This window comes from Phytohabitans sp. LJ34, assembly GCF_052068095.1.
In the GTDB taxonomy this organism is placed as follows: domain Bacteria; phylum Actinomycetota; class Actinomycetes; order Mycobacteriales; family Micromonosporaceae; genus Phytohabitans.
Window position 1 is genome coordinate 114,044 of sequence record NZ_JBQHDG010000006.1, and the last position, 56,442, is coordinate 170,485.

The 56,442-nt window shown below is 74.1% G+C and carries 51 protein-coding genes (2 of these 51 only partly in view); 19 read left to right on the plus strand and 32 right to left on the minus strand.

Annotated features, from left to right (window positions below; translation table 11 throughout):
* A protein-coding gene (gene cydB / locus ACTMTJ_RS12730) for a cytochrome d ubiquinol oxidase subunit II (protein WP_441216475.1) crosses the window boundary here: on the plus strand, positions 1–36 show its end. 945 nt of this gene lie to the left of the window's left edge; the window shows 36 of its 981 coding nt (coding positions 946–981); its start codon lies beyond the left edge, outside the window; it ends in the stop codon at positions 34–36.
* Here cydB and ACTMTJ_RS12735 read toward each other — a convergent pair.
* Positions 33–476, minus strand: coding sequence for a pyridoxamine 5'-phosphate oxidase family protein (locus tag ACTMTJ_RS12735; RefSeq protein WP_441216477.1), 444 nt, complete (start codon positions 474–476; stop codon positions 33–35). The genes cydB and ACTMTJ_RS12735 overlap by 4 nt on opposite strands.
* 50 nt (positions 477–526) lie before the next feature.
* Complete coding sequence (locus ACTMTJ_RS12740; RefSeq protein ID WP_441216479.1) at positions 527–1,231, minus strand: hypothetical protein; 705 nt, start codon at positions 1,229–1,231, stop codon at positions 527–529.
* A gap of 177 nt (positions 1,232–1,408) precedes the next feature.
* Between ACTMTJ_RS12740 and ACTMTJ_RS12745 the strand changes: the two genes are divergently transcribed.
* Complete coding sequence (locus ACTMTJ_RS12745) at positions 1,409–3,763, plus strand: ATP-binding cassette domain-containing protein (RefSeq protein ID WP_441216481.1); 2,355 nt, start codon at positions 1,409–1,411, stop codon at positions 3,761–3,763.
* Between the two features lie 204 nt (positions 3,764–3,967).
* Here the strand turns inward: ACTMTJ_RS12745 and ACTMTJ_RS12750 are convergent, their stop codons facing one another.
* The 4 genes from ACTMTJ_RS12750 to ACTMTJ_RS12765 form a co-directional block, all read right to left on the minus strand.
* Entirely contained in the window at positions 3,968–4,516 is a 549-nt protein-coding gene (locus tag ACTMTJ_RS12750; protein WP_441216483.1) for a DUF1062 domain-containing protein, read from the minus strand.
* A 287-nt stretch (positions 4,517–4,803) separates the two neighbouring features.
* Positions 4,804–5,673, minus strand: a complete 870-nt coding sequence (locus tag ACTMTJ_RS12755; protein WP_441216485.1) for a phytanoyl-CoA dioxygenase family protein — start codon at positions 5,671–5,673, stop codon at positions 4,804–4,806.
* A 249-nt stretch (positions 5,674–5,922) separates the two neighbouring features.
* Positions 5,923–6,456 (minus strand): ricin-type beta-trefoil lectin domain protein, encoded by a 534-nt coding sequence (locus ACTMTJ_RS12760; RefSeq protein WP_441216487.1) that lies wholly within the window; start codon positions 6,454–6,456, stop codon positions 5,923–5,925.
* A gap of 1 nt (position 6,457) precedes the next feature.
* A complete protein-coding gene (locus ACTMTJ_RS12765; RefSeq protein WP_441216488.1) occupies positions 6,458–9,193 on the minus strand; it encodes an Hsp70 family protein in 2,736 nt (911 codons plus the stop codon).
* Between the two features lie 141 nt (positions 9,194–9,334).
* Between ACTMTJ_RS12765 and ACTMTJ_RS12770 the strand changes: the two genes are divergently transcribed.
* From ACTMTJ_RS12770 to ACTMTJ_RS12780, 3 genes are read left to right on the plus strand one after another with little or no spacing between them, the layout of a single operon-like run.
* On the plus strand, positions 9,335–10,792 hold the full coding sequence (locus tag ACTMTJ_RS12770) for an IucA/IucC family protein (RefSeq protein WP_441216490.1): 1,458 nt from the start codon (positions 9,335–9,337) through the stop codon (positions 10,790–10,792).
* Positions 10,793–12,379: an IucA/IucC family protein gene (locus ACTMTJ_RS12775; RefSeq protein WP_441216492.1), complete on the plus strand. Its 1,587-nt coding sequence runs from the start codon at positions 10,793–10,795 to the stop codon at positions 12,377–12,379.
* On the plus strand, positions 12,369–13,493 hold the full coding sequence (locus tag ACTMTJ_RS12780) for an alanine racemase (RefSeq protein WP_441216494.1): 1,125 nt from the start codon (positions 12,369–12,371) through the stop codon (positions 13,491–13,493). Before ACTMTJ_RS12775 ends, ACTMTJ_RS12780 begins: the two co-directional genes overlap by 11 nt.
* Before the next feature lie 51 nt (positions 13,494–13,544).
* Here ACTMTJ_RS12780 and ACTMTJ_RS12785 read toward each other — a convergent pair whose 3' ends face one another.
* Both ACTMTJ_RS12785 and ACTMTJ_RS12790 read right to left on the minus strand, forming a co-directional pair.
* Positions 13,545–14,180 (minus strand): HAD family hydrolase, encoded by a 636-nt coding sequence (locus ACTMTJ_RS12785; RefSeq protein ID WP_441216845.1) that lies wholly within the window; start codon positions 14,178–14,180, stop codon positions 13,545–13,547.
* 73 nt (positions 14,181–14,253) lie between these two features.
* A complete protein-coding gene (locus ACTMTJ_RS12790) occupies positions 14,254–14,955 on the minus strand; it encodes a neutral zinc metallopeptidase (RefSeq protein ID WP_441216846.1) in 702 nt (233 codons plus the stop codon).
* Between the two features lie 68 nt (positions 14,956–15,023).
* Here ACTMTJ_RS12790 and ACTMTJ_RS12795 point away from each other — a divergent pair, with 68 nt between their 5' ends.
* Positions 15,024–15,536 carry a GNAT family N-acetyltransferase gene (locus tag ACTMTJ_RS12795; protein WP_441216496.1) on the plus strand — a complete coding sequence of 171 codons (513 nt, stop codon included), beginning with the start codon at positions 15,024–15,026 and terminating at the stop codon, positions 15,534–15,536.
* A gap of 13 nt (positions 15,537–15,549) precedes the next feature.
* On the opposite strand, the gene ACTMTJ_RS12800 is transcribed toward ACTMTJ_RS12795, so the two are convergent.
* The 3 genes from ACTMTJ_RS12800 to metH form a co-directional block, all read right to left on the minus strand.
* Positions 15,550–15,912, minus strand: coding sequence for a hypothetical protein (locus ACTMTJ_RS12800; RefSeq protein WP_441216498.1), 363 nt, complete (start codon positions 15,910–15,912; stop codon positions 15,550–15,552).
* Positions 15,913–15,923: 11 nt separating this feature from the next.
* On the minus strand, positions 15,924–16,130 hold the full coding sequence (locus ACTMTJ_RS12805; RefSeq protein WP_441216500.1) for a hypothetical protein: 207 nt from the start codon (positions 16,128–16,130) through the stop codon (positions 15,924–15,926).
* 775 nt (positions 16,131–16,905) lie between these two features.
* A complete protein-coding gene (metH, locus tag ACTMTJ_RS12810; RefSeq protein ID WP_441216847.1) occupies positions 16,906–20,409 on the minus strand; it encodes a methionine synthase in 3,504 nt (1,167 codons plus the stop codon).
* Positions 20,410–20,548: 139 nt separating this feature from the next.
* Between metH and ACTMTJ_RS12815 the strand changes: the two genes are divergently transcribed.
* Both ACTMTJ_RS12815 and ACTMTJ_RS12820 read left to right on the plus strand, forming a co-directional pair.
* Entirely contained in the window at positions 20,549–21,418 is an 870-nt protein-coding gene (locus tag ACTMTJ_RS12815; protein WP_441216502.1) for a PAC2 family protein, read from the plus strand.
* Between the two features lie 174 nt (positions 21,419–21,592).
* Complete coding sequence (locus ACTMTJ_RS12820; protein ID WP_441216504.1) at positions 21,593–22,384, plus strand: GntR family transcriptional regulator; 792 nt, start codon at positions 21,593–21,595, stop codon at positions 22,382–22,384.
* A gap of 218 nt (positions 22,385–22,602) precedes the next feature.
* Here the strand turns inward: ACTMTJ_RS12820 and mshC are convergent, their stop codons facing one another.
* Entirely contained in the window at positions 22,603–23,850 is a 1,248-nt protein-coding gene (mshC, locus tag ACTMTJ_RS12825) for a cysteine--1-D-myo-inosityl 2-amino-2-deoxy-alpha-D-glucopyranoside ligase (protein ID WP_441216506.1), read from the minus strand.
* A 31-nt stretch (positions 23,851–23,881) separates the two neighbouring features.
* Positions 23,882–24,520 carry a LysE family translocator gene (locus tag ACTMTJ_RS12830; protein WP_441216508.1) on the minus strand — a complete coding sequence of 213 codons (639 nt, stop codon included), beginning with the start codon at positions 24,518–24,520 and terminating at the stop codon, positions 23,882–23,884.
* Between the two features lie 67 nt (positions 24,521–24,587).
* Here ACTMTJ_RS12830 and ACTMTJ_RS12835 point away from each other — a divergent pair, with 67 nt between their 5' ends.
* The gene (locus ACTMTJ_RS12835; protein WP_441216509.1) at positions 24,588–25,505 is read left to right on the plus strand and encodes a hypothetical protein; all 918 of its coding nucleotides are present in this window, start codon (positions 24,588–24,590) and stop codon (positions 25,503–25,505) included.
* Positions 25,502–26,626 (plus strand): epoxide hydrolase family protein, encoded by a 1,125-nt coding sequence (locus ACTMTJ_RS12840; RefSeq protein ID WP_441216511.1) that lies wholly within the window; start codon positions 25,502–25,504, stop codon positions 26,624–26,626. Before ACTMTJ_RS12835 ends, ACTMTJ_RS12840 begins: the two co-directional genes overlap by 4 nt.
* On the opposite strand, the gene ACTMTJ_RS12845 is transcribed toward ACTMTJ_RS12840, so the two are convergent.
* The 6 genes from ACTMTJ_RS12845 to ACTMTJ_RS12870 all read right to left on the minus strand — a co-directional run bounded on the left by ACTMTJ_RS12845 (position 26,610) and on the right by ACTMTJ_RS12870 (position 35,958).
* The gene (locus ACTMTJ_RS12845) at positions 26,610–27,812 is read right to left on the minus strand and encodes a glycosyltransferase (protein ID WP_441216512.1); all 1,203 of its coding nucleotides are present in this window, start codon (positions 27,810–27,812) and stop codon (positions 26,610–26,612) included. The genes ACTMTJ_RS12840 and ACTMTJ_RS12845 overlap by 17 nt on opposite strands.
* Positions 27,809–29,395 (minus strand): AMP-dependent synthetase/ligase, encoded by a 1,587-nt coding sequence (locus tag ACTMTJ_RS12850; protein ID WP_441216513.1) that lies wholly within the window; start codon positions 29,393–29,395, stop codon positions 27,809–27,811. Before ACTMTJ_RS12850 ends, ACTMTJ_RS12845 begins: the two co-directional genes overlap by 4 nt.
* 121 nt (positions 29,396–29,516) lie before the next feature.
* A complete protein-coding gene (locus tag ACTMTJ_RS12855) occupies positions 29,517–30,584 on the minus strand; it encodes a nitroreductase family protein (RefSeq protein ID WP_441216515.1) in 1,068 nt (355 codons plus the stop codon).
* Positions 30,581–34,177: an amino acid adenylation domain-containing protein gene (locus tag ACTMTJ_RS12860; protein WP_441216517.1), complete on the minus strand. Its 3,597-nt coding sequence runs from the start codon at positions 34,175–34,177 to the stop codon at positions 30,581–30,583. The genes ACTMTJ_RS12855 and ACTMTJ_RS12860 overlap by 4 nt, the downstream gene beginning before the upstream one ends.
* Before the next feature lie 37 nt (positions 34,178–34,214).
* Positions 34,215–34,703: a hypothetical protein gene (locus ACTMTJ_RS12865; RefSeq protein ID WP_441216518.1), complete on the minus strand. Its 489-nt coding sequence runs from the start codon at positions 34,701–34,703 to the stop codon at positions 34,215–34,217.
* A 10-nt stretch (positions 34,704–34,713) separates the two neighbouring features.
* Complete coding sequence (locus tag ACTMTJ_RS12870; protein WP_441216520.1) at positions 34,714–35,958, minus strand: hypothetical protein; 1,245 nt, start codon at positions 35,956–35,958, stop codon at positions 34,714–34,716.
* Positions 35,959–36,018: 60 nt separating this feature from the next.
* On the opposite strand from ACTMTJ_RS12870, the gene ACTMTJ_RS12875 reads away from it, so the two are divergent.
* On the plus strand, positions 36,019–36,369 hold the full coding sequence (locus ACTMTJ_RS12875; RefSeq protein ID WP_441216522.1) for a hypothetical protein: 351 nt from the start codon (positions 36,019–36,021) through the stop codon (positions 36,367–36,369).
* Here ACTMTJ_RS12875 and ACTMTJ_RS12880 read toward each other — a convergent pair.
* The 3 genes from ACTMTJ_RS12880 to ACTMTJ_RS12890 all read right to left on the minus strand — a co-directional run bounded on the left by ACTMTJ_RS12880 (position 36,366) and on the right by ACTMTJ_RS12890 (position 40,619).
* A complete protein-coding gene (locus ACTMTJ_RS12880) occupies positions 36,366–36,557 on the minus strand; it encodes a hypothetical protein (RefSeq protein WP_441216523.1) in 192 nt (63 codons plus the stop codon). The genes ACTMTJ_RS12875 and ACTMTJ_RS12880 overlap by 4 nt on opposite strands.
* A gap of 81 nt (positions 36,558–36,638) precedes the next feature.
* Positions 36,639–39,551, minus strand: coding sequence for a glycosyl hydrolase (locus ACTMTJ_RS12885; protein ID WP_441216525.1), 2,913 nt, complete (start codon positions 39,549–39,551; stop codon positions 36,639–36,641).
* 108 nt (positions 39,552–39,659) lie between these two features.
* Entirely contained in the window at positions 39,660–40,619 is a 960-nt protein-coding gene (locus ACTMTJ_RS12890) for an NAD(P)/FAD-dependent oxidoreductase (RefSeq protein ID WP_441216527.1), read from the minus strand.
* A gap of 66 nt (positions 40,620–40,685) precedes the next feature.
* Here ACTMTJ_RS12890 and ACTMTJ_RS12895 point away from each other — a divergent pair, with 66 nt between their 5' ends.
* A complete protein-coding gene (locus ACTMTJ_RS12895) occupies positions 40,686–41,270 on the plus strand; it encodes a helix-turn-helix domain-containing protein (RefSeq protein WP_441216529.1) in 585 nt (194 codons plus the stop codon).
* Here the strand turns inward: ACTMTJ_RS12895 and ACTMTJ_RS12900 are convergent.
* Genes ACTMTJ_RS12900 through ACTMTJ_RS12910 form a run of 3 tightly spaced genes read right to left on the minus strand, consistent with a single transcriptional unit; the run spans position 41,254 to position 44,278 of the window.
* Positions 41,254–43,047 (minus strand): thiamine pyrophosphate-requiring protein, encoded by a 1,794-nt coding sequence (locus ACTMTJ_RS12900; protein WP_441216530.1) that lies wholly within the window; start codon positions 43,045–43,047, stop codon positions 41,254–41,256. The two genes, ACTMTJ_RS12895 and ACTMTJ_RS12900, sit on opposite strands and share 17 nt — an antisense overlap.
* A 20-nt stretch (positions 43,048–43,067) precedes the next feature.
* Entirely contained in the window at positions 43,068–43,871 is an 804-nt protein-coding gene (locus ACTMTJ_RS12905; protein WP_441216532.1) for a class I SAM-dependent methyltransferase, read from the minus strand.
* Positions 43,868–44,278: an META domain-containing protein gene (locus tag ACTMTJ_RS12910; RefSeq protein ID WP_441216534.1), complete on the minus strand. Its 411-nt coding sequence runs from the start codon at positions 44,276–44,278 to the stop codon at positions 43,868–43,870. The genes ACTMTJ_RS12905 and ACTMTJ_RS12910 overlap by 4 nt, the downstream gene beginning before the upstream one ends.
* Positions 44,279–44,332: 54 nt before the next feature.
* On the opposite strand from ACTMTJ_RS12910, the gene ACTMTJ_RS12915 reads away from it, so the two are divergent.
* Entirely contained in the window at positions 44,333–44,797 is a 465-nt protein-coding gene (locus tag ACTMTJ_RS12915) for a hypothetical protein (RefSeq protein ID WP_441216536.1), read from the plus strand.
* Here ACTMTJ_RS12915 and tsaA read toward each other — a convergent pair.
* Entirely contained in the window at positions 44,794–45,201 is a 408-nt protein-coding gene (gene tsaA, locus ACTMTJ_RS12920) for a tRNA (N6-threonylcarbamoyladenosine(37)-N6)-methyltransferase TrmO (RefSeq protein WP_441216538.1), read from the minus strand. The genes ACTMTJ_RS12915 and tsaA overlap by 4 nt on opposite strands.
* Positions 45,202–45,293: 92 nt before the next feature.
* On the opposite strand from tsaA, the gene ACTMTJ_RS12925 reads away from it, so the two are divergent.
* Positions 45,294–46,982 carry a sulfatase gene (locus ACTMTJ_RS12925; protein ID WP_441216540.1) on the plus strand — a complete coding sequence of 563 codons (1,689 nt, stop codon included), beginning with the start codon at positions 45,294–45,296 and terminating at the stop codon, positions 46,980–46,982.
* A gap of 228 nt (positions 46,983–47,210) precedes the next feature.
* Here ACTMTJ_RS12925 and ACTMTJ_RS12930 read toward each other — a convergent pair whose 3' ends face one another.
* A complete protein-coding gene (locus tag ACTMTJ_RS12930) occupies positions 47,211–48,113 on the minus strand; it encodes an alpha/beta hydrolase family esterase (protein WP_441216541.1) in 903 nt (300 codons plus the stop codon).
* A gap of 98 nt (positions 48,114–48,211) precedes the next feature.
* On the opposite strand from ACTMTJ_RS12930, the gene ACTMTJ_RS12935 reads away from it, so the two are divergent.
* Both ACTMTJ_RS12935 and ACTMTJ_RS12940 read left to right on the plus strand, forming a co-directional pair.
* Positions 48,212–49,111: an ArsR/SmtB family transcription factor gene (locus tag ACTMTJ_RS12935; RefSeq protein ID WP_441216542.1), complete on the plus strand. Its 900-nt coding sequence runs from the start codon at positions 48,212–48,214 to the stop codon at positions 49,109–49,111.
* A gap of 494 nt (positions 49,112–49,605) precedes the next feature.
* The gene (locus ACTMTJ_RS12940) at positions 49,606–50,646 is read left to right on the plus strand and encodes a hypothetical protein (protein ID WP_441216544.1); all 1,041 of its coding nucleotides are present in this window, start codon (positions 49,606–49,608) and stop codon (positions 50,644–50,646) included.
* 209 nt (positions 50,647–50,855) lie between these two features.
* Here the strand turns inward: ACTMTJ_RS12940 and ACTMTJ_RS12945 are convergent, their stop codons facing one another.
* From ACTMTJ_RS12945 to ACTMTJ_RS12955, 3 genes are all read right to left on the minus strand, one after another.
* Positions 50,856–51,950, minus strand: coding sequence for a hypothetical protein (locus tag ACTMTJ_RS12945; RefSeq protein ID WP_441216545.1), 1,095 nt, complete (start codon positions 51,948–51,950; stop codon positions 50,856–50,858).
* Between the two features lie 39 nt (positions 51,951–51,989).
* On the minus strand, positions 51,990–52,829 hold the full coding sequence (locus tag ACTMTJ_RS12950; protein ID WP_441216546.1) for a M55 family metallopeptidase: 840 nt from the start codon (positions 52,827–52,829) through the stop codon (positions 51,990–51,992).
* Positions 52,830–52,892: 63 nt separating this feature from the next.
* Positions 52,893–53,063, minus strand: a complete 171-nt coding sequence (locus ACTMTJ_RS12955) for a hypothetical protein (protein ID WP_441216547.1) — start codon at positions 53,061–53,063, stop codon at positions 52,893–52,895.
* Positions 53,064–53,095: 32 nt separating this feature from the next.
* On the opposite strand from ACTMTJ_RS12955, the gene ACTMTJ_RS12960 reads away from it, so the two are divergent.
* Positions 53,096–53,455 (plus strand): hypothetical protein, encoded by a 360-nt coding sequence (locus ACTMTJ_RS12960; RefSeq protein WP_441216549.1) that lies wholly within the window; start codon positions 53,096–53,098, stop codon positions 53,453–53,455.
* Here ACTMTJ_RS12960 and ACTMTJ_RS12965 read toward each other — a convergent pair.
* Positions 53,452–54,219 (minus strand): hypothetical protein, encoded by a 768-nt coding sequence (locus ACTMTJ_RS12965; protein ID WP_441216551.1) that lies wholly within the window; start codon positions 54,217–54,219, stop codon positions 53,452–53,454. The genes ACTMTJ_RS12960 and ACTMTJ_RS12965 overlap by 4 nt on opposite strands.
* A gap of 92 nt (positions 54,220–54,311) precedes the next feature.
* On the opposite strand from ACTMTJ_RS12965, the gene ACTMTJ_RS12970 reads away from it, so the two are divergent.
* Positions 54,312–54,812, plus strand: a complete 501-nt coding sequence (locus ACTMTJ_RS12970) for a DUF2231 domain-containing protein (RefSeq protein ID WP_441216553.1) — start codon at positions 54,312–54,314, stop codon at positions 54,810–54,812.
* A 226-nt stretch (positions 54,813–55,038) separates the two neighbouring features.
* On the opposite strand, the gene ACTMTJ_RS12975 is transcribed toward ACTMTJ_RS12970, so the two are convergent.
* Positions 55,039–55,983, minus strand: coding sequence for an AraC family transcriptional regulator (locus ACTMTJ_RS12975; protein ID WP_441216554.1), 945 nt, complete (start codon positions 55,981–55,983; stop codon positions 55,039–55,041).
* 80 nt (positions 55,984–56,063) lie between these two features.
* Between ACTMTJ_RS12975 and ACTMTJ_RS12980 the strand changes: the two genes are divergently transcribed.
* Positions 56,064–56,442, plus strand: the 5' portion of a protein-coding gene (locus ACTMTJ_RS12980; protein WP_441216556.1) for an NmrA family transcriptional regulator. 440 nt of this gene lie beyond the right edge of the window; 379 of the gene's 819 nt are visible here — the first part of the coding sequence; its start codon is at positions 56,064–56,066; its stop codon lies beyond the right edge, outside the window.

The following is a 56,442-nucleotide window of genomic DNA, read 5'->3' on the forward strand; positions in this document are numbered from 1 at the left end:
AAGCGCGTCACCACCGGCGACGCCTCGTATCACTAACGCCGGATGCGGCGCAGCCCCTGCCCGGCCCGCCACAGCTCGATCACCAGATGGTCGGCCGGCGAGCCCACCCGGGTCCACACCACCTCGTCGATGTCGAGCCGGAACCGGTGCGCGGAGCCGTCGCCGGGCACCTCCACCGCTCGGCCGGACAGCTTCGCCTCACCGGACCACGTCGACGGGTCACCCTCCGGCGGGTCCACGCTCGGGCTGTGCAGCGCGAACCGCGGGTCACGGCGCAGGTCGACCGCCTTGCGGGCCAGCCACATGCTGCCGATCCACAGGTCACCGTCGCGGAACTCGGACTCCGTGCCGCTGATCCGCGGACCGCCGTCGCGGCGCAGCGTCGCCAGGGTCTTGTGCTTGCCCGCCTCGAACAGCCGCCGCACCGCCGCCGCGAACTCCGGCGCGTCGCCCTCGACGTCAGCCCACCGCGCCATGCCGCCTCCCGTGCCCCAGCTCGTGCCGTGCCTCAGGTCCCTGCTGTGCCTCAGCCGACGTCGCGCAGCTCGGCCAGCCGGGCCTCGATCTCGGCCAGCTCGGCCCGCAGCTTTTCGGCCTGCTGCTCGGCCTCGCTGCGCTCCACCGACAGGATCTGCTCGACCGCCTCCTGCACACCGGGCACGTCGACCAGCGCCACCATCTTCAACGCCTCGGCCGGGCGGATCACGTACGGCTTGGCCAGGGACTTGGCGCCCTGCGTCGCCGACACCGTCCACTCACCCTCGGTGTACGACAGGGTGACGGTCAGGCCGGCCGGCGCCTTCGGCTTCGCCGCCTTGGCCGTCTTGCGGGCCGGCTTCTCCGCCGCCGGGGGTGCTTCGTCCACAGTGGTCACTTTCGCCTCCTCGCGCGGCGCCGGCACCGGCGACCTCGTGATCTTCAGCTCGGGCTGGGGTGGAGCCGGCTCCGGCGGCGGCGCGGCCTTCTTCGCCGGCGCCGCCTTCGCCCCCTTCGGCGGGATGATCAAGTCAGTGGGGGAGAAGGGCAGCTCGTCCTTGCCGAACCGCACCACCACCCACTCGTCGGACAGCTCCGGGTCGGTGAGCGCGACGACCTGCCCGATCTGCCCGGCGATCTGCCCGGCCGCCTCGGTGAACATCACCCGCGGCTTACGGCCCGCGGCGAGCGTGTCGCGGACGCTCTTCAGATCGTCGGTGGACAGTCCTCGAACGGCGGAGCGCGCGGCGGCCATCACAACCTCTTCCGTACACGTGTTTGATGACAGTTCCTACCAGCCCGGTCCGACAACGTCCACCGACACGCGGTCGGGCGGCCGGTCAGGATTCGAGAAGCGCCGCCCGGGACCCCGCGCGTAGCGTCTGATCAGGTAGACAGGGGACCGAACCGGTGCCGGACAGATGGAGAGACGATGACCCACCCCGCCGACAGCCACGACCTGATCCGCGTCCAAGGCGCCCGGGAAAACAACCTCAAGGACGTCAGCGTCGAGATCCCCAAGCGCCGGCTGACCGTGTTCACCGGCGTCTCCGGCTCCGGCAAGAGCTCCCTGGTGTTCAGCACCATCGCCGCCGAGTCCCAGCGGATGATCAACGAGACGTACAGCGCGTTCGTGCAGGGCTTCATGCCCACCCTGGCCCGGCCCGAGGTCGACCTCCTCGACGGCCTCACCACCGCCATCATCGTCGACCAGGAGCGGATGGGCTCCAACCCCCGCTCCACCGTCGGCACCGCCACCGACGCCAACGCCATGCTGCGCATCCTGTTCAGCCGCCTCGCCAAGCCGCACATCGGCTCACCCAACGCCTACTCGTTCAACGTCCCCTCGGTGAAGGCCAGCGGCGCCATCACCGTCGAACGCGGCGGCAAGACCAAAGCCGAGAAAGCCACCTTCACCCGCCTCGGCGGCATGTGCCCCCGCTGCGAGGGCATGGGCTCGGTCACCGACTTCGACCTGACCGCCCTCTACGACGACAGCAAGTCCCTCAACGAGGGCGCGCTCACCATCCCCGGATACAGCATGGACGGCTGGTACGGGCGGATCTTCCGCGGCGCCGGCTACTTCGACCCCGACAAGCCCATCCGCAAGTACACCAAGAAGGAACTGCACGACCTGCTCTACCGCGAACCCACCAAAATCAAGGTCGAAGGCATCAACATCACCTACACCGGCATCATCCCGGCCATCCAGAAGTCGTTCCTGGCCAAGGACGTCGAGGCGATGCAGCCGCACATCCGCGCCTTCGTCGAACGCGCCGTCACGTTCACCACCTGCCCCGAGTGCGACGGCACCCGGCTGAGCCCCGAAGCCCGCTCCTCGAAGATCAAAGGCAAGAGCATCGCCGACGTCTGCGCCATGCAGATCAGCGACCTCGCCGACTGGGTCCGCGGCCTCAAGGAGCCGACCGTCGCCCCGCTGCTGGCCGGCCTCCAGCACCTGCTCGACTCGTTCGCCGAGATCGGCCTGGGCTACCTGTCCCTCGACCGGCCCTCCGGCACCCTGTCCGGGGGAGAGGCGCAACGCACCAAGATGATCCGCCACCTCGGCTCGTCGCTCACCGACGTCACCTACGTCTTCGACGAGCCGACCATCGGCCTGCACCCGCACGACATCGCGCGGATGAACGACCTGCTGCTGCGCCTGCGCGACAAGGGCAACACCGTCCTGGTCGTCGAGCACAAACCCGAGGCCATCGCGATCGCCGACCACGTCATCGACCTCGGCCCCGGCGCCGGCACCGCCGGCGGTGAGGTCGTCTTCGAAGGCACCATCGACGGCCTGCGCGGCAGCGGCACCCTCACCGGCCGCCACCTCGACGACGGCGCCGCCCTCAAGACCGAGGTCCGCACACCCACCGGCAGCCTCGAGGTACGCGGCGCCAGCACCCACAACCTCCAAGACGTCGACGTCGACATCCCGCTCGGCGTCCTGGTCGTCGTCACCGGCGTCGCCGGCTCCGGCAAGAGCTCCCTCATCCACGGCTCGGTGTCCCCGCGCGACGGCGTCGTCACCGTCGACCAGACCGCCATCCGCGGCTCCCGGCGCAGCAACCCCGCCACCTACACCGGCCTGCTCGACCCCATCCGCAAGGCCTTCGCCAAGGCCAACGGCGTCAAACCCGCCCTCTTCAGCGCCAACTCCGAAGGCGCCTGCCCCACCTGCAACGGCGCCGGCGTCATCTACACCGACCTCGGCGTCATGGCCACCGTCGAATCCACCTGCGAGGAATGCGAAGGCAAGCGGTTCCAGGCCTCCGTGTTGGAGTACACGCTGGGCGGCCGAAACATCGCCGAGGTGCTCGCCATGCCGGTCACCGAGGCGGAGAAGTTCTTCGCCGCCGGCGAGGCCAAGACCCCCGCCGCGCACGCCATCCTCGACCGCCTCGCCGACGTCGGGCTCGGCTACCTCAGCCTCGGCCAGCCGCTGACCACCCTGTCCGGCGGCGAGCGGCAACGCCTCAAGCTCGCCACCCACATGGGCGAGAAGGGCGGCGTCTACGTCCTCGACGAACCCACCACCGGCCTACACCTGGCCGACGTCGAACAGCTGCTCGGCCTGCTCGACCGCCTCGTCGACGCCGGCAAGTCGGTCATCGTCATCGAACACCACCAGGCCGTCATGGCCCACGCCGACTGGATCATCGACCTGGGCCCCGGCGCCGGCCACGACGGCGGCCGCGTCGTCTTCGAGGGCACCCCGGCCGACCTGGTCGCCAAACGCGCCACCCTCACCGGCGAACACCTCGCCGACTACGTCGCCGCCTAAGACATTCGTTCCGGCCCGGGTCCGCGTCAGCGCCGGACCGCCGCTCCCGCCGGAGACCGCGAGGGTCGGCGGCTCGCAGACCGAGCCGAAATCCCCGACCCCCGCTGCCAGGCCCGCCCGCCAAGCCCAACCGGCGGGAGAGTTTGAGCTCGCGCCAGGCGGTGGTCGACGTTTGTCCACAATGCCTGGTCTCGGATCGGCGCGTCATAGCAGGACGAACGAGAAGTCCCGTGCCGTCTTCCGGTTCAGCGGGATATCGATCTTGACGCGGCGGGCGACCTCCTGCCGGCTCAGGCCCGACGCGTGGGCGATGAGCCACTCGGGACGGACCGGCACCGGATCGTCGAAGGTGACCGTGACCCGCAGCGGCCACGGGTCCTCGGGCAGGGGCGGCGCGAGCAGCTCCCAGCACCCGTCCCAGTCGAGCCCGAACCGGTTGCGCCGGGCCAGCCACGGGTCGAAGAGGGTCCGCGCGACAAGGGACGGCGAGTTGGCGCTGTAGCCGGCCAGGACATCGGCGGGCAGCGACCGGACCGGGACCCGGTCGTGGACGGTGAGCTTGCTGGTCCGGTCACAGTGCACGCAGTTGACCAGGAGCCAGACGTCGAGACGTTTGCCGTTGGCGTTGACGCGGAACTTGCCGTTGCCGACGGTGGCGCGGTCGGACGGGCAGTCCACGCAGCGGACGGTGAGCAGGGGCAGGCGGGTACGCCGCACCACCCAGGGCAGCACGATATGAGGACGCGAAGACATGAACTCTCTCAAGACCTGACGAAGAGCACGGAAAGCAGAGCCGACGCGGGGTCGGCGACCGATGCGCGGAAAAAGTCAGGTCTAGAGAGCAGGTGTCATGCGCGTGCGAAGTCCTCACTTCGAAAGGGCTGGTCCCGGCATCGTATGGGCCGCCGACCGGACCCGGCCACGCATATAACGGCGCCCGCTAGATGTTCGATAATGCACATTATGTCAACTAGAACGGGCGGCCCCGCTCACGCGAAAGGCCCGGCCATGGCGGCCGGGCCTTTCGAGGGGTGGAGCGGTTACGGCTTGAGCGGAGGGTGCTTCGGGTCGAGCAGGTCGTTCTCCTTCAGCAGGCCGTACAGCGGGACCTGCTCCGGGTAGTGACCCCACGCGTGGTCGCCGTCGCCGTCCTCGAGTCCGATCAGCTGCCGCTGCACCGGCGTCAGGCCCGGGAAGTCGTCGGTCGTCTCGCGGGTGTGCACCCAGCGGTACGTGTACCCGAAGAAGACGCCCTTGCGGGTGATCTCCGAGTAGTTGTTCGAACGGGCGTGCCAAATGCGGCGGTCGAAGAAGACCGCGTCGCCCGGGTTGGCGGTGACCTCGATCGCGCCCTCCGGGTTGGGCCACTCCATGTCGCGGCGCGGCGGGCCGTCGATCCAGTTGGTGAGGTGGCTGCCCGGCACGACCTGGAAGTTGCCGCGGCCGGGCTGCGAGACGTCCGACAGCCAGTACGCGATCTTCACCGACAGGCGCGCCCGCGGGTCGGTCTCGATCTCGCGGTTCTGCCGGCCGCCGTCCTGGTGCCACTCGAAGCGGAACGGCTTCTTCTCGGTCAGCGGCGGGTGCACGTCCAGGTGCGAGTGGTACACGTGCACGTTCCAGCCCAGCATCGACCACACCAGGCCGAACACCTTCGGGTGGTCCAGCAGCGGAGCCAGGTCGTGGCAGCTGCCGACCGCGTTGAGCTTGTGCAGCGACCGGTCGGCGGCGAGCTTGCCGGCGGCGGCGTGCTCCTCGTAGACCCGGTCAACAGCCGCCGCGTAGTGGGCGACCTCGTCCTCGGAGAGCACGCCGGGGACGACGATGAAACCGTCCCGCTCGAAGTCGGCGCGCTGCTCGTCGGTCATTGCGGTGCCCGGATGGGGACGGGCCGAGACAGGGGTGGTCACGAAGGGGTCCTTTCCTCCCGTGGACAGTCTTCTACGCTGCGTACGACGAGCCGCCCTCGCCGGGACGTTGCCTTCCAGGCCCATGAAGTTCCTGTGAAACAGCCACGTCTGACGGAGGGTGTCGGGCAGCTGACGTACGGTGCGTGCCGGTCATCGCCGGCGACGACCCGGAAGACTACTCGCATTACGCAACACTGATCAGCCCCGGGAGACGGGCCGTCGCATCAAAATCAGTACGGGCGCGCCGGGCTACTGGATGATCCAGTCCCACTGAGCGGCCGCGCCGCTGGTGGTGACCGTCGTCGCGGCACCAGACGTGGTGGCCGCCAGGTAGCGGGACGTCACCGAGCTGCGGATGAGGTCCCAGTCGCCAGAGACGATCGAATACCATTGGGCCGTCGCGCTGGAGCAGGCCGATGAGGTGACCGCCCCCGTGACCGCGTTGTGGCCAACGCATACCGAGCGCTGGTAGCTGCGGATGGCGTACGTAGCGCCGTCAAGCTCGGTGTACCAGAGCTGGAAGACGCCGCCGTTGCAGCTCTGCACCGAGATGACATTGCTGGTGTTGATGGCCAGGCACTTCCCGGTCAACCTGTTCTTGATCGTGAACAGGACCGGAGCGGCACTGGCCGGCGCGGCCGTCACCAGCACGCCGCCCGCGGCGGTCACCGCCGCCACCCCAAGACCGAGCCACACCCTGAACTGGCGCGCGAACCCCAGCACGATGCCTCCCCCGCGAAATCGATGAAGACATTCAAACACATCGACGCCGCGACTGTCCACTCTAGACCTTGGCGCGCAGCACCGTCACCTTTCTGTCCTTCGTCACCACAGCTAGCACGTCACCGCCGATCGCCAGCTGCTCCGGCGCCTCCGTACCCACGTCGACCGCCTTCGTCGCCTCGCCACCGACAGCCGCGACGTACACCTGCCACCGCAGCTCCGTGCCCGCAAGCCGGGTGTCGCGGATCACCATCCGCCCGCCGTGGAGAGCCTCCATCGACCCTCCGTCCGGAAGCGGCCGCAGCACCTTGCCGTCCGGGCCCAGCACACTCCCCTCGGTCACCGCCGAGAACGTCGCCTTCCCCAACACCAGACCCGCCGGCGTCACATACCAGCTGGCGTCGTCCCCGGACGCGACCAGCGCCTTCCACGCCTCCTTGCCGCTGCGCACGTCGATCGCCGACACCCGGCTCTGCGCGTCCGCGTCGATCGCCACGCACACCAGGAACTCGCCGCACGGCTTCACCCGCTCGACCGTCTGCCCGGCCGGCAGCGGCACCGTCCACGCCTTGCCGAAACCGGACAGCTTGTAGCCGGCCAGAACCTCCCGGCCCTTGCCGACATCGTCGTTCTGGACCCCGATCACCAGCCCGCCGTACACCGTCCAGTACTCGTTCTTCAACGGCAGCGTCCCCGACGACTTCGGCCGGCCGGTCGCGGCGTCCACCACCGCTCCCCTGCCCTCGTCCGCCTCCAGCTCCACCACCGCGCCGGTACCCGCGGTCAGCGCGTCGAACAGCACCCCGTCCACACCCGGCAACGCACCACCCTTGGCACCCACCCACTGCCGCACCGGCTCGACCCGGTGCTCGTCGATGGCCAGGGACTCCTCGCTGCCCGGCACCCGCTTCCACTTCTGCTTGCCGGTACGCAGGTCCACCCGCAGCAGCTGGTGCCCGTTGTGCGAGTCCTCGACGTCGACCACCACGTCGGTGCCCAGGTAGGCGACGTCGGTACGCGACTCCCACCCGCCCTTCCACCGCGGCGCGCCATCCGTGGCGGACAGCACCGCGCGCACGTCGTCGCCGCCGTCGGTGACCGAGTTGTCCCCGTCCACGACGATCAGGTCGCCGACCGCGGTCAGCTTCACACCCTCCGGCTCGAACGACACCCGCGTCGTCCACTTGGCCGTGCCGCCCTTGGCCGGCAACGCCGTCACCTCGGTGAAGCCGCTGCCCACCGCGGCCACGACCACGTTCTCCCCGGACACCGTCACCGCCGCCGCGCCCGGCTGCGACAGCGGGAACGTGCCACCCGAACCCAGGTCGCCCTTCCCGGCGCCGCTGTCGTCGTCCGGCTGCCCGAAGTTCAGGCCGCCGCCCAGGTCGCCGTCGAGCGTGCGGCTCAGCCACCTACTCCCCTGCACCACACCCGCCACCAGCGCACCCACCACCAGGAACACCACACCGGCGAACACCGCCCGGCGCACCGGCCGCTTCTTGCGTTTCACCGGCGGCACCGGGTTGACCATCGGCGGGCGCGGCGGCGGCATCCCCGGCCCCTGGTGCGGCGGTGGCGGTGGCGGAAGACTCGGCGCCGGCGAGGCCGGGATCGGCGCCGACACCACCCCCGCCGGAAACGGCGACGACACCGGATACGGCCCGGCCGGCGAACCGAACGGCCCCGACACCGGAAACGCCGCGCTCGCCGGCGCCGCCGGAGCGGCCGCCATCGCGTGCACCAGCGCCCCGTACGCCACCGGAAGCTCCGGCTGCTCCGGCACCGACGGCGCCACACCCAGGCGCGCGTGCAGCCGGCTCGCCACCATCGGGATCCGGCTCGAACCACCCACCAGCAGCAGCCCCACCAGCAGCCCCGGCTCCACACCAGCCCGCTGGAGCACCCGGCGCGTCTCGTCCACCGCCCGCGCCACCAGTGGACCCCCGACGCGTTCCAGCTCGTCGCGGGTCAGGTGCATCGGCTCCGGCCGGCCCGGCACGTGCACCGGCGCCGTCGAGGAACGGGACAGCATCTCCTTGGCCGCCCGCACCTCCGTCCAGAACGCCTGCCGCTCGCGCCGCTGCTCTCCGTCGCCCGGCTCGGCCAGCCGCCGCCACAGCTGCGGGTCGCGGACCGCGACGAGCTGTCCCAGGTGGGCGACGAGCGCGCTGTCCACGTCCAGGCCGCCCAGGTCGTCGAGGCCACCCGTCGCGAGCACCCGCAGCCCGGCCGGCTCCCGCCGCACCACCGCCACGTCGAACGTGCCGCCGCCGAAGTCGAACACCCCCAGGCAGCCACCCGGCGGCACCTGCTGGCCCAGCACCTGCATGCAGTACGTGGCCGCGGCGATCGGCTCGTCCAGCAGCGTCACCTGACCCAGCCCGGCCCGCCACGCGGCCGCGCGCAACACGTTGCGGCGCGGCTGCCCCCAGTCGGCCGGGCAGGTGAGCACCGTCGCGCCCTCCGGCGAGATCCCGGCGTTGCGCGCCTCGTCCGCCACCCGCCGCAGCGAAGCCGCGAGCAGCTGCTCGACCGGCACCTCGTGCTCGCCGAGCAGCACCGTGCCCTCGTCGACGCGGCGCTTGGGGTGCGGCTCGAACCGCTCCGGCGACGCCCCGCCCAGCCGGGTGCCGTCGCGGCCGGTGTGCAGGCCGCCGGTCGCGTCGACGAAGACGCCCGACGACAGCAGCGGCGTGCCGTCGAACAGCAGCGTCCGCGGCTCCTGCCCGCCCCGGCGTACCACCGCCACGGTGTGGGTCGTGCCCAGGTCCACCGCGAGGCGTACCGATCCGTCCACGCCGCCACCCCTCCCCTGTCGCGCCGCCGCCGGATGGTACCCGCGGGCGTCCAGCCGTCGGCGCTGAGGTCGTGCGCGTCCCGTGGCCGTAGGCACACCCTGTAGAGCGTCCTAGGATACTAGTTTCGGGAAGATGGACGCGTGCACGCCCCCGACCCGGCCGCGACCCTGACCGCGCTGCGCGGCGCCCGGCCGGATCTGGTCGTCCCGTTCGAGCGGGCGCTGCCCGGGGCGCGGGCCGCGGTCCTCGGCCGCCTCTGGGGCGCCTACACCCGCGAGCCGATCCCGGGCGTGCGGCGGCGCGAGCCGGGCGCCGTGCACCTCGACGCGGGCGTGCTGACCGGCCCGGCGGACGCGGCCGAGCCGTACGCGCCGGCACCCGACGGCCTCACCGTGCGCCTCGACGGCGTGCCGTACACCGACCCGGCCGCGCTGGCCCGCGCGCTCGGCCATCCCGGGTTCGCCGTCGAGGTCGACAACAGCGTCGCCAACCTCGCCCTCGCCCGCACCGCGCCGGCCCGCGCGCCCACCCTCACCGGCACCCTCGCCGAGCTGGAGCAGTCCGTCGTGGACGGACACCCCCTGCACCCCTGCTGCCGCACCCGGATCGGCATGTCCACACCGGAGGTGCTGCGGTACGCCCCCGAGCACCGCCCGGTCGTCCGCCTGCACGTGGTGCGGGTGCCACCGGCCCGCTGGTACGGCGGCGGCCCGCCCCTGCTGCTGGTCCACCCGTGGCAGCGCGAGCACGTCCTCGACGCGTACCCGTGGCTGGTGCCGGTGGGACGCCAGCCGGCGCGGCCGCTGATGTCCCTGCGCACGATGGCGCTGCCGGGTGGCGCCGTCCACGTCAAGACGGCGGTCGACGTGACGATGACCTCGGCCGTGCGGACCGTGTCACCCGCCGCGGTCCGCAACGGGCCGGCGGTGACCGCGCTGCTGCGATCCCTCGCCACACCCGGCCTGGACGTACTGGCCGAAGACCGGGCCGGCGCGGTGCTCGTCGACGGGGAGCCGTCGCGCAGCCTCGCCTACCTGCGGCGGCGCGTGCCCCGCCTGGCACCGGGCGAGGTGGCCGTGCCGTTCGCCGCGCTGGCCGCCGCGGTCCGCGCCGGGCACCCACTGCCCGACCCGCTCGGCTTCTTCACCGCGCTCGCCGGCGTCCTGCTCGACCCGCTGCTGCACCTGCTGCGCCACGGCGTCGCCCTGGAGGCGCACGGCCAGAACACCCTCGTCGTGCTCCGCGACGGCCACCCGACCCGCCTGCTGTACCGGGACTTCGGCGGCGTGCGGATCAGCCCGGCCGCGCTGCGCCGCGCGGGCGTGGAGGCGCCGCCGCTGCACGGCGACCTGGCCACCGACGACCCGGACGCGCTGCGCGCCAAGCTCCTCGCCGCCGCGGTCAGCGGCACCCTCGCCGAGCAGGTGGCCGCCTTCGCGCACGCGTACTCGATCATGCCGGAGCTACTGTGGACCCGGGCCGCCCGCCCCGAGCTGCGCGACGGCCCGCTGCCGGTCAAGGCCACCACCGCGATGCGCCTGGCCACCGACCCACTCACCGACGTGTGGGCGTCGCTCCCCAACCCGATGGCAGGCTAAGTGTCCGAGCTGACCGTGTGCGCCTACTCCCCCGGCACCGTCCGCGACGCGGCCGCCCACACCGAGACGCACCTCACGGTGCTCGCCCCCCACCTCCGCGCACCGTTCAAGGCCGCGCTGCCACAGGCCGCGGCCGCCGTCGGCCGCCGGCTCCTCGGCGCGCTGTGGCGTGAGGACCTCGCCGGCACCCGCCTCCGGTACCGCGGGATCGGGCGCCCGCACGCCTTCGACCGGGTCGAGTTCGACACGGTACCGGCCGACGACCCGGTCGACCTGCTGCCGCCGTCCACGGTGGAGGGTCGCGGGTGGACACTGGCCGCCGAGCTCGCCAACGCGGTCGTCAACCTGGCCATCGCCTACGCCCGGCGGCAGCACGGGGTGAGCCCGCCCGGCGACGGGCCGGACGCCGAGGCGGTGGCGCTGGAGCGGCTGGCGATCGACGGCCACAACCTCCACCCCTGCGGCCGCACCCGGATCGGCTGGGACGTCGACGACGTGCTCGCCCACGACCTGGAGGCCGGCACCACCCGGATCGGCTTCGTGGCGCTGCCCCGCGCCGCGCACGTCGGCGACGACATGGCCGCCGTCCTGGGCGGCGACGTGCCGGCCGCCCCGCCCGGCCACGTCGTGCAGCCCGTGCACGCCTGGCAGCGCGACGCCGTCCTGGCCCGCCGCTACCCCGACGTCCGGATCCTCGACGGCGACGTCCCGGCCGTGCCCACCGCCGCCCTGCGCACCCTGCTGCTGCCCGGCGGCCGCTACCTCAAGCTCTCCCTCGACATCCAGGTCACCTCCAGCCGCCGCAGCATCTCCGTCGCCAGCACCCGCAACGGGCCCGCCCTCTCCGCGCTGCTGCGCCGGCTGCTGGCCGCCGAGGAACGCGTCGTCCTGCTCGCCGAGACCGCCGGCGCGGCCCTGTCCGGCAGCCGCGACGCGTCCGCGATCCTCCGCGACGGTCTCGCCGGCCGGCTGGCCCCCGGCGAGCGCGTCGTACCCGGCGGGGCACTCCCCCTGGTGGTCGGCGACCTGCTCCGCGCGCACGGCGGCGGCCCGCTCGCGTTCCTCACCGACTACGCCCGCCTCGTGCTGCCGCCGCTGCTGCGCCTGGTCACCGGCCACGGCATCGCGCTCGAAGCCCACCTACAGAACTGCCTGCCCACCTTCGTCGCCGGCCGCCCGCACCGGCTCGTGCTCCGCGACCTGGCCGGCATGCGCCTGCACCGCCCCCGCCTGGCCGCCACCGGCGCCGAGCTGACCCTGTGGCCCGGCTCGGTGATCGGCACCGACGACCTGTACACCACGCGCGCCAAGCTCGGCTACACCGCCTTCCAGGCCCACCTGGGCGAGCTGGTCATCGCGCTGGCCGGCCACGGGCTGGACGAGACGGCCGGCTGGCGGGCGGTCCGCGAGGTGGTCGACGAGACCTACGAGCCGCTGCGCGCCGACCCGGTCACCGCCGCCGCGGCGGCCGCCGACCACGCCGCGTTCACCGCCGACCGGGTGCCGCACAAGGCCCTGGTCCGGATGCGGCTGACCGGCGACGGCGACGTGTACATCCCGGTCCGGAACCCGCTCCATGCTCCCTGACCTGACCCGGCTCCCGTCGCCGGTCTGCGCGTACGTGTACGACACCTCGGTCCTGCGGGCCACCGCGGCGGCCCTGCGCGCCGCGCTGCCACCCGGCGCGACCCTGCTGTACGCGGTCAAGGCCAACGGCCACCCCGCCGTGGTCCGCGCCCTGGCGGAAGTGTGCGACGGCCTCGAGGTCGCCTCCGGCGGCGAGCTGGCCCTGGCCGTCGACGCCGGCGCCCGCACGATCGCCTTCGGCGGCCCCGCCAAGACCGACGACGAGCTGCGCGCCGCGGTCGCCGCCGGCGCGCTGGTCCACGTGGAGAGCGTCCTCGAACTGCGCCGCCTCGCCCGGCTCACCTCGGCACCCCTGGACGTCGCGCTGCGCGTCAACCGGGCCGGCGGCGCGCCGGGCGGCACACACCGGATGACCGGCGCGCCCACCCCGTTCGGCATCGAGGAGGCCCAGCTGCCCACGGCCGCCGCCCTCGCCGCGGCCCTGCCGCACCTGCGGGTGGTCGGCTTCCACCTGCACGCCGTCTCCAACAACCTGGACGCCGACGCGCACACCGCGTTCGTCGACGAGTCGGTCCGCTGGTCCGTCGCCATGGCCGCCCGCCTCGGGATCACCCTGTCCTACGTGAACGTGGGCGGCGGGCTGGGGGTCGACTACTCGGGCCGGGAGGCTTTCGAGCTGCCCCGTCTGCGCGCCCAGCGGCCGCCGCCCGGCGTGCGGCTCGCGTTCGAACCCGGCCGCTTCCTGGCCGCCGCCGCCGGCTGGTACGCCGCCGAGGTGCTCGACCTCAAACACACCCACGGCCGCTGGTTCGCCGTGCTGCGCGGCGGCACCCACCACTTCCGGCTCCCCGCCGCCTGGGGCTACAGCCACCCGTTCCAGATCCTGCCCCGCGCCGAGTGGCCGTACGACTTCCCCCGCCCCGAGATCCGCGACGCCGAGGTCGACGCGACCGGCGAGCTGTGTACCCCGCGCGACGTGCTCACCCGCGGCCAGCACGTCGACCGGCTACGCGTCGGCGACGTCCTGGTCTTCCCGAACGCCGGCGCCTACGGCTGGGACATCTCCCACCACGACTACCTGCGCCACCCCCACCCCCAGATCCTGGTGGTGTGAGGCCGCCGACCCCGGCCGGCCGCACCGCGTCGGGCCCGCGTCGCGCCCGCCTCAGCGGGCCAGGCCGCCGAGCAGCTCCAGGTCGACGCCGGCCAGGCTTTCGAGAAGGTGCAGGCCGTCGGCCGGGTCGAGCGGCACCTCACTCGGCACCCCCAGCACCGCCGCACCCGCGGCGAGGGCACTGGTCACCCCGGCCCGCGAGTCCTCGATCGCCACGCACCGCTCGATCGGCACCCCGAGCAGCCGCGCCGCCAGCCGGTACGGCTCCGGGTCCGGCTTCGGCGCGCGCACCTCGTCACCGGCCACCACCACGTCGAAGTTGTCCCGCCCCAACGTCTCCAGGGCCACCTCGACCAGCGGCCGCGCCGTCGAGGTCACCAGCGCGGTCGGCAGACCCGCCGCCCGGACCGCCCGCAGCAGCCCCAGCGCGCCCGGCCGCCACACCAGCCCGGTGCGGAACAGCTCGGTCATCCGCCGCCCGATCCACTCCTGGCTGGGCGCCAGCTCACGCCACTCCTGACCCAGGTCGGCGTGCAGGATCCGCATCGAGGTGGCGGCGTCGCTGCCCACCATCGCCACCCGCGCCGCCTCGGACAGGCTCCCGCCGTACTCGGCGGCCAGCTCGCGCAGGGCGACATCCCACAGCCGCTCACTGTCGACGAGCGTCCCGTCCATGTCGAACAGCACCGCGGCCAGACCAGTCACAACCCCGATCTTCCCCGATCCACCCGCCCGGGGGCCGCCCGCTGTGGCCGACGCCTCACCCGACGTCGCAGGGTTCCAGCGAGCCCTCGTACCCCTCGAAGAACGCGTCCGTGCGCTGCTCGGCCGTGCCGTGCGCGCCCGGCGCGAACCACGGCACGCTCGGATCGTCACCCACCGCCAGCAGCCCCCGCCGGAACTCGTCGATGTCACCCTGGGCCAGCCTGAGGGCGCCCGCCTTGACCGAGTCGCCGATGTAGGCGCCGGCCATGCAGTCGGCCTGGAGCTCCTGCTGGATCGTGAAACGCAGCGCGATGCCCAGCCGCGCCTGGACGGCGTGCGCGTACTCGTGGCCCAGCAGGTAGAAGATGAACGCGTCGCCGACCTGCCGGAACGCGCCCACCGCGAAGTTGACGTCGTACGCGATGAAGTCGCCCGCCGAGCAGTACGCCGCGTTGTTGCGGGTCAGCGGCTGGCCCCCGCACGCCACCTCGCCCTCCTGCCGGTACGGGACGATCCGCCGCACCGGCTCGAAGCCGCGCACCCGCTGCCCCCAGTAGCCCTCCGCCACCTCGACCGCGCCCTCGACGTCACGCTCGAACTCCTCGGCGGTCATCGTGCCGTCTTCCTGCTCGCCCGGTGACTCCTCCGCCGACGCGGGCGGCGGCCCCTCCGGCGGCTCACCCTCGCCGTCGGTGCCCACGAAACAGGCCGCCGACAGCAGTGCCAGCACCAGCCCGGCCACCCGCACCCACCGCATCCTCACGTCCCGTTTGTACCCCCGGGCGGCAACCGGCAAGCGTGCGCCAAGGCCCTAGGCTGGCGCGCGTGGACGAGGCGAACGTGGCCCTCCGGCCGGCCACCGCGGACGACTTCTGGGTGTTCGAGCGGCAGGCCGTCGACCCGGACGCCGCCGGCACCTTCAACTGGTCCGGCTACCGCGACGTCCGCGCCACCCGGCGCCGCTTCGAGGAGAACGGCCTGATCACCCCCGACGGCGGCTGCCTGGTCGTGGAGCACGACGGCACCGCGGCCGGCACCGTCGTGTGGCGCAAGGTGGACTACGGCCCGCCGGCCTGGTGGTGCTGGAACATCGGCATCTCGCTGCTGCCCGACCAGCGGGGCAAGGGCGTCGGCACGATCGCCCAGAAACACCTCGTCGCCTACCTGTTCGACACCACCCCGGTCCAGCGCGTCGAGGCGTACACCGACGTGGAGAACGTCGCCGAGCAGCGCGCCCTGGAAAAGGCCGGCCTCACCCGCGAGGGCGTCCTGCGCGCCACCCAGTTCCGCGAAGGCCGCTGGCGCGATCTGGTCATGTACGCCATCGTCCGCCGCTAGTCCACCCGCCGGCTCAGATGGCGATGACGTCGAGGCCCGCGCTCTCGTACACGTCCGGGTGGGCGGTCACCACGTAGACGGCTTCGTCGTGGGCGACCGGAAGGGCGGCGCAGGCACGGCCGACGGTGCCGAGCAGATGCGCGGCCGCCGCCACCTCACGCCATTGACCGCCGTCGAGCGGCAACCACTCGGCGAACTGATGCTCGCCAAGGACCGCCAGCAACGACATGGCCTCTTTGTCGGCACCGTGAGCGGCCTCGACGAAGCAGAGGACAGGCAGCCCGAAACGCACTTTCTCGTCGCTCAGCTCCCTGATCAGCTCGCCCACCTCGAGCGAACGAGCCGCGTACAGCCGGATGGCGCTGGTGTCCAGCACCGCCCGCAACGTCACGCCGCGTCGAGGCGATCGAGGAACGCCGCGTGACGCCGCTCGCGCTCCTCGGGCGTCCACCGCGCGTCGGCGGCGGCCAGCCGCGCCCGCACGTGCTCCCGCACCCGCGCGACCTGCTCGGGCGTGGCCTGCTCGTAGGTCAACCCACGCAGCTCCTCCGGCAGCGCCGGCACCGGCTCGGTGGAGTGATCCTGAGTCGCCATGGCCACAGACTACCGGTCAACTCGCACACGACGCCAACGCCGTGGTGCCCGCGCGCCAACGACTGGACCATTGGGCGAAAGAATGTCCGCACTCCATGGCGCCCATTCCGCTCCGACAGGTTGCCATGTCGAAGTCTCGCATCACCATCTCGTTAGCGTCGAGCGCTCCGCCGACGATTCGCCCACCGGCTATCGGAATCAGCATTTGCGATCTGTCAATTGCCCCGACATAAACAGAGACGACAAGAGATACAGATTTGGGCTACCGCGATGCAGGCCGTGGTCCGGACCGCTGCTCCCGCGGCCTCACCCGTCCGCCGCTGGTTGTTCCTTGCTTTGCGGTTTCGGCTTGGCTTGTGGTTGCGGTTAGGTCGGCGCCTCCGGCGGGGCCTCCCAGGGTTTGGGGGATGTGGCTCGGCATGTGGGCGGTGCCATGATCGTTCGCCCGGAAACCACACGACACGCCGGGGAGAGCGCGGGTATCGGGCGAACGATCATGCGATGCGGCCGCCGCGGCCCCGCACCTCCCACGGGACGGGACAATCGGCTCAGGATCTGGAAGGCGTCGTGATCGTTAGCCCGGAACCCGTGTGACACGCCGGCGAGAACACGGGTTTCCGGCTAACGATCACCGAAGCGCCGTGGATACCGGACTTGCGAAGCCTTGCTTGGCCTCTGAGCCGCACGCGGTCTCAAACTCCGAAAGTCGAGAGGTTCAGATGGCCACGATCCACAAGACGGCCCGCCGTCTTGTGGATCGTCTGATCGGGGAGCGCTACTTGGCGTTGAAGTAGTTGGCGTCCGGGTGGTGTACCACGATCGCGTCGGTGGCCTGCTCCGGCACCAGCTGGAACTCCTCCGACAGCTGCACCCCGATCCGGTCCGCGCCCAACAGCTCGACCACCTTCGCCCGGTCCTCCAGGTCCGGGCAGGCCGGATACCCGAACGCGTACCGGCAGCCCCGGTAGTCGGTGCGCAGCAGGCCGGCCAGGTCGGCCGGGTCGGTGTCGGCGACCGTGCCGCCGCCGGGCAGGACCAGCTCGGTGCGTACGCGCTTGTGCCAGTACTCGGCGAGCGCCTCGGTCAGCTGCACCGACAGCCCGTGCACCTCCAGGTAGTCGCGGTACTCGTTGCGGGCGAACATCTTCGCCGTGTACTCGCTGATCGGCTGCCCCACCGTCACCAGCTGGAGCGCCACCACGTCCAGCCCCTCCGCGCGGGGGCGGAAGAAGTCGGCCAGGCACAGCCGCCGCTCCTGGCGCTGCCGCGGGAACGTGAAGCGGGCCCGCTCGGAATGCCCGTTTTCGTCCAGGATGACCAGGTCGTTGCCCTCCGAGTAGGCCGGGAAGTACCCGTAGACCACCGCGGCCTCCAGGACCTTGTCGGCGGTCAACCGGTCCAGCCAGTACCGCAGGCGGGGCCGCCCCTCGGTCTCCACCAGCTCCTCGTAGGTGGGGCCGGAGCCGCCGCGGGAGCCGCGCAGGCCCCACTGCCCCAGGAACGTGGCCCGCTCGTCCAGCAGCGCCGCGTAGTCCGCCAGCGCCAGCCCGCGCACCACCCGGGTGCCGAAGAACGGCGGCGCCGGCACGTCGACGTCGCGGGCCACGTCGGAGCGGACCGAGTCGTCGCTCAGCTCCGGCAGCGACTCGCTGACCATCGCCCGCTGCCGTTCGCGGCGCTCCCGGCGGGCGGCCAGCGCCGCCTCGCGGGCCGGGTCGACCATCGGCGCCTCGCCGCGCTTGGCGGCCATCACCCGCTCCATCAGGGACAGTCCCTCGAACGCGTCGCGGGCGTAGTGCACCTCGCCGGTGAACATCGAGCGCAGGTCGTCCTCCACGTACGCGCGGGTGAGCGCCGCACCGCCGAGCAGCACCGGCCACCGCTCCGCGACACCGCGGGTGGCCATCTCCTGGAGGTTCTCCTTCATGATGACCGTGCTCTTGACCAGCAGCCCGGACATGCCGATCGCGTCCGCCTGGTGCTGCTCGGCCGCGTCGAGGATCGCGTTGATCGGCTGCTTGATGCCGATGTTGACGACCTCGTACCCGTTGTTGGACAGGATGATGTCGACCAGGTTCTTGCCGATGTCGTGCACGTCGCCGCGGACGGTGGCCAGCACGATGCGGCCCTTGCCGCCGTCCTCGGCCTTGTCCATGTGCGGCTCCAGGTAGGCCACCGCGGTCTTCATCACCTCGGCCGACTGGAGCACGAACGGCAGCTGCATCTGCCCCGACCCGAACAGCTCGCCGACCACCTTCATGCCGTCGAGCAGGATGTCGTTGATGATCGCCAACGCCGACCGCGAGGTCAGCGCGTCATCGAGGTCGGCCTCCAGGCCGTTGCGCTCGCCGTCGACGATGCGCCGCTTGAGCCGCTCGTCCAGCGGCAGCCCGGCCAGCTCCTGCGCCCGCGTCGCCCGCGCCGACGCCACGTCGACACCCTCGAACAGCTCGATGAACCGCTGGAGCGGGTCGTAGCCCTCCCGCCGCCGGTCGTACACCAGGTCGAGCGCGACCGTGCGCTGCTCGTCCGGGATCTTCGACATCGGCAGGATCTTGCTGGCGTGCACGATCGCGCTGGTCAGCCCCGCCTCCACGCACTCGTGCAGGAACACCGAGTTGAGCACCTGGCGGGCGGCCGGGTTGAGGCCGAAGGAGACGTTCGAGATGCCCAGCGTGAAGTTCACCCCGGGGTACCGCTGGGCGATCTGCCGGATCGCCTCGATCGTCTCGATGCCGTCGCGGCGGGTCTCCTCCTGCCCGGTCGAGATCGGGAACGTCAGGCAGTCGACCAGGATGTCCGGCACCGCGAGCCCCCACCGGCCGGTGAGGTCGTCGATCAGGCGGGAGGCGACCCGCACCTTCCACTCCGCGGTACGCGCCTGCCCCTCCTCGTCGATGCAGAGCGCCACCACGCCGGCGCCGTGCTCCCGCACGATCGGCATCACCCGCGCGTACCGCGACTCGGGCCCGTCGCCGTCCTCGAAGTTGACCGAGTTGACCACGCAGCGGCCGCCGAGCATCTCCAGCCCGGCCTCGATGACAGCCGGCTCGGTCGAGTCCAGCATGATCGGCAGGGTGGAGGCGGTGGCGAAGCGGCCGGCCAGCTCGCGCATGTCCTCCGCGCCGTCCCGCCCCACGTAGTCGACGCACAGGTCGAGCAGGTGCGAGCCGTCCCGCGCCTGCCCCCGCGCGATCTCCACGCACGACTGGTAGTCACCGGCGAGCATCGCCTCGCGGAACGCCTTCGACCCGTTCGCGTTGGTGCGCTCACCCACCATCAGCACGCTCGCGTCCTGCGCGAACGGCACGTGGTGGTAGATCGACGACACGCCGGCCTCGGTGGTCGGCCGGCGTGGCGCGGCGTGCGCCCCGCCGAGGCGCTCCGACACCACCCGGACGTGCTCGGGCGTGGTGCCGCAGCAGCCCCCGATCAGCGACACGCCGTACTCGTTGACGAACCGGTCCAGCGCCTCCGCCAGCTCGTCCGGGGTCAGCGGGTAGCGCGCCCCGTCGGCCGTCAGCTCGGGCAGGCCGGCGTTCGGCATCACCGACAGCGGCACCCGCGCGTGCTGCGACAGGTAGCGCAGGTGCTCGGTCATCTCGGCCGGCCCGGTCGCGCAGTTGAGCCCGATCAGGTCGACGCCCAGCGGCTCCAGCGCGGTCAGCGCGGCGCCGATCTCGCTGCCCAGCAGCATCGTGCCGGTCGTCTCCACCGTCACGTGGCAGATCAGCGGCACGTGCCGGCCCGCCTCCGCGGCCGCCCGGCGCACCCCGATCACCGCCGCCTTGGTCTGGAGCAGGTCCTGGCAGGTCTCCACGATCAGCGCGTCGGCGCCGCCGGCGATCAGCCCGGCCGCGTTCAGCTGGTACGCGTCGCGCAGCGCCGCGTACGGCACGTGGCCGAGCGTCGGCAGCTTGGTGCCCGGCCCGATCGACCCGAGCACGAACCGCGGCCGCTCCGGCGTGGCGAACCGGTCGGCCGCCTCCCGCGCGATCCGCGCCCCCGCCTCCGACAGCTCGAAGATCCGGTGCGGGATGTCGTACTCACCGAGCGCGGCGAGGTTGGCGCCGAACGTGTTGGTCTCGACACAGTCCGCGCCGGCCGCGAAGTAGGCCTCGTGCACCTCCCGTACCACGTCCGGACGGGTCACGTTGAGCACTTCGTTACAACCCTCGAGACCCTGGAAGTCGTCGTCAACGTCCAGGTCAGCGGCCTGAAGCATCGTGCCCATCGCCCCGTCGGCGATGAGGATGCGGTCGGCGAGCGCGTCAAGCAGCGAGTTCGGCACGCTCCAAGGTTAGTGCCCCGCCATACCGCCGCGCGTCTTGGTTCGAGGCACGCTGGACACACCCTCGACCCGCCCGGCGGGGAAGGCTACCGAGTCAGGCCACGCTCAGGCACGTAGTCTGAGACCTGTGACCGAGTTTGACGGCCTGCCGGTGCTGCGCTCGCCCGTGGCCATCGCCGCGTTCGAGGGGTGGAACGACGCCGCCGACGCGTCCACGGCGGCGGTCGAGCACTTGGAACAGGTGTGGGAAGCCAAGCAGATCGCGGCGCTCGATCCGGAGGACTTCTACGACTTCCAGGTGAGCCGCCCCACCATCACGATGGCCGACGGCGAGACCCGCCGCATCGAGTGGCCCACCACCCGCTTCATGCGCGCCAACCCGCCCGGCACCGAGCGCGACGTGGTGCTCATCCGCGGCATCGAGCCGAGCATGCGGTGGCGCACGTTCTGCGAGCAGGTCCTCGAGCTGTGCCACAGCCTGGAGATCGAGCGGGTGGTGCTGCTCGGCGCCCTGCTGGCCGACGTCCCCTACACCCGCCCCCTGCCGATCAGCGGCAGCGCCTCCGACAAGGACGCCGCCGAGCGCTACCGCCTCACCCCCACCCGCTACGACGGCCCCACCGGCATCGTCGGCGTGCTCCAGGACGCCTGCACCCGCGCCGAGGTCGACGCCGTCTCCTTCTGGGTGCACGTGCCCCACTACGCCAACAACCCGCCCTGCCCCAAGGCCACCCAGGCGCTGCTGCACCGCGTCGAGGACGTGCTCGACCTCCCGGTGCCGATGGCCGACCTGGCCGAGGAGGCGGCCGAGTGGGAGCAGCGCGTGCGCGCCGCCGCCGAGCAGGACGCCGAGCTCGGCGAGTACGTGCGCGAGCTGGAGGAGCGCGTCGGCGACGCCGGCATCCAGCCCCTCACCGGCGACGAGATCGCCCAGGAGTTCGAAAAGTACCTGCGCCGCCGCGGCGGCTCCGCGGGCCCCACCGCCGGCTCCTGGTAAAACCCGCCAAGATTTGGGCTACCGCGACGTCCGCGGTGGTCCAGACCGTCGCTCCCGCGGCCTCACCCGTCCGCCGCTGGTCACGCTGACCCCTGGTCAACCGCTCCCCCGCGTCGACGACCGTCGGCGTGTCGGGTGCGGCGCGGCACAACCTCTAGGGCATCCTAGGAAACTATGAGTATCAACCCTGGCGCCGCGGAGTTCCCGCATCGGCAGATCGCGGCGCAGTTGCGGGAGCGGATCCGGCGCGGCGACTGGGCGCCCGGTGAGCGGCTGCCCTCCATCCCGGCCATCGCGGAGATGTTCGGGGTCGCCAAGCAGACCGTGCAGCGCACCGTCGACCAGCTGCGGGTCGAAGGGTTGCTGATCACCAAGCCCGGGTCCGGCACCTACGTGCGGGGCACCCGCCGGCGGCTCAACCGGCTCTCCCGCGGCCGCTACGGCGCCCACCGCGGCTACCACGCCGACCTCGCCGCCCGCTACCGCCAGCACCTCACCGAGGTGGGTCGCGCCCCCGCGCCGCCCGAGGTGGCCGACGCGTTCGGGATCCGCGACGGCGCCGACCTCGTGGTCCGCCGCTACATCGTGCGCACCGACGACGTGCCGGTCGAGGTGGGCGCCTCCTGGTTCCGGGTGGACGACGCCGCCGGCACCGGCCTGGAGCGGCGCGAGGCCTTCGGCCGCCCGCTCTACCAGGAAGCCGAGGAGGTCACCGGCCGCCGGTACGTCTCGGCCACCGACACCATCAGCGCCCGCCAGCCCAGCCGCGAGGAGGCGGAGATCCTCCAGATCCGGCCGGACACGCCGGTACTGCACCTGCTGCACGTGGCGTACGACGAGGACCACCGGCCGATCGAGGTGGCCCAGGCGACCTGGCCCGGCCCGATGACGACCCTCACCGAGGAGTACAAGATCCCCGCCCCGACACCCGACCCCGACCCGGATCCGGGCCTGGCGCTCGGCTAGAGCTTCGGAGCCAGGGCTGGCCGCGGTCCCGAAACCTCGACGACCTCACCCTAAGCAACCGCCGCGACCGCGCGAACGGCGTCACGCCGCTGCGGCGGCTACTGCTGGTGACGGCGCCTCGATTTGGTCTGTCTCCATCGCGTCAGCAACGGGCATTGCGGACAACTGACCCTCGCGGGGTAACGCCCCCGGGTGCGCGACCCTGATCCCAAAAGTCGCTAGAGGCGCACGCCGAGCAGCGCGTCGACGGTGCGCGCCATCAGGGCGGGCGCGTCGGCGTCCTCGGCCGAGCCCGCTCCGGCCAGAGCGCGGTCGGCCCACTCGTCGACGAGCGCGAGCGCGCCCGGAGTGTCGAGATCGTCGGCCACCCTGGCCCGTACCCCGGCCAGGAGATCGGCCCCCGACGGGCCGCTGCCGGCCGCGGCGGCCGAGCGCCACCGGGTCAGCCGCTGCTGTGCGATCTTGAGCAGGTCGTCGGTCCACTGGCGGTCGGCGCGGTAGTGGTCGGCGACCAGCGCCAGGCGCAGCGCCATCGGGTCGACGCCGTCGGCCCGCAGCCGCGACACGAAGACCAGGTTGCCCTTCGACTTCGACATCTTCTCGCCGTCGAGGCCGATCATGCCGGCGTGCACGTAGTGCCGCGCGAACGGCGCCGCGCCGGTGAGGGTCTCGGCATGCGCGGCGGAGCACTCGTGGTGCGGGAAGAGCAGGTCGTTGCCGCCGCCCTGCACGTCGATGGTCTCGCCGAGCAGGTCGAGCGCGATCGACGCGCACTCGATGTGCCAGCCCGGCCGGCCCGGCCCGAACGCCCCGCCGGCCCACGCCGGCTCGCCCTCGCGGGCGCCGCGCCACAGCAGCGGGTCGAGCGGGTCGCGCTTGCCGGCCCGCTCCGGGTCGCCGCCGCGCTCGGCGAAGAAGGCGATCATCTGCTCGCGGGACAGGTTGGACTCGTACCCGAAGTCGGGCGCGGCGGCGATGTCGAAGTAGACGTCGCCGGTGCCGTCGTCGAGGCGGTACGCCGCGCCGCGGTCGACCAGCGCCGCCACCTTCTCCACGATGGCCGGGATCGACTCGACCGCGCCCACGTAGTGCGCCGGCGGGATCATCCGCAGCGACTCCATGTCTTCGCGGAACAGGGCCGTCTCGCGCATGGCGAGCACGATCCAGTCTTCGCCGTCGCGGGCCGCGCGCTCGAGCAGCGGGTCGTCGATGTCGGTCACGTTCTGCACGTACGTGACGGAATGCCCGGCGTCCCGCCACGCCCGCTGCACCAGGTCGAACGTGATCATGGTGGCGGCGTGGCCGAGGTGCGTCGCGTCGTAGGGTGTGATGCCGCACACGTACATGCCGCGCGCGGCGGACCGGCCGCCCGAGAGGTGCACGCCGCGGCGCGCCGAGTCGAACAACGCGAGGGGCTGGCCGCTACCCGGCAGCCGCGGCACCTCGTGGCCGGTCCAAGAGTCCATGACGGCCAGCCTATCCAGCGCGCCGGCCGGTCTAGCTCTTGCGGCCCTCCACCGCCAGGCCGACACCCAGCCCGACCATCGTCAGGCCGGCCGCCCCGCCGACCATGTCGAGGCGCCGCGCCGAGCGGGCGAACCAGGCGCGCGCGGTGCCGGCCGCCAGCCCCCACACGGTGTCGGAGGCGAGCGCGATCAGCGCGAACACCCCACCCAGCACCACCATCTGGAGCTCCGCGTGCCCGGCCGCCGGATCGACGAACTGCGGCAGGATCGCCGCGAAGAAGACCACCGTCTTGGGGTTGGTGACGCCCACCACATACCCCTGGAGGAACGTGCGCCGCCCCGCCACCGGCGCCGCCTTCGCCGCGAACGCCTCGCGCAGCGCCTTGCGGTGCCGGATCGCCTGGACGCCGAGGTAGATCAGGTAGGCGGCGCCGGCCAGCTTCATCGCGGTGTAGACGACCGCGGAGGTCTGCACGATCGCGCCCACGCCGACCGCGACGAGCACCGCGGCCGTGAAGCTGCCGCACGCCCCACCGGCGATGCTGGTGAACGCGACGAGGCGGCCGTACGCCAGCGCGCGGCTGATCGCGAAGAGCACGGCCGGGCCGGGCACGACGATCAGCAGCAGGGCGGCCAGCGAGAACGTCAACAGGTGTTCGGGCGACGGCATAGGCCGAGGCTACCGTGCCGCCGCGGGTCGACTGGCGGACCCGGCGCGCAGGACGTAGGCAGGGACCATGCACACGATCACGCTCGACGAGATCGAGGGCTGGACCGGCCAGCCGCTCGTGGTGTTCGTCGGGGTCAGCACGGGTGGCTCGCTCGCGCACGCCGTGTTCGACCGGTGGGCGGCCGCGCTGGACCGGCCGTGGCGGCTGCGCGGCCTCGACCTGCCCATCGACACCCCGCCCGAGACTTACCGGCGGTTCCTCGCCGCCGTGCGCGGCAACGCCGCGGTCGCGGGCGCCGTCGTCACCGCCCACAAGCTGCGCCTGTACCGCGCCTGCGCCGCCGGCATCACCCTCGGCGACGACCTCGTCGAGGTCACCCGCGAGGTCAACACCCTCGCCGCGCGGGACGGCCTCGTCCAGGGGTACGCCCGCGACGCGCTCGCCCTCTCCCACGTGCTGCCGCCGGCGACGGACGTGCTGTGCCTCGGCGCCGGCGGTGCCGGGACCGCGCTGCTGCTCGCGCTCCAGGGCCGGGACACGGCCAGCGCCACGTTCGCCGACACGTCGCCGGAGGCCCTCGACGACCTGCGCGCGGTCGCCGAACGGGCCGGCGCCAACGGGGCGCGGCTGGCCTACGTGCCGGTGCGGGGGCCCGGCGACTGCGACGCGCTCGTCGCCGGCCCGCCCGCCCCGGGGCTGGTCGTCAACGCCACCGGGCTGGGCAAGGACGCGCCGGGCAGCCCGGTGACCGACGCCGCGCCGTTCGGGCCGTCCACATTGGCGTGGGACTTCAACTACCGGGGCGGGCTGGAGTTCCTGCGCCAGGCGGCCGCGCGCCGGGCACCCACGGTGGACGGCTGGGACTACTTCGTCGCCGGCTGGACCGGCTGCCTGACCGCGATCGCGGACGTGCCGTTCACCGCCGGGGTCCTGGCCGACTTCGCCGCGGCCGCCGCCCCGTACCGTCCGGAGGAGAGGCGATGATCGACGTTCCCCAGTCCGAACTGGACGACCTGCGCGACCGGCTGCGCCGCACCCGGTGGCCGGAGCCGGAGACCGTCGACGACTGGTCGCAGGGCGTCCCGCTGGCGTACCTGCGCGACCTGTGCGACCACTGGGCCACCGGGTACGACTGGCGCCGCGCCGAGTCGCGGCTCAACGCGATCCCCCAGCTACGCGTGGAGATCGGCGGCCTGGGCATCCACGTGCTGCACGCCCGCTCGCCCCACCCGGACGCGCTGCCGCTCGTGCTCACCCACGGCTGGCCGGGCTCCGTCCTGGAGTTCCTGAAGGTGATCGGGCCGCTGACCGACCCGCCCGACCCGGCGGACGCCTTCCACGTCGTGTGCCCGTCCCTGCCCGGGTACGGCTTCAGCGACAAGCCCACCGCGCCCGGCTGGGGCGTCCAGCGGATCGCGGCGGCCTGGGCCGAGCTGATGGCGCGGCTCGGCTACACCCGGTACGGCGCGCAGGGCGGCGACTGGGGCACCAGCGTCACCACCAGCCTCGCCCAGCAGGACGCCGCGCACCTGGCCGGCATCCACCTCAACCCGCCGATCGCCGCGCCCGACCCGGCCACGTTCGGCGACCTGACCGACCGCGAACGGGAGAGCCTGGCCGCGCTGGAGAACGCCCAGCGGTGGGAGGACGGCTACTCGATGGTGCAGGCGACCCGCCCGCAGACCGTTGGGTACGGCCTGGTCGACTCCCCCGCCGGCCTGTGCGGCTGGATCGTGGAGAAGTTCCGGGCGTGGAGCGACTGCGATGGCCACCCGGAGAACGTCTTCACCCGCGACGAGATGCTCGACGACGTCACGCTGTACTGGCTGACCGGCACGGCCGCCTCCGCCGCCCGGCTCTACTGGGAGAGCATCCGCCAGGTCCAGGAGTGGTTCACCAAGTCCACGACGGACACGGTGGACGTGCCGACCGGCTGCTCGGTGTTTCCCAAGGACCTGCCCCGCCCGTCGCGACGGTGGGCGGAGAAGCGCTACACCGACATCCGGTTCTGGAGCGAGCCGGAGCGGGGCGGCCACTTCGCCGCGCTCGAACGGCCGGAACGCTTCGTCGAGGACGTGCGGGCGTTCTTCAGGCTGGTCCGCTGACCGGCTCCAGGGCCGCCCGGAAGCGGGCCGGGGTGTCGTGCTTTTCGATGGCGGTGGCCAGCTCCCCGGCGCGGACCCGGGCGGACTCGGCGGCCAGGGCGCGCCGGACGGCGGCCCGGATCGCGGCCCCGGACGCCCGGCCGCCGCGCAGCAGCCAGCCCGCGCCGGCCCGCTCCACAAGGGACATGTTCAGGTACTGGTCGAGGTTGTCGCAGATGCCGAGCACCGGCACCCCGGCCGCCAGGGCCTGGTAGGCGCTCGGGCTGCCGCCGTTGCCGATCGCCAGGCGGGCGCGCGGCAGCATCTTGGCGGCCGGCAGCATCGCGGCCACGCGCGCGTTGGCCGGCACCCGCGGCGGCGCGGGCCGGCCGGCCGTGGCGGCGACCACGGTGACCGGCAGGCCGGCCAGCGCGCGCAGCACCCGGGCCAGCAGCGGGGCACGCCCGGAGCTGCCCGGCGTCACGTACACGACCGGGCGGTCCGCCGGCAGCCCGTCCCACCACGGTGGGCAGGGCAGGTCGGGCGACCAGGTGACCGGTCCCACGAAGCGGTGCGTGGCCGGCAGCCCCGCCACCGGCACCAGCTCGGGCAGGTCGGCGTAGAGGGTGGTGTCGGCCCGGGTGTACGCGTCCCGGACGTCGGCCGGGCCGGGCGGCAGGCCGTGGCGGCGCCGCAGCTCGCGGAACACCCCGCCGTGCCACCGGCTCACCGCCTCCCGGCCGCGGTCGAAGAGGCGCTGCGCGAGCCGCACCCCGACCAGGCGGGTCAGCGTGATGTCCGGCACCGGCGGGAGCACCCGCGCGTACGGGCTCCAGTAGGCGTTCGTCACGGCCAGGTACGGCACGCCGGCCAGCCGCGCGCTCACGTCGAGCGACAGCCGGAAGTCGCCGACCACCACGTCGGGCCGGAACCGTTCGATGAGCGCCAGGTCGTCGGCGACGTACCGGCGCAGGTCCGACCCCCGGTAGAGGGGCGTGCCCCGGGCCAGCGCGCGGGCGAAGCGGGCGGCGGGGATCGTGCGGATCGGCAGGTACGCGCGCGGCGGCGCGCCGGTCAGCCCGTTGTAGCGGGGGTCCCAGGCGTGGCACACCTCGTAGGCGGCCGGGTCGAGGGCCCGCGACAGCGCGAGGCTCCGCGTCACGTGCGCGAGCGTGACCGCCTCCGCGACGAAGAGCACCCTCCTCATGGGACGGCGGTCCCGGCCTCGCCGCGGCGCAGGGCGGCGATCAGGTCGGCGTGCTTGGCCTCGATCAGGGGGCGCTTGAGCTTGCCGGTGTGGGTCAGCTCCTCGGCCCGGCCCGGCTCCCACCGCTCGGCGAGCACCGCGAACCGGGCGATCCGCTCGCCGGCCGGCAGCCGCGTGTTGGCCGCGGCCACCACCGCCGCCACGTCGTCGACGGTCCACCGGTCCGGCGGCGCGGCGACGACCAGGAGCGCGTGCGGGTCGGGCTCGCCGGCGCCGACCACGCAGGCCTGGTCGACCAGGAGGTTGGCGCGCAGGTGGCTCTCCACCCGCGTGGCCGGCACCGGCTGGCCGCCGGCGAGCCGGAAGACCTCCTCCCGCCGGCCGTGCACGCGCACGTACCCGTCGCCGTCGATCGTGCCGAGGTCACCGGTGTGCACCCAGCCGTCGCCGTCCACATGGGAGGGTGTGTCGACGTACCCGAGCATCCGGCTGCCGGAGCGCACGAGCAGCTCGCCGTCGCCGGCGGTGCGCACCTCGACGCCGGGCAGCGCGCGCCCCGCCGTGCCGATCCGGATCCGGTCCGGGTGGCCGCAGGTGGCCGCGGAGACGAGCTCGCTCTGCCCCCAGCCCTCGACCAGCGGCACGCCGGCGCCGACGAAGTACTCCTGGACGGGCTCGGCGAGCGCCCCGCCGCCGCTGAACGCGAACCCGCACTCCTCCAGCCCGGCGAGCGCGCCGGCGGCGTAGAGCTTCTCCCACACCCGCAGCACCCCGCCGAAGAACTGCGGCCGCACCTCCGGCAGGTAGGCGGGCAGGCGGCTCGGGTCGGGGCACAGGTGGACGGTGCCGGCCCGCACCAGCGGGTACCAGGTGGTGACGAACCGCTCGGTGGCGTGCGCCCGCGGCAGGTACGCCAGGAACCGGGTGCCCGGCGCCACCGGCCGGAAGCGGGCGAACGACTCGGCGTGCCACAGCACGTTGGCGTGCGTGTGCTGGACGCCCTTGAGCCCGCCGGTGGTGCCGCTGGTGTAGTTGACCGACACGACGTCGTCCGGGCGCGCGGCCCGCCGGAGCCGGTCGAACGCGCCGCCGTCGCCGCCGCGGCCGGCCACGACCCGCGCCCAGCCGCCGTCGTCCACCACGACGACGCGCGGCGCGCCGGCGGGTGTCGCGGAGGCCAGCCGGGCGGCGGCGGCACCGTCCTCGACGACGGCGAGCCGGATGCCGAGGGTACGCAGCACAGTGGACAGCTGCGCGTCGGTGAAGCTGTCGAACAGGCACACCGGCACCGCCCGCGCGTGCAGCAGCGCGAGGTCGGCGACCGCGAGCTCGGGCCGGTTGGACATGAGCAGGCCGACCCGGTCGCCGGGGCGTACGCCCGCCTCGACCAGGCCGAGCGTGGCGGCCTCGACCTCGGCCCGGTACTCCCGCCAGGTGTACGCCCGCCACTCCTCGCCGTCGCGCCATTTCAGCGCGGGCCGGTCCGGGTGGTCGCGGGCGTTGTCGTGGAACGCGTCCAGCAGCGTCCGCCCCGCCACCGCCCGGGTGATCTCCGCCGCCTCGCGGCGAGCCCCGTTGTTCACTCTGCCTCCAGGTTCGCTCGCTCGCGCGGCGCTGAAGGCGACGTCTTCCTCCGCCGCCCCGAAACCCCGACTTCGTCGGCGGGACGGCTCCGTCCAGACGCCGCCGCGCCAGCTCCCTCGCTCACTGTCCCTCCTGGATGGTCGTGAACGTCTGCCACGGCCGGCGCAGCGCCCGCACGGCCGGTGGCGGCGCCGTCGAGAGCCGGAACACGAAGACCGGCCGGGCCTTGGCCGGCACGTCGAAGGCGGCGCGCAGCAGGCCGCCCATCCACGCGACGGCCCGCTGCTCGGACGGCGTGAAGCCCTCGCCGCGAAACGCCTCCAGCCGCAGCAGCTCCAGGGTGCTCACCGTCCACGGGTGCACGGCCACGCCGGCCCGGGTGGCCTCCAGCCACAGCCGCTGGGTGGCCCGGCCGGCGGCGACCATGGCGTCCGGTGTGGACCCGGCGGTGGTGTACAGGCAGCAGACGTGCGAGCAGCCGCGCACCAGCGCCCGCGCGGTGTCGCCGAGCCGGGCGGCGGGCAGCAGCCGGCGCACCCAGGGCAGGCGGCGCAGCACCGGCAGCAGCGCGCGGGTGGCTGCGGGCAGGTCGAGCGAGCGCACGTCGAGGCCGTCGAGCCGGCCCCGCGCCTCCCGCTCGGACCAGCGGATCTCCCGCACCATGTCGTCGAACATGGCGCGGTGTCGCATCCGCACCGCGTCGGCGAGGCCGAGCGCCTCGGCCACCACCCGCTTGCCGTCCGGGTCGGAGACGGCGCTGACCGCGCTGGACGGGTCGGCGGCCGAGGCGGCGGCGGCGAGCCGGCGCACCCGCTCGTCGTCGAGCGGCGGTCCCTTGTGGAGGCGGCGGTTGGTGACCCGCTCCGGCACCGCCGCGGCGAGCGGCTCGGGCGCGGCGTCGCGGCGGCCGGTGAAGGTGAACACGACCGTGCCCTCGCGGACCGCCACCGTGTGGTCCAGCCCGCGGGCCCGGGCGGCGACCGCGACGTTTTCGGCGAAGCAGCCGACCGCGAACGCCGAGGCGTACCCGCCGACGTCGAGGAAGCTGCCCCGGGCCGGGTCGGCGCCGACCTCCAGCCGGTCGCCGGCCACGGTCACCCGCCACGGCTGGGCGTTGCCGCCGGACGGCGCGGCGACGCCGGCCGCGCAGAGGTCCGCGATCTCCTCGCGGGTCAGGCTCGTCGTCACTGCCGCGTCCTCCTCAAGGCGGCCTCGACCGCGGCGCCGATGGCGGCGAGCGGTCCCGGCGCGAGCATCTCGAAGTGTCCACAGGGGACGTGGTGGCTCTCCACCCGCCCGGACACGTAGGGCGTCCAGTCGCCCCGGGTCGTCGCGAACAGCAGCAGGTCGCCGTCGAAGACCTCGGGCGTGAACGCCGCGGCCAGCCTGGTGTGGTGGGTGGCCGCCGCCAGCAGCGCGGCCACCGTGTCACCGTCGAGGTGGGACAGCCCGGGTATCCGGTCGGGGACCTCGGGCGGGGCGGCGTGCGGGTAGGCGTCGAGGATCGCCAGCAGGCCGACCCGCTCGCCGGCGGCCCGCAGCGCGGTGGCGGCGGCGTGCGCGAGGTAGCCGCCGAACGACCAGCCCAGCAGGTGGTACGGCCCGGCGGGCCGGATCGCGCGGATGCGGGCGGCCAGGGTGGCGGCGAGCGCGCCGACGCCACGCGCCGGCTCACCGTCCGGGAGCTGGAGGCCGTACACCGGGCGGCGCGGGTCGAGGTGGTCGCGGAGCCCGGCGTAGCACCAGGCGAGCCCGCCGGCGGGCGGCAGGCAGAAGATCGGGGCGAGGTCGCCGGCCGCCCGGATCGGCAGCACGCCGGCGCGCCGCCCGCCGCCGGCGGCCAGCCCCGCGACGGTGGGTGTCTCGAAGACGTCGTGGACGGTCATCGACAGGTGGCGGGCGAGCCGGGCGGCGTGCAGCGAGTCGCCGCCGAGGTCGAAGAAGTCGTCGTCCGGGCCGACCCGCTCCAGGCCGAGCAGGTCCGCGACGACCCGGCACAGCTCGGCCTCCAGCGCCGAGGCCGGCGCTCGGCCGGGCGCGCCGGTCGGGGGCGGCGGCAGCGACCGGTGGTCGAGCTTGCCGTTGGGCGTCAGCGGCAGCCGGTCCAGCGCCACGACCGCCGCCGGCACGAGGTGGCCGGGCAGCGAGCGGGCCGCGAAGCGGCGCAGCGCCCCGCCGTCGACGGTGTGGCCGGGAGCCGGCACGGCGTAGCCCACGAGGCGGCGGTCGCCGGGCCGGTCCTCCCGCACCACCACGGCGACCCGCGCCACCGCCGGGTGCGCGGCCAGCGCGGCCTCGACCTCGCCCGGCTCGACCCGGTGCCCGCGCACCTTCGCCTGGCGGTCGACCCGCCCCAGGAAGTCGAGCTGCCCGTCCGGCCGCCACCGGGCCAGGTCGCCGGTGCGGTACATCCGGGAGCCCGGCGGGCCGAACGGGTCGGCGACGAACCGCTCCGCCGTCCGGCCGGGCCGGCGCAGGTAGCCGTGTGCCAGGCCGGCGCCGGCCAGGTACAGCTCGCCGGCGACACCGGGCGGCAGCGGCCGCAGGGCGGCGTCCAGCACGTACGCGCCGGTGCCGGCGATCGGGCGGCCGATCGGTGGCGCGCCGTCCTCTATGGACAGTGGCTGGCTCATGGTGGCGCAGACGGTCGCCTCGGTGGGACCGTAGGCGTTGACCATGCGCCGGCCGGGCGCCCACCGGGCCACCAGCTCGGGCGGGCACGCCTCGCCGGCCACGACGAGCGTGGCGGTCTCCGGCAGGTCACCGCGCCGCAGGGTGGCCAGCACCGACGGCGGCAGCGTCACGTGCGTCACGTCGGCACCGTCGAGCGGCGCGATCACGAGCGTCGCGCCGGCGACCAGCGTGGTCACCACCTCGGCGACCGCCGCGTCGAAGCTCGGCGAGGCGAACTGGAGCACCCGGCCGCCGGGCGCGATCCCGAACCGCTCGATCTGCGCGGCCGCCAGCCCGGCCAGCCCGCGGTGCGGCACCAGCACGCCGTTGGGCCGGCCGGTGCTGCCCGAGGTGTAGACGAGGTACGCCGGGTCGTCCGGCCCCGGCGGCGGCGAGGGCGGTGGGGCGGGAGCGTCGCGGACCGCGCGGACCCGCGGCGGGGTGAGCGTCAGCACCGGGCCGGCGTCGGCGAGCAGGGCCGCGATCCGCTCCGCCGGATAGTCCGGGTCGACCGGCAGGTACACGGCGCGGGCGCGCATGACGCCGAGCATGCCCACGACGTTTTCCACCCCGCGCGGCGCGCGCAGCGCCACCACCGCGCCCGGCCGGACGCCGGCGCCGGCGAGGTGGTGCGCCAGCCGGTCGGCCCACGCGTCGAGGGCGGCGTAGTCGAGCCGGCGCGGGCCGTCGACCACCGCGACCGCGCCCGGCGTCGCGGCGGCCCGCCGGGCGACGAGCTCCGGGAACGACACCGCCCGGACCGGGGTGCGCCCGCCCGCCGCGGCGGCCGTCCACGGCGGACGGACGGCGGTGGGGTCGGCGGGGCCGCGCGCCGGGCCGGAAGGCGCACGCGGGTCGAGGTCGCCGACCCGCCGCTTCGGGTCCTCGGCCGCCGCGGCGAGCAACCGCAGCAGGGCGTCCAGGTGCGCGGCGACGCCGTCCGGGCCGTAGCCGCGGCCGGTCACGTCGACCTGCGTGCCGCGCCCGTCCGGCCGCCCGAAGGCGAACACCGCCAGGTCGCCAGACGGCCCGTTGGCGAGGTTGTGCCGCACCGCCGGGTGGCCGCCGAAGCGCAGCCCGTCTTCGAAGGACATCACGTTGACGGCCGGGCCGAGAAAGCCGGTGTCACCGGTCACATCGAGGTCGCGCCGCAGGTCCTCGTACCGGTACCGCTGGTGCGCCAACGCCCGCCGCACCTCGCCGGACACCTGGTCGACCAGCTCCAGCACGGGCGTGCCGGGGCGCACGGTGAGGCGCAGCGGCACCACGTTCGCCGCCTGGCCGGGCGTGCGGCGGGCCAGCGGGGTGGTGCGGGCGGCGACGGGCAGCGCGAGCAGCACGTCGTGCTCGCCGGTCACCCGGTACAGGTACGCCGCCACCGCGGCGATCACCAGCCGGGACCAGCCGACCCCGGCCCGCGCCGCCGCGGCCGGCAGGTCGGGCAGGAAGCCGGTCCGGGTGACCGCGGCCCCCGGGGTGCCGCGCCCGGGCGGGGCCGGCGGCTCCGGGCGGCCCGCCAGCCGCTCCAGCCAGTACGCCCGGTCACGCCCGCGCTCGGCGGACTCCTGGTACGCGGCCTGCTCGGCCAGCAGGTCGGGCAGGCGTCCGAACCCGGACGGCGGGACGGGTAGGCCGCCGGCCAGCGCGGTGTAGACCTCGGCCAGCCGGGCCGTGGTCAGCACCACGCCGTAGTAGTCGGTGGCCGCGTGGTGAAAGCGCTGGTACCACCAGAAACGGTCGGCGGCGACCCGGAGCAGCGCGAACGTGGCCGGCTCGGCGGACGGCCGGTCGAGGTCGGCCCGGGTCCACGCGACCGCGGCCGCCTCGCCGGGCAGGTCGACGAAGGGCAGGTCGCGCTCGGTGTACCCGACGAGGGTCTGCTCGGGGGTCTCGCCCGCGAACCGCGATCGCCAGGCGTCGGTCTCGGCGAGGACGACCCGCCACGCCCGCTCCATCAGCGCCCGGTCGACCGGCCCGCGGATCTCCAGGTACTCCGCGAGGGTGGCGGCCCGCCCGGTGGGGTCGAGCCGGTCGGCGAGCCAGAGCCCCTGCTGCGCGGCGGACAGCGGAAACCGCGCGCCGCCGACGGCGCCGTGGCCCTCCCCCATGGCCCGCCACGCTACCTCCCCCGTGCGACACCGCCACTCAGTCGGCGACGCGCATGCTGAGCTGGGTCTCCCACTTGGTCTTGCGCGGCTCGACGCGCGGGTCGGTGAGGTAGGCCTCGTACCGGCAGCCGAAGGCGTCACCCTCCGCCGTCTCCCGGCGGTCGAGCGCCACCCCGTTGTCGCGGACCCACTGGAGCAGCGTCTTGTTGGCCCGCAGCGAGTGGTTGCGGTAGGTCAGCGTGGCGTACCGGCCGGCGGGCAGGGTGCCCGCGCGCACCCGGTCGGCGGCGTGCGGGGGCCGCTCCGCCGTGACCGCGCCGACCTCGATGTCCATCGGGCCGGCCATGTCGATGACGTGCAGCCGGAAGAAGAGCGGGCCGGCGTCGCGCCCGTCCAGCCACGCGACGAGGTCGTCCATGAGGGTGTCGCGCACCCGCAGCATGCCGCGAAACGGGGTGACCACGCGGATCCCGACGTACGGGACGGCGGGCCGCTCCTCGACCCTCGGTGGGGTGATGAGGTCCACAGGAGACTCCTCAGGGTTTTCCGCGGATGTCGTAGCGCAGCACGAGGAACGGCAGCCCGAAGACCCAGAAGGCGTGCTCCGCGCGGAGCTCACCGTCGCGCACGTAGACCTCCAGCCGTTCGGCGAAGCCGTGCACGGCGAGCGTGGTCAGCTCCCCCGACTCCGGGTCGATGTGGGTGAGGTAGTGGCCGGGCTGGTCGAGGTCGCTGCGGCTGGTCAGCACAAGACCGCCGCCGGGGCGCGCCTCGGGCACCAGTGTGGCCGTGAAGCTGGCCCGCGGCAAGGGAAACCCGACGCTCACGTAGCCCCGCCCGGCGTGCCGGTAGGTGGTGTAGACGCCGACGTAGATCGGCTCGTCGGTGTCGGCGAACGAGCGGATCCACCCGCGGATCCCCACGACGCCGTCGCCTTCCGGGCTGATCGTGTCGATCCGGCTGCGGATGCCGCGCTGCGTCTCCCGCTGGTTCATCGGCACGTTGGCCTGGCCGAGCGGGCGGGCCAGCAGGCTGCGGTAGAGCAGGTAGCCGGGCCGCACCCAGAGCCGCCACTCGGGCACGATGTCCAGCGCGAAGCGGGTGGTGTGCTCGTAGAACTCGCGCACCCGCGGGTCGACGCCGGCCGGGTCGAAGCCGGGGCCGGACAGGTCGTCGAAGTCGGCCACGATGCCGACGTCCGGGGCGTCCGCGCGGAAGTCGCCGCCGATCGCGGCGGCGAGGTCGCGCACGTAGCCGGTGCCGACGTAGCGGGTGCGGGCGGCGAGCGGCACCACGAACGGGAGGTCCGCGGCCGCCACCCGCTCCGCCAGCAGGCTCACCTGCGGGTCGCGGAAAATCAGGGCCGAGGCCGTCCGGTACACCAGGACGGTCGCCGCGGCCGCGACGGCACCGGGCGCGGACCACCACAGGGAGAGCGCGAGCCCCACGGCGACGCCGGCGACCGGGCCGAGGAGCACCTTCTGCGGCCGGACGCCGAGGAGCCCGACCACCACGCCGGTGCCGGCGGCGACGAGCAGCGGTCCGGCGCCGAGCCGGCCGGCCAGCCAGCCGAGCGGCGCGGCGAGCGCGACGCTCGTCGCGATCCGCGCCCACAGCGCCGGGATCCGCCCGGGCCGCTGCCGGGCCCGGGCGGCGGCCTCGACGGCGGCGAGCCCGGCCGCGCCGGCGACGCCCCCGCCCCAGTGCCCGGCCAGCGCGGCGCCGCCCAACGCGCCGAACACCACGGCGAACCCGACGGCCCCGGCTTTCTCGTGTGCCACGGGCGGCAATCTACCCCGGAAAACAGGCGTGGCGGCGGGGCCGACCGGGCAGACTCAGGCATGGCGTCCTACACGGTCAACCCCGATGCGGTGGCCCGGGCCCGCGAGCTCATCGAGGCCCGGCAGTACGTTCTGGACAGCGACTGGGGCGACGCGCAGCCGGCCGCAGCCGCGCAGAACGCGTACCTGGAGTCGCACTCCTGGGAGGACTACGCGCGCTGGCACCTCGGCCTGACCGACGGCGCGGCCGACGAGACCAAGGCCCGCTACGCGTTCGTGTACGGCGACTTCCGCCGCGTGCACCGCACCGCGCTCATCGCCTGCGTCTACCGGGCCTCGGAGTGGCGCCACAAGGACGTGGAGCTGGCCGCGCACGACCTGCTCCAGCTGCTGGACGCGAAGAGCGGCTAAGGCTCCACGGTTTCGTCCGAGGTGCGGTGGTCGATCCGCAGGCCGGGCGCGGGTTCGGCGTACTCCTCGCGGGCGTCGGACTCGTCGAGGATCGCCTCGGCCTGCGCCTCTGGGTCGGCGCTGCCCGCCTCCCGCTCCTCGGGCAGCAGGTGCTCGGCCCGCCGCTCGACGCGCTCAGGTTCGCTCATCCGCCTGCCATACCCCGGGTGGCACCGGGCCAACCGTGGCGCCCCGCCGCGCGGGCGGGGCGCCACTACCTGATCGGCGGATCAGGTGTACGGGAGCCGCAGCACCGACTGGTTGCCGGCACCGAGCGTGGTGGGCGCGTTGCCGATCGCGCTCCACACCTCGACCCGCACGGTGCCGTTGCCCAGGTCGCCGAGCGCGCCGGTGGCCGACGCCAGCCCCGCGGCCTGGGTGTAGTGCTCGTAGCCGGTCACCGGGTCGGTGGCGAAGTAGCGGTAGGTCTCCACCCGCTCGAAACCGCCGTTTCCGGTCAGGTCGTAGGAGACCCGCACCTGCGTGCCGTTGCCGACCGCGCCGCCCGCGTCGAGGAACAGGTCGAACCCGGTCGCCCCGCCGTTGTACGCCATCGTCAGCCCGGTCGCGGTGAAGGTGACCGGGTTGGCCGGCGTGCCGTCGTGGTTGGTCCCGCCGGCGGAGGGGACCGTGACCGTGCTCGCGGTGCCGGCCCCGGCGAGCCCGCCGCCGCTGAGCAGGTAGCGGGTAGGCGACCCGGTGGGCGGCGCGGTGGTCGGCGGCGCGGTGGTCGGCGGTGCCGTCGTGGGCGGTGCGGTGGTGGGGGGTGCCGTCGTGGGCGGGTTCGTGGGGTTGCTCCCGCCCCCGCCGCTCCACGAGAACGCCCCGGTGGTCACCGTCCGCCTCGCCGGCACGTTCACCGTGACCCCTGTGGAAAACGCCACGGTGATCGGCGAACCGGTCACATTCGACGCGACGTACGTGCGGGCGCCGTTCTTCACGAACGTGGCCGACAGCGGGTGGTTAGCCGACACCGACGTGTCCACCGTGCCCAGTGCGGCGAGGTTGCGGATCCAGTGGAACGTGTGCGCCTTGCTCTCCCCCTCCTCGGAGGTGAAGCCGCTGTTGGCCCGGAAGTTGGCCAGCGCCGCGTCGCCGTCGCCCAGCGCTTGGAACTCCCACAGGATGTCCTGCCACACGGTCGGCGGCCCGCCGTTGTTGCGCACCAGCTCGGCGTAGTTGGTGTTCACATAGGACGGGTGGTAGCCGAGGTAGAGGTGGCCGCCGGTGATCGGCAGCATGTTGATGCCCTGGATCATCTCCGGCTCGCCGCTGAACCAGGTCGCGTACGCGCCGCCGTCGCCCCACACCATGCCGACCGTCGCGTGGCCGAACGCGGCCGGGAAGTTCTCGTTCGCCGCGTCGAACCAGTACTCCTGGATCGCCGCCGCCTGCGTGGTGTAGAGGAAGACGCCCGCGTCACGCACGGCCGTGTTGCCGGTCGCCTGGCCCCACTGGATGAGCGCGTTCGCGAAGTTCTGCCCCTCGGACGACGACTCCTGGTTGTTGCCGGCGCCGAACGAGCCGTGCCCGGAGGCCCAGTCGTGCCCGGCGTAGATGTCGAAGTCGCGCAGGTACGGGAAGCGGTTGTCGCCCCGGTCGTAGTTGTTCGCGTCCCGGATCAGCAGGTCGACCATGCCGCCGTACTGCCCCGAGGTGGCCCACGCCGGGTCGAACTTGGCCAGCGTCGCCGCCGCCGCGACGAAGTACCCGTAGTGGAAGTGGTGGTCGTTGAGCTCCTGGTCGGAGCCGTACGACGCGGGGTAGCCGATCAGCGTGCCCCAGTTCGCGTTGTAGTAGAACAGCTGCCCGACCTCGCCGGAGGAGGCGGTGAGCCAGTTGTCGAGCCGGTCGCGGATCGCGGCCAGCGCGCTGTCGCGCACCGCGGTGTTGCCCACCTGGTCGGCGATCTCGGCGATCCGGGCGGCCCGGCCCAGGCCCTTGCCGGCCCAGTACGTGTCGCCGCCGGACGGCCCCTCGGGGTTGTCCCGCACCGCGGCGAGGTATGTGTTGAGCGTGTTCAAGTCCGCGCCCGTGCTGTCCGCGACCGCCGGCACCTCGGGCAGCACCCCGCGGAACGTCATCGCGGTCCGGAAGCTGGACACCCCGACGAGCGTCCGCATGGCGCCCCGCGCCGACGTGTAGGTCTCCGGCAGCGGTGAGCCGCCGCTCAGGTACCGCCACTGGTGCGGGTAGAGGCTCACGACGGTGCCGGTGGCGCTCCCCTCCCGGGCCGTGGTGGTGAACGCGTAGGTGGTGGTCAGCCCGTTGTTCGCCGGGTCGTACGCGTACGACAGCCGGGTGCCGGTGACGTGCGCGTGCGCGTACTGCCCGTACCGGTTGGCCAGGTCCACCCTGGACCCGCCGCTGGGCAGCAGCGCCACCGAGAAGTACCCGCGCCCGCCCAGCGTGGAGGTGATGGTCGAGCCGCTCACCGTCCACGTGGCACCGGCCGGCGCGTACGCCACGTAGTCGCTCCCGCCGGCCGTGAAGCCGAGCGTGGCCCCGCCGTCGAGCCACACCGCGGGCGTGCCGGCGGCGGTGATCTGGGCGTTGCCGCCGGTCGCCTGGAAGTACGCGAACGGCAGCCCGTGCCCGATCGTCGCGCGCAGCGTGCGGGTGCCGTCGGTCCAGTACGGCGACACCGTCCAGTCGCTCCAGCCGTCGACCCGCACGACCGGCGCGTTCAGGCCGGCGACCCCGACGAGGATGTCCTGGACGTACGGGTAGTGGTACTCGCCGACGCCGGTCGCGGTGCCGCTGATCGCCGCCGTGGTGGTGTAGGAGAAGCCGAGGCCGTTCGCGAACGTGTCGTACGAGACGGGATGCGCGTGCAGCGGCAGGCTGTACGCGCAGTCCGAGCGCTTGAACACCAGCGACGACCACCAGTCGTTGGTGGGCACGGCGCCGGCCGGCGCGTTCGCGGTGAGAAACTGGCGCGGGTTGCTCGAGATGGTGCCGCAGCCGGACGGCAGGGCGGCGCCGGCCGGGAGCGTCTCGGTGTAGCTGCCCGCACCGACCGGCGCGGCGTCCGCGGCGCGGGCGGCGGCGACCGCGAGGAGGCCGGCGGCGAGGAGCACCACCGCGCCGGTCGCGAGCAGTCTTCGGGGTCGTCGAGTCGTCGTCGGCGGTCCGGCCCTCATGTTGACCCCTTCAGGTCGACGGTGACGGGAAGCCGGGACGCGCCCTGACCCGCCGACGTGAGAGCGCTCTCCCAGCGGGACCAGAGTGACGGTTGTCGTTGCCGGATGTCAAGGAATTGTTGCCGGGCTGTTGCCGTCCCGATAACCGGCCAGGGCGCGCTCGGCGTCCTCGTTCACCAGGTCCATGTTGACCGCGGCGGCCGCCATCACGCCCTGCGCGGCCGCGGTCACGACCTGCGCCATCACGTCGGTGGCGTTTCCGGCGACCCAGACCCCGGGCACGTCGGTCTGCCCCATCGGCCCCGCCGGGTACGCCGCGCCGAGGCCCATCGGATGTTCCACCGGCTTCAGCCCCAGGTCGGCCAGGACCGGCGAGGACGCCACCATCCGCGACGTCACGGCGACGACCTCGCGGGCCACGACGGTGCCGTCGGAGAGCCGCAGCCCGGTGACCCGGTCCCCGGAGACCTCCACGGCGGCCACCCGCCCCTCGACGACCCGGACGCCCCGGGCGGCCAGCCGCTCGGCCTCCTCCACGGTCGGCGGCGCCGCGGTGTGGGTGAAGAGCACCACGTCCGCCGACCACTGCCGGAACAGCAGCGCCTTGTCGACCGCGTGTGTCCCGGCGCCGAGCACCCCGATCGGCTTGTCGCGCACCTCCCACCCGTGGCAGTACGGGCAGTGCACGGCGTCCCGGCCCCACCGCTCGCGCAGGCCGGCGACCTCGGGCAGCTCGTCGACCAGCCCGCTGGCCACCAGCAGCCGCCGGCCGGCGAGCCGGCCACCGCCGTCGAGGTCGACCTCGAAACCCTCCGCCGTGCGGCGGGCGCCGCGCGCCACACCGTCCACGACGGTGCCGCCATAGCGGGTCACCTCGGCCCGCCCCGCGGCGAGCAGGTCCGCCGGGGGCATCCCGTCCTGGCTGAGGAAGCCGTGCACGCCCTCGGCGGGCGCGTTGCGCGGCTCTCCCGCGTCCACCACGACCACCGCACGCCGCGCGCGGGCCAGGGTCAGCCCCGCGCTCAGCCCCGCGGCGCCGCCACCGATCACGATCACGTCGTATTCCATGCGCCCGACGATGCCTCGTTACCGGCGCACCGGCAAAGGTTCTTGCCGCTGTGGCAAACTGGCCGGGTGGACGGTGACCTGGAGGGCGTGCTGGCCGCGGTCGGCCCCCGGCTGCGGGAGCTGCGGCGGCGGCGCGGCACCACCCTGACCGACCTGTCCGCCGCCACCGGCATCTCCGTCTCCACGCTCTCCCGGCTGGAGTCCGGCCAGCGCCGGCCCACGCTGGAGCTGCTGCTGCCGCTGGCCCGCGCGCACGGCGTGCAGATCGACGAGCTCGTCGGCGCGCCGGAGACCGGCGACCCGCGGGTGCACCTGCGCCCGATCCACCGTGGCGACATGACGATGGTGCCGCTGACCCGGCGGGCCGGCGGCGTCCAAGCCTACAAGCTGATCATCGCGAGTGGACGGTCCACACCGGACCCCAAGACCCACGAGGGGTACGACTGGATGTACGTCCTCAATGGACGGCTAAGGGTCATCCTCGGCGACCGCGACTTCGTGATGGAGCCCGGCGAGGCGGCCGAGTTCGACACGCGCGTGCCGCACTGGTTCGGCAGCGTCGACGGCGAGCCGGTCGAGGTGTTGAGCCTCTTCGGCCCGCAGGGCGAGCGCGCGCACCTGCGGGCCAGGTCGGTCACCCGGGATCGGTGAAGCCCTCACCGGCCCGTTCCCGGCGCAAGTGGGCCGCGGCACGGCGGGCCAGCGGGGTGTCCTCGGCGGCGAGCCCGGTGTACATCGGCTCGATCTTCTCGTACGGCTGGAGCGGCGGCAGCAGCGGCACCGCCGGGTCGACGACGGCGTCGATCACGAACGGCCGGTCCGCCGTCAACGCCTCGTCCCACGCGGCTTCGACCTCGTCCGGCGAGGTAACCCGGACCCCGCGCAGGCCGAGCAGCTCGGCCCAGCGGGCGTACGGCACGTCCGGCAGGTGCTGCGACGCGTGGAACCGCGGCTCGCCCTCCGTCTCCCGCTGCTCCCAGCTCACCTCGGCCAGGTCGCCGTTGTTGAGCACGCACACGGCGAAGCGCGGGTCGGCCCACTCCCGCCACCGGGCGGCGACGGTGATCAGCTCGGCGAGGCCGTTCATCTGCATCGCCCCGTCGCCGGCCAGCGCCACCACCGGCCGGTCGGGATAGGCCAGCTTGGCGGCCAGCCCGTACGGCAGCGCGGAACCCATCGAGGCGAGCGTGCTGGACAGGTGCGCCGGCACGCCCGGCGGCAGGCGCAGGTGGCGGGCGTACCAGTAGGTCACCGACCCGACGTCGACGGCCACCATCGCGTCGCCGGGCAGCCGCCCGTTCAGCGCACGCACGAGGCCCTGCGGGTTGACCGGGTCGGCCGGCGCTTCGGCCCGCCCGGTCGCGATCGCGTCCCATTCCCGCACCCAGGTCTCCACCCGCTCGCGCCACGCCCGCCGGTCGCGGCGGCCGACCACCGCGAGCAACGCCGCGACCGTCTCGGCCGCGTCGCCGAGCAGCGGCACCTCCACCGGGTACCGCACGCCGAGCCGCCGCCCGTCGATGTCGATCTGCACCGCGCGCGCCTGGCCGGGCGCCGGGTAGAACTCGGTCCACGGGTCGTTGGTGCCGACCAGCAGCAGCGTGTCGCACTCGCGCATCAGCCGGGCGCTGGCGGTCGTGCCGAGGTGGCCCATGACCCCGGTGTGGAAGGGCAGCCGCTCGTCGAGCACCGGCTTGCCCAGCAGCGACGCGGCCACGCCGGCGCCGAGCCGGTCGGCGAGCTCGACCAGGCCCTCGGCGGCGCCGTACGCGCCCTGGCCGGCCAGGATCGCCACCCGTTCACCGGACGCCAGCAGGTCGGCGGCGGCCCGGACGTCGCTGTCGCGCGGCACCACGCGGGCCGGGCGGACGCCGGCGCTGGTCGTCACCACGCCGTGCTCGTGCCGCGCCGGTTCCGGGGCGGGTCTGGTCTGCACGTCGTGCGGCAGCACGACGCAGGTCGGGCTGCGGGTGGCCAGCGCGGTGCGGAAGGCCCGGTCGACGAGCATCGGCACCTGCTCCGCCGTGTGCGCGGCCTGCACGAACTGGGCGCACACGTCGCCGAAGAGCCGCACCAGGTCGATCTCCTGCTGGTACGCGCTGCCGAGCACCGTCGACACCTGCTGCCCGACGATCGCCACGACCGGCTTGGAGTCCAGCTTGGCGTCGTAGAGCCCGTTGAGCAGGTGCACCGCGCCCGGCCCCTGGGTGGACAGGCAGACGCCGACGCCGCCGGTGTACTTGGCGTGACCGACCGCCATGAACGCGGCCGTCTCCTCGTGCCGCGCCTGCACGAACACCGGCTTCCCCGCGCGCCGCATAGCGCCGAGCACCCCGTCGATGCCGTCCCCGGAGTACCCGAAGACCCGGTCCACCTCCCACGCGCGGAGGCGTTCGACAAGGACGTCGGAGACGGTGCGCTCGGCCATGCCCTGGAGGTACCCCGCGCCTACGGCCGCCACACGATCAGCGACACATCGTGGGAACGCTCGGCGAACCGCCCCGGCGGCGACGCCGAGCGCAGCAGCGCGCGCAGGTCACGCTCGAACTCGGCCACCCGCTCGCCGAACAGGTGCGGCGCCGACCAGGACAGCGAGAACACCGACGCCACCACCTCGTCGACCGACCGCACGTGCACCGCGCCGCCGCCGACCGGCAGCACCTCCGGACCGGTGTAGCCGGCCGCCCGCATGACCTCCGCCTCACCGGACGGCGTGCCCTGCGGCAACAGGCCGGTGCCGGCCCGCCGCACCGGCCCCAGGTACCGCTTGACCAGCGCGTCGATCGCCTCGCGCGGCGGCTCGGGGTGCGGCAGCGGGCCGTCGCCGGGCGCGCTGAAGTGCGTCTTGGTGTCGACGTGGACCCAGGCGCCGCCGGGGTCGAGCATCCCGCGGACCCGCCGGGCCACGAGCGGACGATCCATCCAGTGGAACGACTGTGCGAACGTCGCCACCCGGAACGTGCCCAGCCCGGCCGGAAGCTCCTCGGCCCGCAGCTGCCGCCACTCCACGCCGTCGGCACCCGACCGCCGCGCCTCGGCGATCATGCCGGGGTCGGCGTCGACGCCCACCGCGCCCGCGAACAGCGGCGCCAGCAGCAGCGTCACCGTGCCCGGCCCGCACCCCACGTCGAGCAGCCGCCCGCGCCCGTCGAGCCCCAGCCCGTCGCGGAGCACCTCGGCGATCCGCGCCGGGTAGGGCAGCCGGCCGGCCGCGTAGTAGCGGGCGCTGCCGGTGTAGAGAGCCTCGTTCACCCGCCGAACCTAAGCCAGATCCCGTCCCCCCGCGCCCCGATCAGCTCCAGGTTTCCGTCGCGTACCTGGAACGTCGCGTCACCGGCGAGGACCCGCACCAGGTCCGGCGCGCAGGCGGAGGTCGCCGGTGCCGCGCCGGTGAAGTGGATCCGGCCGCCGGCCACCCCGTCCTTCGTGTACCTGCCACTCACCTCCTCGCACCCGGTCGAGCCGGTCAGCGTGCCGTCGCCGGCGAAGAACAGGTAGCCCGCGCCGGGCGCTGGCGACCGCTCCCCGCCGGCCACCACGCCCCGCACCTCCCAGCGGTTGTCGGTGAGCGTCAGCCCGGGGTCGACGATCGGCTCGTCGCCGCAGGCCACGCAGAGGAAGGCGGCGGCGAACACACCGGCGAGGCGGGGCGAGCGCATGGGTCTTCGACGGGCCCGGCCAGCCGGCCGTTCCCCCGCCGGTACGGTGATCGGATGGACGACGACGGCAGGCACCCCGACCTGGTCCGGCTCGACGTGTTCGTGGGCCGCTGGACCGTGCGGCCCACGGTGGCGGGCCTCGGCGCCGGGTGGTGCGAGTTCACCTGGGTGGAAGGCGGCAAGTACCTGCGCCAGTACGCGGACGCCGAGATACCGGAGACCGCGCCGGCCGCCTGGCGGGAGGGCGCGCCGTTCCCCACCACCGCGCTCATCGGCCTCGACGACACCACCGGCCGGTACACGATGATGTACGCCGACGGGCGCGGCGTGCACCGCGTCTACCAGATGACGTTCGACGGTCGCGTGTGGACGGTGTGGCGCGAGGCACCCGGCTTCAACCAGCGCTTCACCGGCACGCTCGGCGACGGCGGGCGGGTCGTCGACGGCCAGTGGGAGATGTCCCGCGACGGCGAGACCTGGAACGTCGACTTCGGGCTCACGTACACCCGGGAGGGTTAGCGGCCGCCGCCGATCACCGGCTTGACGTCGACGACGGGCGTGCCGTCGACGGCCTCCAGGTCGCTCACCCGCACGCGCGGCAGGTCGACCGCCAGCACCCGCACCCGGTGCAGGCCGACCGGGTTGGGCCGGTCCTGCGAGCGCGTGCTGAAGACGCCGGTCAGCGGGTTGGCCGGGTCGTCGCGCGGGTGCACGGCGAGCACGTCCCGCCGCGCCACGTGCAGCCAGGTCAGCACCCACACGTCGGCGCCGGCGGCCAGGTCGCGCAGCCCGTCGACCACCTCGGGCCGGAACGCCAGCGTCGCCTCCGGCGCCCCCTCCACACCCTGCTTGGGCGCCGCGGCGGGATCCACGAGCGGCGACTCCACGTACCCGATGGGCTCGATCTCATAGCCGGACGTCATGGCCGCTCATTCTGCCCGGTGCCGCCCGACCGGGCGGCGATCCCGCCACGTACGATCACTGCCTTACCGGGCGAAACAGAAGGAACTCCGGCGTGTCAGTAGAACAGGTGCTCGACAGCCACCGCACAGCCGACCAGGCACCCGAGGAGCACACCGAGGCGAGACCACCCGCGTGGCGGCGCGGCGTCTCGGTCGCGGTCACCGTCCTCGCCGGCGTCCTCGTCTTCGCCGCCTTCGTCGCACCCGGCGACCTGGAGCTGCTGCGCCCCGGCATCCTCGCCCGGATACCGGTGGAGGCCCTGGTCGGGTGCGTGGTGCTGCTCCTGCTGCCGGCGACGCCGCGCCGGGCGGTGGCGGTGGTCGCCGGCGCCACCTTGGGACTCCTCGCCGTCGTCCGCCTGCTCGACATGGGCTTCCTCTCCGTGCTCGACCGCCCGTTCGACCTCGTGCTCGACTGGGTGCTGTTCGACGACGCGCTGGTGGTGCTCCGCGACTCGGTCGGCCAGGCGGGCGCGGTCGGCGCGGTCGTCGGCGCGCTCGTGCTCGCCTTCGCGGTGCCGATCCTCGTGACGCTCTCCGTCCTGCGACTGTCCACTGTGGCCGGCCGCCACCGCACCGCCGCCGCCCGCGCGGTCGGCGTGGTGGCCGCCGCGTGGGTGGCCTGCGCGGTCGCCGGCGTGGAGGTGGTGCCGGGCCAGCCGGTCGCCGCGCGGGACACCGCGGTGCTCGCGTACGACCACGGGCGGCAGCTCGTGACGAGCCTGCGCGACCGCGAGGAGTTCGCCGGCGAGGCGGCGGTTGACAAGTTCCGGGACACCCCGGGCGACCAGCTACTGGGCGGCCTGCGCGGCAAGGACGTCGTGCTCGTGTTCGTGGAGAGCTACGGCCGTGACGCGGTGGAGGACCTCGAGTTCGCCCCGCGGGTGGGCGCGCTGCTCGACGACGGCAGCCGCCGCCTCGCCGCCGCCGGGTACGGCTCGCGCAGCGGCTGGCTCACCTCACCCACGTCGGGTGGCGGGAGCTGGCTGGCCCAGTCCACCCTCCTGTCCGGCCTGTGGGTGAACAACCAGCAGCGGTTCCGCACCGTGACCTCCAGCGACCGGCTCACGCTGACCGGCGCGTTCGGCCGGGCGAGCTGGGAGACCGTCGGCGTCATGCCGGGCATCACACGCGCCTGGCCCGAGGGGCGCTTCTACGAGTTCGACCGGATCTACGACGTGCACGACCTCGGCTACCACGGCCTCGGCTTCAGCTGGGCCACCATGCCCGACCAGTTCACGATGCTCGCGTTCGAGCGCCTGGAGAACGCCAAGCCCGCCCACCCGCCGCTGATGTCGGTGATCCCGCTGGTCTCCAGCCACGGCCCGTGGACACCGCTGCCCGCCTGGCTCGACTGGGACGAGGTGGGCGACGGCTCCATCTACATCAACGACGCGCGGGTCGGCGACACGCCGGAGGAGGTGTGGAAGGACCCGGCCCGGGTCCGCACGCAGTACCGGCTCTCCATCGAATACTCGCTCAAGACGCTCATCTCGTACGTGGAAAACTACGGCGACGACAACTTGGTGATGATCTTCCTCGGCGACCACCAGCCGGCCCGGATCGTGACCGGCCCCGACGCCACCCGCGACGTGCCCGTGTCGATCGTCGCCCACGACCCGGCCGTCCTCGACAAGATCTCGTCGTGGGGCTGGCAGGACGGGATCAGGCCCGGCCCGCGGAGCCCGGTGTGGCGGATGGACGCCTTCCGGGACCACTTCCTGACCGCCTACTCACGGTGACGGCAGCCCGGCCGGGGCAACCCGCCGGCGGCGCCCATCCCACGGCCAGGCCGACACCCGTTCAGCTCGCGCCGCCAGGCCGACACCGCCTCAGCTCGCGCCGCACGCCCAGGCCCCGACACTCCGCTCAGCTCGCGCCGCCAGGCCGACACCGCCTCAGCTCGCGCCGCACGGCCAGGCCGACAGCGCGTCAGCTCGCGCCGGACGGCCGGGTCCGGCGGCGCGGCGTCAGCTTTTGCGTGGGTGAGCGGCGAAGAACCGCCACACCAGGTCGGTCGCCACCACCCCCGCGTCCGGCGCGGCCATCGCACCCGCGGTCGCCCCGGGCCAGGAGTGCCCCATCCCCCCGATCGTGTACACCTCGACGTCACTCCCGTCCGCGCACCGCGCCCGGCTCAGCGCCACGTTCCGAGCCGGCCGCTTCGGCGCCGGTTTCACCTCGACGCAGCGCAACCGTTCCCGCCAGTTCTTGATGCCTGCCTCAAATTCGCCCGCGTAGCGGTCCTGGTCGCCGATGAAGGTGATCACCGAGACGGGACTCTTCGGCGCGTAGCTCTCCCCCGCCGGAAGCGCGCCGATGAAGCCGCCGCTCACCGCGCCGATCGCCGCGAAGACCCCGGTCGCCTCCACCGCCGCGCGGAAGCTGAGGTCGCCACCATTGGAGATGCCGGTCAGGTACACCCGGTCGGCGTCCACCTTCCACTCCCGCACAAGCTGGGCGGCGAGCGCGGTGAGGAAGCCGACGTCGTCGGCCTGTCCACAGCAGACGAACGCGTTGAAGCCGCCGTTCACCCCGTCCGGGTACGCGGCGAGGAAGCCCTCCCGCTCCGCGAGCGCGTCCAGGCCGACCATCTCACTCATCGACAGGCCGTCACCGGGGAACGGATGCAGCGCGATCACCAGCGGCACCGGCCGCGTCCCGTCGTAGCCGGCGGGCGCGTGCAGGCGGTAGCGGCGGGCCGTGCCGCCGTGGTCCAGGGTGAGCGCGTGCTTCCCGGGCGCCGGCCGCACCGCGGCGGCGGAGGTGGGCGGCGGCGCGCTCGGGGCCGCCTCGCCTCCACGGGGCGCCCCGCCGCCGCCGGGCGGCTCGTCACCGCACGCGGCGAGGGCGAGCAGCAGCCCGACTGACATCGCACCCAGAGCAGTCCGTCGCACCGGCATACCGTGCGTGACCGGTCACGCTGGGGTCAACCCTTTCGGCGAGCGCCGAACACCGGCAAGCTGCATGGATGATCACGTTGCGGCTCTCCCCCGCCGACCTGGGCCGGGTACGGTTCGGTGCCCGCCCGCACCCGGTCGGCGCGGCCGCGCTTGCGAGCCAGGTACTGCGCGGCGCCACGGTGCCGGGCCCGCTGCGGCACCTGCTCCCGGAGCGCGGGCTGCTGCCCGACTTCGTCACGCCGTACCAGGGTCTCGACTCGGTCGAGGCGGGCGTCGACGCGATCCGCTCCACACCGCGGCGGCGGGTGCGGGCGGACGTGACGCGGGCGTACGCCCGCCTACCCGCCACCCCGTGGCGGCGCCGGCTCGCCGACGGCGACCGCGAGACGGTGGAGCTGCTCGCGTCCGCGCTCGGCGCCTGGTTCGACACCGAGCTGCGTCCACAGTGGAACGCCGTCGCGCTCGCCCACCGGCGGTGGGTGGACCGGGCCGCCCGTCAATGGGCACTGTCCGGTGTGGACGGCGTGCTGGCCGGCCTGCACCCGTCGGTGCGGTGGCGCGCGCCGGTGCTCGAGGTGGACACCTGGTGGAGCGCCGACCTGGACGGCACCGGTGCGGGAGTGGTGCTCGTGCCCAGCCCGTTCGCCGGACCGCGCCCGCGCCTGCTGGTGGAGCGCGGGCGCCCCGCGTTGCTCGTCTTCCCGGTCGCGCCGCCACCAGCCGCCGGCGGAGACGCCCTGGCCCGGCTGCTGGGACGGACCCGGGCGGCGGTGCTGCGCCAGCTCGGCGAGCCGGGCCGCCACACGACGACCACCCTGGCCCGCGCGGCGGGCGTCAGCCTGCCCTCGGCGTCCGAACACACGGCCGCACTACGGGCCGCCGGCCTACTCACCAGCGAACGCGAAGGCTGCGCGGTCGTGCACCGCCTCACCCCGCTAGGCGTCGAGATGCTCGGCGGCGCCGGCTGACCGCACCGGCCCGCGCTCGACCGCGACCCCGCGGAGCATGCCCGCGGCCCGACAGGTGCCCGGCCTGGCGGGGCCGGGCCGGTCCCCCGCGGCCCGACGCCTGCCCAGCGGAGCATGCCGGTTCCCGCGACCCCGCGCGTGCCCGGCCGAGCGGGCCGGTCCCCCGCGGCCCGACGCCTGCCCAGCGGAGCATGTCGGCCCCCGCGACCCCGCGACCCCGCGCGTGCCCGGCCGAGCGAGGCCGGTCCCCGCGGCCCGACGCCTGCCCAGCGGAGCATGCCGGTCGCCGCGACCCCGCGACCCCGCGCGTGCCCGGCCGAGCGAGGCCGTCCCCGCGGCTCGGCGGGTGCCCGGCGGAGCGCCCGCACCGCGCCGGTGCCAGATACTTCCCGTTGACCGGCATCTATCCGGTTTTCGCCCGGCGGTCACGCGCGCGGCGCCGCGGACCGCGAAGATTCCTCGCAATCGATCCATCCGGATTGTGGGGAGGAACCATGCTCAACAGATCCACAGTGGCCGCCGTCGCCACCGCGGCGCTCGTGGCCATGGGGCTGGCGGTGCCGTCGCCGGCCGCCGCCGCGCCCAGCCGGGCGCAGCTCGCACTGCGCTGGGCGCCGATCCACCACCAAGACGTGGACGCCACCGGCACCCACGCGCTCAGCGGCCGCGCCGACTACATCACGCGCGTCGACTTCGACGGCGACCTCAACGGCCGCAACAACTGGGACCGCGCCGGCCAGTCGGGCACCTCGCTCGCCGCGCACGCGTACTACTCGGTGGCCGAGACGAGCACCCACTGGTACATCACGTACCTCTTCTTCCACCCCCGCGACTGGGTCGACCACCCGTTCTTCGAGACCGAGCACGAAAACGACGGCGAAGGGGTGATGCTCGCCATCGAGCGGGACGGCTCGGAGTACGGCGTGCTACGCGGCGCGGTGACCGTCGCGCACACCAACTTCTACTCGTACACGACGGCGGGCAGCACCTGGTCGGGTGGGCGGGAGAATGTTGACGGCACCCTCAACTTGGCCGCCTCACCGCACGACTCGTTCCTGCACCCGGTGACCGCGCAGGAGGCGCAGGGACACGGGCTCAAGGCCCACCCGCAGTACGCCATCAACGGCGACGGCATCGTCTACTACCCGTCCACCGTGGCCGAGACGCCGAGTGGCGGAAACGACCGCGACGTGCGCTACCAGCTCGTCGACATCTTCGCGGCCGGCGGCCTGTGGGCGGAACGCGGCAACACGAGCCTCTTCGCCAACCTGGGCACCTTCGCCGGCGACACCACCGGCGGCTGCGGCACGGGCACCTTCGGCTGCGGCACCAACTCGGCGAACGCCCCGTGGGGCTGGGACGACGGCGACGACCTGCCCGGCCGTGGCGAGATCGCCACCAACCCGGCCAAGCTCTCCGCCGAGTACTTCACGATCCCCGGCGGCGTCTCCCGCACCTACACCTACAACCCCTACGCCAGCGAGGCCGCCGCCCTCAGCGCCGCGGCGAAGACCGCGCCACGCGTCGTCGACTGACCGGACAGTCAGCGCGGCCGGGCGGCGACGCCCGGCCGCGTCCCGGCGCCGCCGGGCGGCAGACGGTGACAACCTCGAGTCGCGCCGCCCGGCCGTGAGGCCCAACCGCACAGGCGAGAGGCCCGCGACCGCACGGGACCGCGGCGGCGACTCGGCCGGCAGGGCCGACCCCACCCGCCGGTCTCCAGGTCGGACTCGGGCGGTAAGGCTCAGCGGCGGAATGCGGTCCAGGCCGCCACACCGAGCGCGGCGACGACCGCGCCGAGCTTGACCGCGGCGTGCACCGGCAGGACGTAGACGATGACGGCGACCGAAGCGGCGGCGAGGACGGCCGGCACGGCCGCCCAGACCACCCGCGACGGCGCCCGGCGGCCGCGCACGACCAGCGCGATCACGACGGTCAACACCAGCAGCGCCATCGAGGCGAACACCCAACCCTGGCTCACCGCCTCCGCCCGCCCGCCGGACACGGTCGGGCCGTCCTCCCGTGCGAAGAGCACCACGCCGCCCAGGACGACGAACACCGTCGCCACCCCGACCACGGCCACCCACGGCAGCCACCCCCCGGCACGGGCCGCCGCCGGCCTCTCCTGCGCCCCGGGCCACACCTGCGCGCCACCATCCGAAGGCGGGACCGGGTAACCAGGCTGCCCCCGGCCCGCCGGCCCGGCCGCACCTTGTCCCGGCGGCCACGCGGACGGCAACGGCGACGCCGGCGCGGCCGGCTCCCGCGCCGGAGGCCACGGCGACTCGGGCCCGGCCGCACCCTTCCCCGGCGCCCGCGACGAATCCGGCCCAGCCGCGCCCTCTCCGGGCGCCCGCGACGAATCCGGCCCAGCCTCTCCGGGCGCACGCCGCGACTCCGGCCCAGCCGTCCCCGGCGCCCCTTCGCCGGACGGCCGCGCGTAAGGCGACGGCGACTCCGGCCCGACGGTCCACGGCGCCCCCGGCGGCGAGGCGGCTGGTGCGGGACCCGGCGGACCGGACGCCGTCGCCGGGCGCGGCAGGGGCGCGGTCACCGGCGGCACGTCCGCCGGCGGGCTAGTGAGGTCCGGCGGAGCGCACACCGGCGGCTGGGCGGCTGGCGGCGGGACGCTCGCCGGCGGCAGCGGCGGGACCGGCGACGGCTCGAGCGGCACCGCCGTGGCCGTCGCGACCGGCAGGTGCGGTGCCGGCGCCGGTGGAGGCGGGCCGCTCCCGTCGCGGCCGACCCGCTGGAGCCGGGCCTCCCGCAGCGCCAGCGCCGACACCGCCAGGCTGGCGACCCCGGTGGCGACCTGGATCACGTCGGTCGTGGACGGCATCCCGCCAGTGTCCACTCTCCACCCAACCGGCGCGACGCCTCATCCGGGTTTAATCTGGGCGAGCTGCACCAGCAGCTGCACCATCCGGTACGCCTCGGGAAGGTCCGCCGCGCCGAAGGCCACCGTCCGGCCGCCCGCGGCGCGCTCCACGCCGGGCACCAGCATGGCCAGATCCACTGTGTACGGTCCGAACAGGTCGACCTCCAGCCGCACCGGGCCGGGCAGCACCAGCGGCCGCACCTCGGCGCGCCGGGAGACGGCCGTGGCCGCCGCCTCGCGCAGCCGTTCGCGGGCCTCCTCCGGGTGGAGGGTCTCGGCGGCGGACTGGCCCAGCGCGCGCTTGACCGGCACGGTCAGCGCGTCCGGCACCAGGTCCGCCAGCTCGGCGCAGGCCGCCTCGTCGCCGCTGAGCAGCACCACCGGCGCGCCGGCGTGCCCGGCCAGGGCCGCGTTGAGGCCGATCTCCCCCATGGGCCGGCCGTCCAGCCGGACGTCGAGCAGCGCGTCGCTGCTGGTGTGGGCGAGCACCGCGGGTCCGGTGCCGGCGCGGGCGTGGTATCCGACGAACAGCACCGCGCCGGTCGCGCCGTCGAGGCCGGCCATCATGCCAAGCGGGCGCGGCTTGCCGCGCACCAGCCGCACCCGCCGGTCGAGCCGCTCGGGCAGCAGGTTGCGGAACGGCCCGTGCGCGTCCGCCACCAGCACCGTGGCGGATGGCTCGGCGGCCAGCACGCCGGCGACTGCCGCGTTGACCTCCGCGGTCATCAGCTCGCGGCTCCGCTCGTAGTCGTACCCGCCGGGGTTCGTCTCGGTCGGGTGGACGATCCCGGAGACGCCCTCCAGGTCCGCGGAGATCAACACCCTCGGTGAACCAGCCATCCGCCAACCTTATGGCGGCGCCAGATACCGTCGGCGGGTGAGTCGATCAAGGAGACTGGCCGCCTACGGGCTGACGTTGCTGGCCCTGGTGGTCCTGTTCGGGCTGTTCATCGGGTTCCGGGACAACGGCGCACTGGTGGGTGCGCTGGAGGCGGCCGGGACGGTCGCGGCGGCCGGGTTCGCCGCGGTGGCGGCGCTCGGCTCGATGCGCGCGGCCGCCGAGAGCAGCGCCACCGCCCGCCGGTCGCGAGACGCAGGCCCGCTCGGTGCGCCCGCGGGTGTACCCGACCCTCACCCGCGTCGACGGCCGCGTCTTCGGCGCGGTGCGGTGCGGCACGGGACAGCCCGCCGTCGACGTGTTCGCGGTGTGGTCGCGCCCCGACCGCGGCCCGGTCACCTCGCGGGCGGCCCGCCTCGAGTCGGTGCGCTCGGACATCCCGCCCGACGTGGTCACCGAGTCCACCGTGGACCTCGACGTGCCCGAGTCCGCCGACCCGCGCGAGGCGGTGAGTCTGGTGTGGATCGAGTACTGGGACGGCGGCCGCGTCGGGCAGTGGCGGGACACCTGGGAGGTGGCCCCCGACTCGGGCACGCTCGTGTTGACCGACTCCGACCTGGTGGACTAGGCGAGCAGCATCTCGTCGACGTGGCGCCGCAGCGTGCCGTCGCGCAGCTGGGCGGCCAGGTCGGCGGGGAGCACCGCGGCGTAGACGTCCACATGCGACTCCAGCACCGCGAGGACGCCGGCGCCTAGGCGGGCCGCCGCCGCGTACACCTCCTCTGTGGAGGGACCGTCGCCGAGGCCGAGGCACGCGGTGAGGTCCCGGGCGTACCCGGGCGGAGCGACATGGACCGACAGCGCGGCTGTCAGCGCCGCGCGGCGGCTGGCCACCGCGGGCGCGGGGTTGACCGGTGCCAGCAGCGCGGGACAGGACCGGGCGAGGTCCTGGGCCGCGAGCCGCAGGCCGAGCCCGTCGCCGGCGTGGCGGGCGTTGGCCACCTTCGCCAGGTCGCCGAGGAAATGGTCCAGCTCGGGCACGCCGGCCGGGTGGGTCACCTCGGTGCGGTCGAGCCGGTCGCGCCACTCCTGAGTGGCGGCCCAGCACAGGCGCAGGCGCTGCACGGCGGGCAGCCCGAAGGCCCATTCCTGGGCCTCGTCGGGCTCGGCGCGCCACCGTTCGACGTCGCGCACCCACACCGAGACCCGCAGCGGGCCGTCGAACCAGCCGGCCGACTCGTCGCGCGGCCCCTCCGGCAGGAGCGCGTCGAAGTCGAGGTCGCTGTGCGGTCCTGAGTCGCCGCGCAGTCTGCTGCCGCACAGGAACACCGCCACGACGTCCGGCATGTCCCGCCGGATGCGTGCCAGTACCCGCTCGACCGTTCCGTCCATGTTGGTCATTATCTTGGTTGAGGATTGAACCATCCGCGCCCGCCGCGCGTGGTACCCGTACGCTAACGCGCAGCCCGACCGAGGAGGCACCGTTGTTCGAGGAGTTCATGGGGATTCCCGCCCATCCCCTGCTGATACACGCGGCCGTGGTCTTCGTGCCGCTGCTCGCTCTGGCGGCGGTGGCGTACGCGCTGCTGCCCTTCCTGCGCCCGCACATCCGGCTGGTACTGGCCGGTCTCGCGGTCGTCGGCCCGCTCTCGGCGCTGGCGGCGAAGCTCTCCGGCGACGCGTTCTTCGACCGGATGCGGGAGCGGGGCCGGGTAACCGAGGAGTTCATCCCGACCATCGAGCGGCACCAGGGCTTCGGTACGAACACGATGTGGGCGGCGATCGCGCTGGGCGTGGTCACGCTGGCCCTGGTGTACTTCGTCGGCCCGACCGGCGCCGTGGCTCGCACCGCGGGCGGCCCGGGCGGCACGCGGGTGGTGTCGCTGGCACTGACCGTGCTGTCGGTCGTGGCGGCCGCGTTCGCGCTGTACTACGTCGTCCGCACCGGCGACTCCGGCGCCAAGGCGGTGTGGGAGGGCCAGTGACCGACCGGTCGCCCAGGCACGGCTCTCCTGAGCGACCGATCAGTCAGCGGTGGCTCAGCCGCGACAGGCTGAGCCACCGGTCAGCAACGCGGCGGCTCAACCCGCGCCGGGTTGAGCGACCGGTCAGCAACGCGCCAGCTCAGCCCCGCCGGGCTGAGCGACCGATGAGCAAGGCGGCGGCTCAACCCACATCGGGCTGAGCGGCCGATCAGGCACACGCGGCGGCTCAACCCGCGCCGGGCTGAGCCGCCGCCCGGTGCTCCTGCGGGCTCACCCCACGCACCCGCTTGAACGCGGCGCTCAGCGCGAACGGGCTGCCGTATCCCACCTGCCGCGCCACCGCGCCCAGCGTCGCGTCCGGCTCGCGGAGCAGGTCGGCGGCCAGGGCGAGGCGCCACGACGTGAGGTATGCCATCGGCGGCTCGCCGACCAGGTCGGTGAAGCGCCGGGCCAGCGCGGCGCGAGACACGCCGAGCCGCCCGGCGAGGCCGGCGACCGTCCACGGGTGGGCCGGGTGGTTGTGCAGCATCCGCAGCGCCCGACCGACCACGGGGTCGGCCTGCGCGCGAAACCACCCCGGCGCCGACTCGGCCCGCGCGAACCAGGCCCGGAGCACCGCGATGAGCAGCAGGTCGAGGAGGCGGTCCAGGACCGCGGACTGGCCCTGGTCGTCTTTGGTGATCTCGGTGGCGAGCAACGGGACGAGCGGGCTGTCCCACTCGTCGCGGGCCAGCACGAGCACCGGCGGGAGCGCGCGCAGCAGCCGGTCGCTGATCTCGCCGGCGCTCTGGTAGGTGCCGACGAGCATCACCGACGCGCCGTCGTCGGCGTTGCCCCACGTGCGCACGCCGCGGTCCATCGCGACGCTCAGATCCTCGCCGTACAGCGTCGTGCAGCGCTCGTCCGGATGGATGATCACCTGCGGTGGCGTCGCCGGGTCGTCGGCCACCGTGTACGGATCCGGCCCGCGCACCACGACGACGTCGCCGGCGCGCGCCTCGACGGGGTCGCGGCCGGCGGTCATGAGCCAGGCGGTGCCGCGCGCGACGGCGAAGACGGCCAGCGGCGCGCGATCCCGCACGCGGACCGACCAGGGCGGGTCGAGCACCACGCGGAGCAGGAACGCCCCGCGGGCACGGGGGCCGTCGAGCAGACCGGCGAGCGCATCCACCCGCCCAGCGTAGACGATCGCGTATGGTCGTGCGCTCGTCGGCCATGGTCCGCGCGGACGCCCGCCGGTCCAATGAACACATGACTTTCCTGCTGATTGGCGGCACCGGCAAGACCGGCCGCCGGGTCAACGACCGTCTCACCGCGCGCGGCCTGCCGGTCCGCGTCGGCTCGCGCTCGGGGCAGCCGCCCTTCGACTGGAACGCCGAGCCCGACACCTGGATCCCGCTGTTCGACGGCGTCGCCGCCGCCTACGTCACCTACTACCCCGACCTCGCGTTCCCCGGCGCCGCCGAGTCGATCCGGGCCTTCGCGGAACGGGCCACCGCCGCCGGTGTACGCCGCCTGGTGCTGCTGTCCGGCCGCGGCGAGGAGGAGGCGGAGGTTTCCGAGCACGGGCTGTGCGCGGTCGCTACAGAGTGGACGGTGGTCCGGGCGAGCTGGTTCGCGCAGGACTTCA

Excerpts from the sequence above, each read along its gene's own strand:
- ACTMTJ_RS12875 (WP_441216522.1), top strand. The coding sequence starts at position 36,019 with ATGGCGTCCTACACGGTCAACCCCGATGCGGTGGCCCGGGCCCGCGAG.
- ACTMTJ_RS12935 (WP_441216542.1), top strand. The coding sequence starts at position 48,212 with ATGATCACGTTGCGGCTCTCCCCCGCCGACCTGGGCCGGGTACGGTTC.
- ACTMTJ_RS12740 (WP_441216479.1), bottom strand. The coding sequence starts at position 1,231 with ATGGCCGCCGCGCGCTCCGCCGTTCGAGGACTGTCCACCGACGATCTG.
- ACTMTJ_RS12835 (WP_441216509.1), top strand. The coding sequence starts at position 24,588 with ATGCACACGATCACGCTCGACGAGATCGAGGGCTGGACCGGCCAGCCG.
- ACTMTJ_RS12790 (WP_441216846.1), bottom strand. The coding sequence starts at position 14,955 with ATGCGGTGGGTGCGGGTGGCCGGGCTGGTGCTGGCACTGCTGTCGGCG.
- ACTMTJ_RS12745 (WP_441216481.1), top strand. The coding sequence starts at position 1,409 with ATGACCCACCCCGCCGACAGCCACGACCTGATCCGCGTCCAAGGCGCC.
- mshC (WP_441216506.1), bottom strand. The coding sequence starts at position 23,850 with ATGGACTCTTGGACCGGCCACGAGGTGCCGCGGCTGCCGGGTAGCGGC.
- ACTMTJ_RS12750 (WP_441216483.1), bottom strand. The coding sequence starts at position 4,516 with ATGTCTTCGCGTCCTCATATCGTGCTGCCCTGGGTGGTGCGGCGTACC.
- ACTMTJ_RS12930 (WP_441216541.1), bottom strand. The coding sequence starts at position 48,113 with ATGTCAGTCGGGCTGCTGCTCGCCCTCGCCGCGTGCGGTGACGAGCCG.
- ACTMTJ_RS12845 (WP_441216512.1), bottom strand. The coding sequence starts at position 27,812 with ATGAGGAGGGTGCTCTTCGTCGCGGAGGCGGTCACGCTCGCGCACGTG.
- ACTMTJ_RS12780 (WP_441216494.1), top strand. The coding sequence starts at position 12,369 with ATGCTCCCTGACCTGACCCGGCTCCCGTCGCCGGTCTGCGCGTACGTG.
- ACTMTJ_RS12915 (WP_441216536.1), top strand. The coding sequence starts at position 44,333 with ATGGACGACGACGGCAGGCACCCCGACCTGGTCCGGCTCGACGTGTTC.
- ACTMTJ_RS12890 (WP_441216527.1), bottom strand. The coding sequence starts at position 40,619 with ATGGAATACGACGTGATCGTGATCGGTGGCGGCGCCGCGGGGCTGAGC.
- ACTMTJ_RS12830 (WP_441216508.1), bottom strand. The coding sequence starts at position 24,520 with ATGCCGTCGCCCGAACACCTGTTGACGTTCTCGCTGGCCGCCCTGCTG.
- ACTMTJ_RS12940 (WP_441216544.1), top strand. The coding sequence starts at position 49,606 with ATGCTCAACAGATCCACAGTGGCCGCCGTCGCCACCGCGGCGCTCGTG.
- ACTMTJ_RS12805 (WP_441216500.1), bottom strand. The coding sequence starts at position 16,130 with ATGGCGACTCAGGATCACTCCACCGAGCCGGTGCCGGCGCTGCCGGAG.
- ACTMTJ_RS12950 (WP_441216546.1), bottom strand. The coding sequence starts at position 52,829 with ATGGCTGGTTCACCGAGGGTGTTGATCTCCGCGGACCTGGAGGGCGTC.
- ACTMTJ_RS12885 (WP_441216525.1), bottom strand. The coding sequence starts at position 39,551 with ATGAGGGCCGGACCGCCGACGACGACTCGACGACCCCGAAGACTGCTC.
- ACTMTJ_RS12900 (WP_441216530.1), bottom strand. The coding sequence starts at position 43,047 with ATGGCCGAGCGCACCGTCTCCGACGTCCTTGTCGAACGCCTCCGCGCG.
- ACTMTJ_RS12945 (WP_441216545.1), bottom strand. The coding sequence starts at position 51,950 with ATGCCGTCCACGACCGACGTGATCCAGGTCGCCACCGGGGTCGCCAGC.
- ACTMTJ_RS12820 (WP_441216504.1), top strand. The coding sequence starts at position 21,593 with ATGAGTATCAACCCTGGCGCCGCGGAGTTCCCGCATCGGCAGATCGCG.
- ACTMTJ_RS12860 (WP_441216517.1), bottom strand. The coding sequence starts at position 34,177 with ATGGGGGAGGGCCACGGCGCCGTCGGCGGCGCGCGGTTTCCGCTGTCC.
- tsaA (WP_441216538.1), bottom strand. The coding sequence starts at position 45,201 with ATGACGTCCGGCTATGAGATCGAGCCCATCGGGTACGTGGAGTCGCCG.
- ACTMTJ_RS12880 (WP_441216523.1), bottom strand. The coding sequence starts at position 36,557 with ATGAGCGAACCTGAGCGCGTCGAGCGGCGGGCCGAGCACCTGCTGCCC.
- ACTMTJ_RS12735 (WP_441216477.1), bottom strand. The coding sequence starts at position 476 with ATGGCGCGGTGGGCTGACGTCGAGGGCGACGCGCCGGAGTTCGCGGCG.
- ACTMTJ_RS12840 (WP_441216511.1), top strand. The coding sequence starts at position 25,502 with ATGATCGACGTTCCCCAGTCCGAACTGGACGACCTGCGCGACCGGCTG.
- ACTMTJ_RS12965 (WP_441216551.1), bottom strand. The coding sequence starts at position 54,219 with ATGGACGGAACGGTCGAGCGGGTACTGGCACGCATCCGGCGGGACATG.
- ACTMTJ_RS12910 (WP_441216534.1), bottom strand. The coding sequence starts at position 44,278 with ATGCGCTCGCCCCGCCTCGCCGGTGTGTTCGCCGCCGCCTTCCTCTGC.